Source organism: Sphingomonas melonis (assembly GCF_013409985.1).
GTDB classification, from domain to species: Bacteria; Pseudomonadota; Alphaproteobacteria; order Sphingomonadales; family Sphingomonadaceae; genus Sphingomonas; species Sphingomonas melonis_A.
The window spans coordinates 1-57671 of sequence record NZ_JACCBY010000010.1 but is presented as its reverse complement, the minus strand read 5'-3'; the positions used below and the strand labels follow the sequence as shown (position 1 = coordinate 57671).

Genomic DNA, 57671 nt, shown 5'->3' with positions numbered 1-57671 from the left:
ACGCCGCGTGCCGACGTGCGTTGAAGGCGCTCGGGAAGGGGCATCGCTCCTCGCAACAACAGGACAGGATATGGCCAAGCCCTTCACGATCGCGGTGCCCGATGAGCGCCTCGCCGCGATCGGCGCCAAGGTCGCATCGTTCGACTGGGGCGCGCTGCCGGACGCCGGAGGCTGGCAGTCCGGTGTGGGTCTCGCCGATCTCAAGCGGCTCGTCGACTATTGGCGGACGCGGTTCGACTGGCGGTCGCAGGAACGACGGCTCAACGCCCTGCCCCAGTTCACCACCGAAATCTTCGGCCAGCAGCTTCACTTCATCCATGCACGCGGCGACGGTTCGCGACCGCCGCTCCTCCTGCTGCACGGCTGGCCGGGGTCGTTCATCGAATTCGAGGCGCTGATCGCGCCCCTGGTTGCGGACGGCCATGACGTCGTCGTGCCCTCGCTTCCCGGCTATGCGTTTTCGGGGCGGCCCGCGGCGCCGATCGGGCCGCGTCGGACCGGCCAGATGATGCACGGCCTGATGGTCGAGCTATTCGGGGACGCACGGTATCTGGTGCAGGGCGGCGACTGGGGTGCCGCGATCGGAAGCTGGATGGCGCACGATCATCCCGAGGCCGTCGCCGCGCTGCACCTCAACATGGTCCTCATCCAGGCGACGGACGCGGTGCCGAAGACGCGCGACGAGCTCGCCTGGGCGGCGCGCCGCGCGGAGCTCGCCAAGGAGGAAACCGGCTATGCGCAGGAACAGGGCACCCGTCCGCAGACGCTTGGCGTCGCCATGGCGGACAGTCCGGTCGGCGTCGCCGCCTGGATCCTGGAGAAGTTCGGTGCCTGGGCCGACGTGCCACGCGACGGCGACGGGCGGCCCGATCTATGGCATGCCTTCGACGAGGACCTGCTTCTCACCAACATCATGCTGTACCTCGTCGAGGGGTCGTTCATCACCTCGACCTGGATGTATCGGGGCCGCGTGCTCGAGAAGTCCGGGCAGTTCCCGGCCGGCACCCGCATCACCGTGCCCACCGGCGTCGCCGCCTTCCCCGATCCCGTCTTCCCGCCGCCCCCGCGCTCGCAAGCCCGCAAGACCTACAAGATCGTCCATTGGACCGAGATGGCGGCGGGCGGCCATTTCGCCGCACTCGAACAGCCCGCGCTCCTCCTCGCCGACATGCGGCAGTTCTTCGCGGATCAATCATCGTCGAAGGGTGGACGTCGGCGGGCTGCCGGCTTCGCCGGTCTTGCCATCCTCGGCCTCGTGACCGCAGCGCTCTGCACGCATGCTGCCAATGCGCGGGCCCTGCGCAATCGGTAACGCGGCAAAGCCCGAGCCGTCGCTGACGCCTAGCCGATTGCCGCGGGCCGCGAAAGCCGGGCGATGCCGTGGCCAACAAATCCTCTCTCCGTTATCCCGATTGCGGCGATAGGAATAACCCGTAACCGCTGGTAGCGGCAGGGAAGACGGGCGACATGCCCGCGACGGGGGCGCATCATGACAACATTTCAGCCGACGGCATCGCATCTGGCGTGCGTTCTTGCGCTCTGCGGCGGCATCGTCGCCACCCCCGCCTCGGCGCAGTCGACCACCCCGCAGCCGGAGCCCACGCCGCCCAACGCGACGCAGGCCGCGGCGTCCTCGCAGATCGCCGACATCACCGTCACCGCGCGCCGCCGGAGCGAGAGCCTGTCGACGACGCCGGTATCCGCCACCGTCCTGTCGGGCGACGACCTGACCCAGCAGAACGTCCGCAGCTTTCAGGACCTGCGTGGCGCGGTCTCCAACCTCGAACTCGTGCCGTTGCTGTCCGGCGGCACCAGCTTCACGATCCGCGGCATCGGCCAGACCTTCAACCAGGTCAATTCGGACGCCAAGGCCGGCTTCTACGTCGATGAGATGTACGTCAGCCGGCAGGAGGGCAACGACCTCTATTTCTATGACATCGCCTCGCTTCAGGTGCTCAAGGGACCACAGGGCACGCTGTTCGGCAAGAACACGACCGCAGGCGCGGTGCTGCTGACCACGCAGCGTCCGACCGACCGGTTCGAAGGCTATGTGCAGCTGCGCGCCGGCAGCCTGCGGCGCATCGACACCGAGGGCGCGCTCAACGTGCCGCTGACCGACGGCGTCGCCGCCCGCGCCAGCTTCCGCACGCAGAGCGTCCGCGGCTTTATCAGGCACGTCCTCGACGACGGACGCAGCGGCAACGTCAACAACCAGTCGGGCCGGCTGCAAGTGCGCGTCGACCGCGGCGGCCCGCTGTCGATCGACCTACTCGGCGAGTACAACCGCTCGGCGACCGACGGCGGCGCGACCATCCCGCTCGCCTGCCTGCCGGGCGCCGACTATATCCAGAATTACGACGCGCTGCATCGCACGCCCTATTGCACCGCCTATCCGGTGCTCGGGCGCAACGACGCCGTCTACGGCGGCGCCACGCTGCTGGCGCCGACCAGTGCCGCGGTCACCGATCTCGTCCGCGGCGGCGACGCCGATGGCGCGGGACGCTATCGCGGGCTCGGCCCGTTCAACCGCACCACCGCGACGACGCTCAACGGTCGGGTCGGCTACGATCTCGGCGGCGGCGTGGCGCTGCACAGCGTCACCGCCTATCGCCGCTCGCGCGCGCGCTTCTATACGCCGGTCAACAACGCGCCCGACGACATCTACGCCGAATATGACGACACGCGCACCAGCCAGTTCACCCAGGAGCTGACGATCGGCGGCAGTGTCGCCGACGACCGCCTCACCTTCCTCGCCGGTGTCTTCTACTTCCAGCAGAAGACGCGCTTCCTGCAGGATACCGGGCCCGACTGGATCGACCCGCTCGGCTATGTCTACGACGCGACGCTCGACTATCGCAGCTATGCCGGCTTCGCGCAGGCGTCGTACAAGGTCACGCCCCGGCTCGAACTGACGCTCGGCGCGCGCTACACCTACGACCGCAAGCGCGGGTCGAGCTACGTCTTCTTCGCCGGACGCGCCAATACCTTCCTCCTCAATGGCGTACCTACCCCCTGCGGCTATTTCACCGGCGACTTCCTCGGCGGCCTCGCCAATTGCGCCGGCGCGCCGTTCACCGCCCGCGGCAGGGATCATTGGGACGGCTTCGATCCGAAGCTTCAGCTGTCCTACCGCTGGTCGGACGCGGTGTTCACCTATCTCACCGCCGCGCACGGCTATAATGCCGGCGGCTTCAACCAGCAGCTCGGGGGCCCGTCGAGCGACGGCCGCTTCCCCTCCTCCTACGATCCCGAAAAGCTCTGGTCCTATGAGGCCGGCATCAAGCTCGACCTGCTCGACCGGCGCGCGGTCATCAACCTGTCCGCCTTCTACCAGACGTACACCGACATCCAGGCGGGCGTGAACGTGCTGATCGGCACCGTCTCGACCCGGCAGGTGCAGAGCGCCGCCTCGGCACACGAGGCGGGCATGGAGGCGGAGGTCGTGCTGCGGCCGCTGCGCGACCTCACGCTGCGCGGCAACGCCGCGTATCTGACGCAGGGCTATGACAGCATCCGCCCCAATGCCGTCTCGCTGACCCGCGACACGCCGGTGAATTCCGCGCCGAAATACACCTTTAGCGCAGCCATCGCCTATGACCTCCACCTGTCCGACGGTGGCACGGTGACGCCGAGCGTCGACGTGCGCGGCGTCGGCGCCAAGCCGGCCTGCCAGTCGGGCGCGGATTACGTCTGCCGGCTGCCCGCTTATGCACTGGTAGGCTTCCGGCTTGACTATGCGCCGCGCGCCGACGGGCCGTGGCGGATCGGCCTGTGGGGCACCAACCTGTTCGACCGGGTGACGCAGCAGGCGCGCACCGGCTTCTTCGGCGGCTTCGGCATCGATCGCTTCACGCCGGGTCGTCCGCGCGAACTGGGAGTGGAAACCTCGCTGCGCTTCTAGGCGCGGGCGATCCAATCGCTCGCCCGGGCGTTGGGTCCGGCATGAAGACGATCACCTTCCCCGACGGCACCGCCGTTCCCGCTCTCGGCCAGGGCAGCTGGATGATGGCCGAAGACCCCGCACGGCGCGCCGACGAGATCGCCGCGCTGCGCGCCGGTCTCGATCTCGGCCTGACGCTCATCGACACTGCCGAAATGTACGCCGACGGCGAATCCGAACGGCTGGTCGGCGAGGCGATCGCCGGCCGCCGCGACGCGGTCTTCCTGGTCAGCAAGGCCTATCCGCAGAACGCCTCCCGCGACCGACTGCCCAAAGCGTGCGAAGCAAGCCTTGAGCGGCTCGGCACCGATCGGCTCGACCTCTATCTGCTGCACTGGCGCGGCGGCGTACCGTTTGCCGAGACGATCGAGGCGATGGAGCGGCTGGTCGCGGCGGGCAAGATCCTGCGCTGGGGCGTCAGCAACCTCGACACCGATGACATGGCGGAGCTGATCGACGCCGGCGGCGCGGCCTGCGCCACCGACCAGATCCTCTACAACCTCACCCGCCGCGGCCCCGAACACGATCTGCTGCCCTGGCTGGACGCCCACGCGATCCCGGTGATGGCCTACAGCCCGGTCGAACAGGGTCGCCTCGTCACCCACCCTGCCCTGCGCGCCTTGGCCGCGGAGCAAGGCGCAACGCCCGCGCAGCTCGCGCTGGCGTGGCTGCTGGCGCGCGACGCCGTCATCGCCATCCCCAAGGCGGGCAGCGCGGCGCACGTCCGCGACAATCGCGCCGCTGCCGACCTGACCCTCGATGCCGCCACCCTCGCGCGCCTCGACCAGCTCTTCCCCCGCCCGACGCGCCCGGTGCCGCTCGAAATGCTGTAGCCGCCGGGGCTCAGTCGCGCGCCGTCAGCCAGAGCAGGCCATAGCCCGGGATCGTCTCCCCCGCCGCGGCGCCGGTGAGCATGTCGACCATCGCCGCGCGTTCGCCGATCGGCCGCGCCGTCGCGGCGAAATTGGCGACGACCACCACCGTGCCGCGGTCGAGGACCAGCACGCCGTCGTCGGTGACCTCGGCGCGTACCGGCACCGCGGCGGCGAAGGCCGCGCAGCCGGCCCGCGCGCCGATCAGCCGGCGGGTGATCTGGAGGAACGGCGCACCCGGCCCGGCACCGTTCGCCGCCGCCTCCGCCCGCGTCCAGTCCATTGCCGGCCGGTGCAGCCAGCGCGCGTCGAGCGCGCTCGCCCCTTCCTCGTCGTTGGGCAGGCCGATCTCGTCGCCCATGTAGAGCATCGGCATGCCCGGCAGCGCGAGCAGCACGCCCAGCATCAGCCGGTAGCGGGCGAGCGCATCCTCCCCCTCGCCGCCGAGCAGCGACGCAAGCATGCCCACGGTCGCGACCGGTGCATCGGCGCGCGCCTGGAACGAACGCCCCTGCGCATAGCTGCCCTCGCCGGCGAAGAAGGCCGAACACTGGCGCAGCACCGCGTCGGGCACGATGCCGCGCAGCGAGGTCCAGATGATATCGTCGTGGCAGCGCAGATAGGTCAGCCATGCGGTGTCCGGCCGACCCAGCCGCGTCTGGTCCAATACCGTGACCAGCGCGGCGGCATTGCCGGTCGCCAGCGCCGTCCACAGCGCCGCCATCGCGCCGTTGTGATAGGCGATCTGGCAGGCGCGGCTGCCGTCCTCCGGCTCCAGATAGGGCAACACCTCGCGCGTCTGCTCGATCGCCTCGGCGAGCAGCGCGACACCCGGCGCCACCGCGTCGAGCCCGGCGCGCAGCGCCGCGACGATGCGATGTGTCTCGGGCAGGTTGCGCGACGCGGTGCCCTGGCGCTTCCAGAGATAGGGCGCGCTGTCGAGCCGGAACACGTCGACGCCGACGTTCGCCCAGAACAGCAGCACGTCGAGCATCTCGCGGAACACCGCGGGGTTCGACCAGTCGAGATCCCATTGGAACGGATAGAAGGTCGTCCACACCCAGCCGCCGAGCGCCGGCTCGTGGGTGAAATTGCCCGGCGCGGTGTCGGGGAAGACCTGATCGAGCCCCGCCTCCCATGCGGCGACCTCTTCGGCGCTGGCGACGATGCGGAAATAGTCGCGCTTGTCGGCATCGCCGGCCAGCGCCGCCTGCGCCCAAGCGTGGTCGCGCGCGCAATGGTTGAGCACGCAGTCCATCGCCAGCGCCATGCCGCGCTCGTGCAGGTCGCGGGCGATCGCGCGCACGTCGTCGACCGTGCCGAGCCTGGGATCGACCGCGCGATAATCGGCGACCGCAAAGCCGCCATCGCTGTCGCCCGATTGCGGCAGCGTCATCGGCAGCGGGTGGAGCAGGCGCACGCCGAGCCGGTTGAGCCAGCCGAGCCGCAATTGCAGCCCCGCCAGGTTGCGCGCGAAGCGATCGACGTAGAAGCTGTAGCCGACCATGTCCGCCGCGCCGAACCAGCGCGGATCGGCAGCGCGATCCTGATCGAGCGTGCGCAGGTCGTAGGCGCGCGCCTCGGCCGCCTCGTCGAGCACCGCGCACAGCCGGATTCGCTCCTCCGCCCAGCGCGGATGGTCGCGATACAGCGGCTCGGCCAGCGCGATCAGCGCCGCCGCCCGCTCGTCCCGCCCGCTGGCCGATGCCGGAGCAATTTGCTCGCCACATCCGCAAGTCGCTGATCTCTCGTGCATCACCCGTCACTCCGCGCGGCCCCATCGCCGCCGCCCCGCCCCCGTGGCGCGCGCCGCCTTTCACAATCGATTGCGGACGTCAAGCCGTCGGCATATGACGGTGCTTTCCGGGGGAGGCGACGGCGATGCGCGACATGGTGAGCGGCATGACGGGCAAGCGGCTCGGCTTCTGGCACATCGTCCAGATGAACCTCGGCTTTTTCGGATTGCAGTTCAGCTTCGGACTGCAGCAGGCGAATATGGGGCCGATCTACGGCTATCTCGGTGCCGATGCGGCGACGCTGCCGCTGCTATGGCTCGCCGGGCCGGTGACCGGGCTGATCGTCCAGCCGATCGTCGGCGCACTGTCCGATCGCACGGTCACCCGCTGGGGCCGACGCACCCCCTATTTCCTGATCGGGGCGGTGCTCTGTTCGCTCGGCCTGCTGGCGATGCCGTACAGCCGCGCGCTGTGGATGGCGGCGAGCCTGCTGTGGATTCTCGATGCCGCCAACAACGTCACGATGGAGCCCTATCGCGCCTATGTCGGCGACCGGCTCGACGAGCGCCAGCGGCCGCTCGGCTTCCTGATGCAGAGCGCCTTCACCGGGCTGGCGCAGACGCTCGCCTATCTGTCGCCGTCGCTGCTCGTCGCACTCGGCATGAGCCGCGATGCGGTTGACGCCAACGGCATTCCCGACATCACCCGCATCGCCTTCCTGATCGGTGCGGCGCTGTCGCTCGGCACGATCCTGTGGTCGGTCTGGCGGGTGCCCGAGCTGCCGCTCGACGCCGCGACGGTGGCGGCGATGCGTCGCCGGCCGCTGTCCGCCGTCACCGCGCTCACCGATATCGCCATCGCGATCCGCGAGATGCCGCTGGCGATGCGGCGGCTCGCGATCGCGATGTTCTGCCAATGGTATGCGATGTTCGCCTACTGGCAGTTCATCGCGCACAGCCTCGCCGCCTCGCTCTACCACACCGGCGATCCCGCGAGTGCCGGCTTCCGTCAGGCGGCGCTCGACGTCGGTCTGCTCGGCGGCTTCTATAATTTCGTCGCCTTTGCCGCCGCCTTTGCGCTGGTGCCGTTCACCCGCCGGCTCGGGCCGCAGCGCGTCCATGCCGCCTGCGTCGCATGCGCCGGCGTGGCGATGCTCGCCATCCCGTTCTGCGCCGACCGCTGGCTCATGCTGCTGCCGATGCTCGGCATCGGCGTCGGCTGGGCGAGCCTGATGGGCAATCCCTATGTCATGCTCACCGACAGCATCCCGGCGGACCGCAACGGCGTTTATATGGGCATCTTCAACATGTTCATCGTGATTCCAATGATGATCGAGAGCGTCACCGTACCGCTGCTCTACCGCTCGGTGCTCGGCGGCGATCCGCGCCACGTGATCCTGCTCGCCGGCCTGCTGATGCTCGCCGCGGCGGCCGCGACGTTAGCCGTGCGTGGCGAGCGCCGCGCCGCCGCCTGAGACCGACGATCCGCGCACGATCAGCTCGGCTGGCAGCAGCGCCGACGCCGCGGCGCGGCCCGCCAGCCGCTCGAACAGCGCCGCAACGAGCAGGCGCGCACCCTCCGCGACATCCTGGCGGATCGTCGTGAGGCCCGGCGTGGTGTGCGCGGCGAGCGTCACGTCGTCATAGCCGACGATCGCCACCTCCTCCGGCACCGCGACGCCCGCCGCGACCAGCGCGCGCATCGCGCCGATCGCCGCCACGTCCGACGCCGCGAACAGCGCATCGGCGCGGCCGCCGTCGCTCCACCAGCCGCGCACCGCCGCATCCGCCTCGTCGAAGGTCGCCGCGGTGCGCACCACCGTCACCGCCCCCCCCGCCGCGGTCGCGACCTCGCGGAAGCCGTCCAGCCGCTGGCCGAACTCGGGCAGGTCGGGATCGCCGACGAAGGCGAACCGCCGCCGCCCCAAGTCCAGCAGATGGCGCGCCGCGACCCGCCCGCCTGCCGCATTGTCCGATCCGACCGTCGGATAGCCGGCCTCGGGCAGCGCCGCGCCCCACACCACCAGCGGCGGATAGCGCCGCGCGACCCGTGCGATGGTGTCGGCCTGATCCGATTGGCCGATCAGGATCAGCCCGTCGATCTTGCCCGAATCGACCAGCCGGTCGAGCCAGTCCTCGGCATCCGGCAGCACGCGGCTGAGCACGATGTCATAGCCCTGCATCACCAGCGCGTCGGCGACATGGCCGACCAGGCTCAGGAAGAAGGGATCGGTAAGATGCTGCCCCACCGCATGGCCGAGCGGCCAGGCGATGCCGATCGCGTTGGTCCGCTGCAACCGCAGGTTCCGCGCCATCTCATTGGGGCGATAGCCATGTTCATCGGCGAGTTCGCGCACCCGCTCGCGCGTGCCGTCGGCGACCGACCAATGGCCCGACAGGGCGCGCGAGATGGTGGAGATCGACAGGCCGCTGAGACGGGCGAGATCGGAAAGGCTCTTGGCACGCATGGCGCCGACTAACCCCGTGCGCCGCGCCGAAAGTCAAGCCGCAGACGCGGGATCGGCCGCAGATCGCGCGCGTGCGACACCACCGCCCGCGCGGCGTGCATCCGCGGCAACGCGCACTCCGCCCCGCCGCGCGTCACGCTTCCGGTGCCCGCGTGTGCGTTCCGTCGAACCGCAGCGTCGCGCACAGCCCCCGCCCGTCGTCGCCCGCGCCGATCTGCAGCCGCCCGCCGTGCGCCGCCGCGACGCGCTGGACGATCGAGAGACCAAGGCCAAAGCCCTCCGTCCGCGTCGTGCCCGCACGCCAGAAGCGCGTCGCCATCCGTTCGAGATGCTCGGGCGCGATCGGCGGACCGTCGTCGACGACGCTCAGCGCCGCGCCCGGTCCGACCCGGACGGTGATCCGCGTCCCTGCCGGGGTATGGCGGGCGGCATTGTCGACCAGGTTCTCCAGCGCGAGACCGATCGCGCCGGCATAGCCCGGCAGCGGCGGCGCGCCGCGATCCTCCAGCGCGATGCGCCGCCCGCCCGCGAGGATCGCCGGTGCGCGCCCGCCGACCACCTCGGCGGCCACCGCCGCAAGGTCGATCCGTGCGCCCGCCTCCTCGATCGGCCGCTCCAGCTCGGCAAGGACGAGCAATTGCGCGATCACCCGCGCCGCGCGATCGACCTCGGCGAGCAGCTTGCCGCGCGCGGCGGGATCGGGAATCGCATCGGCGCGCAGCCGGATCGTCGCCAGCGGCGTACGCAATTCATGCGCGACATCGGCGGCAAACGCGGTCTGCGCCGCAAAAGCCTGTTCGAGCCGGTCGAGCGCGGCATTGGTCGCCGCGGCGAGCGGCTCGACCTCCTGCGGCAGCGTGCCGTGCGGCAGCCGCCGGTCCAGCGTCTTCGGCCCGATCGCCGCGGCGATCTCCGACGCCTCGGTCATCCGCCGGGTCAGCCGCCGGGTCAGCCCGACCCCGATCAGCGGCAGCAGCACGACCAGCGGCAGCAGCAGCAGCGTGAACCGCGCCAGGAAGGAATCGACGATATCGTCCGCCACCACCTCGGGCGCGGCATCATCCTGCGCCACCACCACCCAGCGGTGGCGGTCGGCGGGGCGGCTCACCGCGGCCAGCGCGCCGCGCCTAACGATCCGCAGCCGGCCGTCGAGCGGCACCGCGGCGATGATCGCCGGCCGCGGCGGCCCGCGCTGCGCGAGCACCCGGCGCTGCGCGTCGACGATGCTGAGCGTCAGGCCGCCGGCGAGGATGTCGACCGTCTCGATCGCCCCGACCGGATCGTGATCGCGCAATTGCGCGGTAACGTCCTGGACCTGCTGGCGCAGCACCTCGCGCTGATAGTGATGCGCGACGCGGTGGAGCATCATCGCGCCGAGCGGCAGCATCGCCGCAGCGATCAGCGCGGTGACGCCGTGGAGCAGCGCGAACTGCCCGGCGAGCGACCGCGGCGGCCGCAGCCTCACGCCGCCGCGCGCAGCAGATAGCCGACGCCGCGCACCGTCTCGATCCGCGCGCCGGTCCCCGCCTCGTCGAGCCGCTTGCGCAGCCGGTGGACATAGACCTCGACCGCGTTCGAGCCGAGGTCGCCGCCGGCGCCGAACAGATGATCCTCGACCAGCCGCTTGGGCACGACGTTGCCGCCCCGGCGCAGCAGCAGTTCGAGCAATTCGGTCTCGCGCGCCGATAGCGCGATCAGCGTCTCGCCGACCCGCGCCACCCGCGTCTCGACATCGAAGACCAGCCGCGCGCAGCTCAGCGACACGCCGAGATAGCCGCCCTGCCGGCGCAGCACCGCCAGGATGCGCGCGTGCAGCTCGTCGGGATCGAACGGCTTGACGATATAATCGTCGGCGCCGCCGTGCAGCCCGCGGATGCGCGCGTCGACGCTGCCGCGCGCGGTCAGCGCCAGCACCGGGCGCACGTTGCCGCCCGCGCGCAGCCTGCGCAGCAGCGCCAGCCCGTCACCGTCGGGCAGGCCGAGGTCGAGCAGCACCGCGGCATGATCGATCGCGGCAAGATAGGCCTCGGCCTCCTCGATGCTGGCGGCGTGGTCCACCGTCATCCCGCGCTGGCGCAGCGCGCCGGTCAGCGCGTCGGCCAGCGCCGCATCGTCCTCGATCAGCAAAATCCGCAAACATCCTCCCGCACCGCAACATCCGTCAGCGCCCTGTAAGCCAGCCCCCCTATCGGCTCCAAGCTTCATCGCATGCGCAGGTACATGATGCACGCCACCGAACACCCGGAACCGCTCGCCCCCGCCACCACGCTGTCCCGATCGGCGCAATGGCGCTGGCTGGCCATCGTCGCGGTGGTGCTGGCCGGCGTGGTGCTGCTCGTCATGCTGATCGGCCGGCTGACCCATCATGAGGAGACGCCGCCGCCGCCCCCGCCGCCCGGCACCTTTCGTCCCAGCAAGGAGCAGATGGCGACGCTCAGCACGATGCGGGTCGGCATGGGCGCGGCGGACGCGCGGACGCTGGCAAGCGGGGCGATCACGGTAGACGGCGACCACAGCACGCCGGTGCTGATGCCCTATACCGGGCAGGTCGTGCGCGTGCTGGTCGACGCCGGCCAGCGGGTGACGCAGGGCCAGCCGCTGCTGCTGGTGCGCACCAGCGACTTCGTCGACGCGCGCAATGCCCTCTTCGCCGCGCACGCCGCCTATCAGAACGCCCAGGCGCAGCTCGCCACCGCGACGCGCACCGCCGAGCGCCAGAAGCTGATCTACGAGACCGCCGGCGGCGCGCAGAAGGATTACCAGCAGGCGCAGACCGACCTCGCCGCGGCGCAGGCGACCGCGCGCACCGCCGCCGCCGCGCTCGGTGCCGCGCGCGACAAGCTCGCCGTGCTCGGCAAATCCGCCGGCGAGATCCGCCGGCTGGAGGGGGCGGGCGAGGTGTCCGGCATCCACGACGTCACCACGCTGCACGCGCCGATCAGCGGCCTCGTCGCCGCGCGTGACGTCTCCCCCGGCCAATATGTCAGCCAGGGAGGCGACAAGCCGGTGATGACGATCACCGACCCCTCGCGCGTCTGGCTCGTCGCGCAGGTCGCGGAAAGCGATGCCGAGGCGATCCATGTCGGCGATTCCGCCACGGTGACCACCCCCGCGCTGCCCGGCCGCCGCTTTCAGGCGCGCATCGACCTCGTCGGCGCGGCGCTCGATCCGCAGACGCATCGCCTGCCGGTGCGCGCCGCGATCGCCAATCCCGACGGCGCGCTCAAGCCGCAGATGTTCGCCAGCTTCCAGATCCACCGCGCGCAGACCGGCAACGCGATCCGCGTCCCCGCCGCCGCGGTGATCCACGAGGGCGACCAGGCGCGCGTCTGGGTCGTCCGCCCCGACGGCCTGCTCGTCGCGCGCGACGTCGTCGCCGGTGACGCACAGGACGGACAAATCGTCATCAACAAGGGGCTCACCCCCGGCGAGCGGATCGTCACCGCCGGCGCGCTGTTCGTCAACGAGGCGGGGATCGGCGAATGAACCGCATCGTCGCCTTCGCCCTGCGCCAGCGCCTGCTCATCGTCGGCGTCTTCGTCGCGATGCTCGCCGCCGGCGTGATCGGCTTCGCCAACCTCAATATCGAAGCCTATCCCGATCCCGTCCCGCCGATGGTGGAGGTCATCACCCAGACGCAGGGCCTGTCCGCCGAGGAGATGGAGCGCAACGTCACCATCCCGATCGAGGTCGGCATGGCGGGCATCCCGCACCTCACCGCGATCCGCGCGATCAGCCTGTTCGGCCTGTCCGACATCAAGATCCAGTTCAGCTACGACCTGACCAACGATCAGGCCCGGCAACAGGTGATCAACCGCCTGTCGCAGCTGCCGCCGCTCACCGGCGGCGCGCAGCCGACGCTGTCGCCGACCAGCCCCGTCGGCGAGATCTACCGCTACAAGATCAGCGCGCCCAAGGGCTATTCGGTCATGGACCTCAAGACGTTGCAGGACTGGGTGCTGCAACGCCGGTTCAAGCGCATTCCCGGCGTGATCGACGTCACCGGCTGGGGCGGCAAGCTGCGCGCCTATGACGTGGTGATCGACAACGACCGGCTCGCCGCGCACAACGTCACCGTCAGCCAGGTGCTCGCCGCGATCGCGAAGAGCGACGGCAACGTCGGCGGCCAGACGATCAACTTCGGATCGCAAGCCGCGATCGTCCGCGGGGTCGGCCTGATCCAGACCCCCTCGGGCATCGAGAACGTGCTCGTCGGCGGCAGCGGCGGCCAGCCGGTGCTGGTCAAGGACGTCGCCACGGTGAAGGTCGGCAACAGCCCGCGGCTCGGCATCGCCGGCTACAACGACCAGGACGATATCGTGCAGGGCATCGTGCTGATGCAGCGCGGCGCCCAGTCGATGCCGACGATCCAGGCGGTGCAGAAGGAGGTCGCCAACATCAACGATTCGGGCGTGCTGCCGCCCGGCGTCCATCTCGACCGCATCTACGACCGGTCGGACCTCATCCGCCTCACCATCCATACCGTGCTCGAGAACATGGTGGTTGGCATCCTGCTGATCTTCGCGCTGCAATGGCTATTCCTCGGCAACCTGCGCAGTGCGATCATCGTCGCCGCCACCATCCCCTTCGCGCTCGCCTTCGCGATCCTGATCCTCGTGCTGCAGGGGGAGAGCGCCAATCTGCTCTCGGTCGGCGCGCTCGACTTCGGGCTCGTCGTCGACGCCTGCGTCATCATGGTCGAGAATATCTTCCGCCACATGGTCGAACGCTCCGCGCATGTCGAAAGCGGCCGTGGCCATTACACGCTCGCCAACCGCTTCTCGGCGGTGCTCGGCGCGAGCAGCGAGGTCAGCCGCGGCATCTTCTTCGCCGCCGCGATCATCATCGCCAGCTTCCTGCCGCTGTTCACGCTGACCGGCGTCGAGGGGCATATCTTCGGCCCGATGGCCAAGACCTATGCCTATGCGATCAGTGGCGGCCTGCTCGCGACCTTCACCGTCGCGCCGGTGCTCGCGACGCTGCTGCTGCCTGACAAATTGTCTGAGGTGGAGACGTGGATCGTCGGCAAGCTGCGCCGCGCCTATGAACCCGCCGCCGCCTTCGCGCTCAACAACCGCGTCCTCGCGATGGGCGGCGCCGCGCTGATGCTGCTGATCGCGGTGTTCGGCGTGCGCACGCTCGGCATCGAGTTCCTGCCGCATCTCGAAGAGGGCAATATGTACATCCGCGCCACCCTGCCCGGCTCGATCAGCCTGGAGGCGGGCGACCCGACGGTGAACGGCATCCGCCGCATCATCGCCAGCTATCCCGAGGCGACCGCGGTGCTCTCCGCCCACGGCCGCCCCGACGACGGCACCGACGCCACCGGCTTCTTCAACGCCGAATTCTTCGTGCCGCTCAAGCCCGCCGACGAATGGCCGCGCGGCGTCACCAAGGAGACGCTGATCGCCGAACTGTCGAAGAAGCTGACCGCCAAATATCCTGGCGTCGATTTCTCCTTCTCGCAGATCATCGAGGATAACGTCGAGGAAGCCGCCTCGGGCGTGAAGGGCGCCAATTCGATCAAGCTGTTCGGCCCCGATCTCGCGACGCTCGAAAAATACGCCAACCAGATCAAGGACCAGATGAGCCAGGTGCGCGGCATCGAGGATCTCGGCGTGTTCCAGTCGCTCGGCCAGCCGACGGTGCGCGTCGACGTCGATCGCGCCCGCGCCGCCCGTTACGGCCTGACGCCCGACGACATCAACGCGACCGTCGCCGCCGCGGTCGGCGGCAGTTCGTCGGCCGACCTCTACGAGGCCGGCACCGACCGCCACTTCCCGATCATCGTCCGCCTGAAGCCCGAGCAGCGCGATTCGCTGGAGGCGATCCGCCGGATCACCATCGGCGCGCCCGCGCCCGACGGCAGCAACGGCACGATCCAGGTGCCGCTGTCCGAGGTCGCCAACGTCCATCTCACCTCGGGCGCATCGTTCATCTACCGCGAGCATCAGGAGCGCTACATCCCGATCAAATTCTCGGTGCGCGGCCGCGATCTCGGCGGCGCGGTCGACGAAGCGCGCGCGCGGATCACGCAGAAGGTCCATCTGCCCGCCGGCTATCACCTCGAATGGGCGGGCGAGCTCGACAATCTCAACAACGCCATCGCGCGGCTGGAGATCGTCGTGCCGATCAGCCTGCTGCTGATGCTGCTGCTGCTCTACGCCAATTTCGGCTCGATCCGCGACAGCCTGCTCGCCTTCGCGGCGATCCCGATGGCGGTGATCGGCGGCGTGCTGGCGCTGGCGCTGACCGGCACCGCGTTCAGCATCTCGGCGGCGATCGGCTTCGTCGCGCTGTTCGGCATCGCGGTGATGGACGGCATCCTCGTCGTCACCACCTTCAACAATGCGGTGGACGAGGGGCTCGACCGCGCCACCGCGCTCGGCACCACGGTGCGCCACAGCCTGCGCCCGGTGGTGATGACCTGCCTCGTCGCCGCGATCGGGCTGCTGCCCGCGGCGCTGTCAACCGGGATCGGCAGCCAGGTGCAAAAGCCGCTCGCGCTCGTCGTCGTCGGCGGCATGGCGCTGGCGCCGCTGCTGATCCTGCTGGTGATGCCGGTGCTGATCGACCGCTTCTCCAAGCGCGTGCCGCCCGAGGATCGTGGCGCGCATGGCCGCGACGTGGGCCATGCACCGCCGCATGGCGATGCCGCCGGACCGGAGGTGGTGGCATGAGCCGCGCCCTCGTCCTGCTGCTCGCCTGCGCCACCGCTGCCTGCGCCGCGGGGCCGCACGATCTCGACGCGCATGCACCGCTGCCGCCCGCCGCCACCCCGGCGCGCATCGCGCCTGCCGCTGGCAGCGCGCAGACCTTCACCGCCGCGCCGATGCGCGCCGACTGGTGGACCGCCTTCGCCAGCCCGCAACTCGACGCGCTCGTCGCCGAAGCGCTGGCACATAACAACGATATCGCCAGCACCGACGCCGCGCTGCGCCAGGCGCGCGAACTGGCCGGTGCCGCCGCCGGCGCCGCCTTGCCGCAGGTCGACGCCGGCTATCAGGCCGAACGCGCCCGCGTTTCGAACGCATTGTCGCCGCCGGTCGCCGATCAGGACCAGCAACTCTACACGCTGCACACCGCGCAGGTGACCGTCAGTTACGGCCTCGACCTGTTCGGCGGCACCCGCGGGCGGGTGCGCTCGGCGCGGGCGGCGGCGGAGGTCCAGCGCCAGCGGCGCGATGCGGCGCGCACCACCGTCGTCGCCAATCTGGTCCAGGCGGTGATCCAGCGCGCCGCGCTCGCCGACCAGATCGCGGCGGCGCAGACCGCGGTCACCGTCAACCGCGACATCCTCGACAGCCTGCTGCGCCGCCAGCGTCTCGGCGCGATCGGCGCCGCCGACGTCGCCACGCAGCAGACCGCGCTCGCCACCGCCGAGGGCGCGCTGCCGCCGCTGATCCGGCAGGAGGCGCATCAGCGCGTCGTCATCGCCGCGCTGCTCGGCCGCGCCGCCGGCGAGGCGCTGCCGCCCCTGCCGGCGCTGGCCGCGCTGACCTTGCCCGCCGAACTGCCCGCGGTGCTCCCCTCCGATCTCGTCGCGCGGCGGCCGGACGTGCTGGCGGCGCGCGCGCAGCTCGAAGGGGCCGGCGCCGACGTGCGCACCGCGATCGCCGCACGCCTGCCGTCGATCACGCTCAGGGCCAATGCCGGCGGCTCGGCGCAGCGCTTCGGCGATATGTTCAAGGACGGCAATCCGTTCTGGACGCTGCTCGGCGGCATCACCCAGCCGCTCTTCCACGCCGGCGCGCTGCGCCACCAGCAGCATGCGGCGGAGGCGGCGCTCGACGGCGCCAAGGCGGCCTATCGCAGCGCGGTGCTGCAGGCGTTCGGCGATGTCTCCGATGCGCTAACCGGCCTCGCCACCGATGCCAGTGCGCTCGATGCGGCGACGCGGGCGGCGGACGCTTCTGGCCGGGCGCTGACCTATGTCCGCCGCCAGCTCGCGCTCGGCGACGTCGGCACGCTCGCGCTGCTCAACGCCACCGCCGCCGACGCGCAGGCGCGCGCGCAACTGGTGCAGGCGCGCGCCGCCCGGCTCAGCGACAGCGTCGCGCTGTTCCAGGCGAGCGGCGGTCCGGTCAGCGAGGCCCGCTGATCCGGACCGACCGGGGCGGCGGCCGCCACGCCGCCCCAGTTGAGGTGTTCATATCGTCCGACACGCACCGCGTGGCGGCCACGCGCGGGCGCCGGAATCAACAAGGGGGACCGAAGTCCCCCTTGCGTCACGTCCCATCACCGGCGGCCGTCATCATGACGGCTGCCGGCAATAAACGATCTTAGTTGCTGTCGCTGTCGTCGTCGTCGGCGACGATCACGATGCCCGCAACGACGGCAGCCGCCGCGACGAGCGCGATGATCAGGCCGCCACCGGCGAGCTCGCTCTTCTTCGCCGAAGCCGAACCGGCGCGAACCGACTTGGCAACCGACAGGCTCGCCGCCGGGTTGGCAGGAGCAGCAGCGGCCGGAGCAACGGCCAGGGCGGCTGCAGCAGCAGCCATCAGATACTTGGCAACCATAACGGTTTCCCCTCTCACGTGTTGAGCGGCTCCCTTGGCAGCGGCGGGAAGAAAATACAATGCGAAAAGGTCGCAGGACCATCGAATAGGCGATGAGTTGCGGCATCCGGCGCGATGAATGGCTGGCGGTGCGGGGTGCAAAACTGCCATCGCGATCTTACCATGCGGACAGAAGACGGCTTTCCTGTCGAAACTGGCCCGAGCGTCGGCCGCTCGTGGTGGGAACGCTTTGTTACACTTCCGCGTCGCAATCCACATCTTGCGGCAAGATGTTCCACTGCGTCTTTGTCTTCGCGCTTGTCTATCCGTCCGCCGACATCTCCGCCGCCAGCAGGATTTCGTCGAGGCCGACGGGCTGCACGCCTAGCGTCTCCAGCAGGCCGAACATGGCCCGCCACCAGTCCCAGAACCGCGCCAGGTCGTCGCGGCTGCGGACATAGGGCGTGTGCCCCGGCACCAGGCTCGGCGAATGGAAGGAGAAACTGATCAGGCGCTGCCCCTCCTCCTCGATCGCGACGCGGACCGCCGCGAGCGCATCGCCGATCGGCATATCCTCCGGGGTGAGCGCGACCCGCTGCAATAGCCCGGCCCGCGCGAAGGCGCCCCGCGCCCGCATTCCGCCCAGCGCCGGGTACAGCGCCGCACCGGCGCGGCGCAGGCGCCCGGTGAAGACCGTGGTCAGCGGCAGTTCGATCAGCCGCCCGATGCGAAACGCGTCGCTGCCGATACGGGAAAAATCCGGCCCGAGATCGGCGCTATAGTCATAGCGCGCCCGCATCGACGCTTCGATCCGATACCCGCGGCTTGCCAGCAGCCCCGCCGTCGCCGGTCCGATGCCATAGCGCCCCGCCCGATAGGCCAAGGGTCGTCGCCCGAATGCCGCGGCGAGCAGCCCGGTCAGCGTATCAAGCTTGGCTGCCTCCAGCGCCGGCGGCAGGTTGCCCGCATAGCTGCCCCCCGGCACCGCCGGACCATAAGGCGGCGTCACCCAGGCGTGCAGTTGCGCGCCGAGCCCCGACCGCCCGTCCGCCAGCACGCTGCGCACGACCTCCGCCGCGGCAGCATCGGAGGCGACGGGATGATCGACCATATAGACCGGCGCCACGTTGCGCGCGGCGAACCGGGCATGTGCTTCGGGCAGCGCGGCTATCGCCGTCACCGCCCGGTTGCCGCGGTCGAGCGGCGCCGACCAGTCGAACTCTTCCTCGACATCGACGAAGACGACGAACCGGCGACCGAACGATGCCGGCCAGTCAATGACCGCCTCGCGCGGCGGGACGGGAACGCGATAGGGCGAGACGGCGCCGTCTCGCGCGCTCACTGCGTCGCCTGCGCCACCGTTTCGTCCTGCGCCGCAGGCAGCCGCAGCGTCAGCAAATGCTCGCCGAACACCAGTTCGCCACCCAGTTCCACCGCCAGATTGCGCGCCAGCCGCAGCGCGAACCCGGTGCCGAGCAGCGGCGCGCCCTCCGCATCGACCGGCCCCGCCGCATCGCCGTCGAGGCTGAGCAACGCATCCTCGCCATCGACGGCGAGCGCCAGCGGTCGTGCGAAGCAGATCGCGACCTGGCCGTTGGGTGCCGGCGCCTCGGCGATGTCGATCCGCTCGCCCGCCACCGCCGCCGCGGTCAGCGCCGCGAGCAGCCGCGACAGCAGACGCTCCAGCGCACGATCGTCGCTCAGCGCGGCGTGGTCGCCCATCGGGTGGATGTCGAGCGCGGTGCCGCGCAACGCCGCCAGCGGCGCGAGATCCTGCGCGATCCGTTCGAGCAGCGGTTCGAGCGCGACCGGGCCCGGCCGCAGCTCCAGCGCCCTGCCCTCGATCCGCGCGGCGGTGTCGAGATCCTCGATCGCCCCCAACAGGCTTGCCGCCTGCTGGCGGATCGTCACCGCATGTTCGCGATAGACCGGCGCGACCGGGCCGAGCAATTGCGCCTCGATCAGCTCGGCAAAGCCGGCGATCGCATTGGTCGGCGTGCGCAGCTCATGGACGAGTTGCCGCAGCGAATCGGACACCATCTTGCGCGGCGCGAGGCTCGCCTCCTCATCGGCGCGCGGCCGGCGGGCGATCGCGACATAGCCGGTGAAGCGGCCGCTCTCGGCATCGAACTGCGGCGTGCCGGCGACGCGCCACGCGCCCGCCGCATCGGATTGGCCGCCGATATCGAGTCGCGCGCCGGCGAAGCGCTGGCGCTGGCGCAGCGCGCCGTTCATCACCGCATCGACGCGCACCTCGCCCTGCGGCGTGCCGACCGCGAGTGAGGCGCCGATCAGCGCCCCCCGCGTCACCCCGTCGACCGCGCAGATCACGCCGCGATGGTCGGTGTCGAAATGGAAATAGCTGGGCGGTTCGATCGCCGGGGCGACGACGGGATCGCTGGGGTCACGCTGTTTCTGGAAGGCGTCGATCCGCGCGACCAGATCGGCGATCTGGAAGCCGCCCTCGGGACGGGGCTGCGGGGGCGGGGGCGCGACCGGCTGCGGCGGCGGAAACGGCGTGACCGTGTCGGTCACCACGGGCGCCGGCGGCGGCGGCGGCGTGGGCTCGATCAGGTCGTTGGCGGGTGCCGGAGCATCATAGCGCAGCACGAAATCCGCCGGTCCGAACGTCGCCAGCCCGCGCTCGACCGCGGCGGGAAGGTCGCGGCGGTGGCGCAACAGCGCGCGGCCATGCGCATCGAGCCTCGGCAGCAACGCCAGCCAGTCGTCGTCCGCCATCTGGGCGGTACGCAGCAGCGGCGCGGCAACCTCGATCGCGTCTTCGGCGAAGAAGGCGACCAGCGCGGCCGGCGGTCGGGCGAATGCCAATGCGCGCGCGCTCGCCGCGCGAATCGCCACCGGCACGGTCGCGCGCAGTCCGCGCAGCCGGTCGAGCGAGGCGGCATCCGCAGGAACACGCCCGCGCCCCATCAGGTCGGTCAGCTGCCGCCACGCCGATTGCGCGCCGAAACCACTCTCCATGTCGGCCGAAAGCACCGTTTTCAGGCTATCGTCGAAACGCACACCAACTCCTGGAGACCGCCCCACCTGAACGATGTGCGCGATAATCCCTTAACGATCGGGGCATGTTAGAGGAACCGCCGATTTGCCCCCGTCGCATAGTGGGACAATTGCGTTGCGCCGCAATTTTCTTATGCTTAGGGGGAGCCGCCGTCCACATTCGGCCTGTTCCTGGAGTTTGATACGCAATGTCCTTCGATCGGATCGATCGTCAGATTCTCGCCCACCTGCAACAGGATGGGCGGATGACCAATGTCGAGCTGGCCGAACGCGTCGGGCTGACCGCACCGCCCTGCCTGCGTCGCGTCCGCGCGTTGGAGGAAGCCGGTGTGATCCGCGGCTATCACGCCGATCTCGATCCCGCCAGCCTCGGCTTTCCGATCACCGTCTTCGCGATGGTATCGCTGCGCAGCCAGGCCGAGCATGATCTCGCAGCGTTCGAAGCGCATGTCGCCGATATTCCCGAGATTCGCGAATGTCACATGCTCAACGGCGAGATCGACTTCATCCTCAAGATCGTCGCCAGCGACCTCAAGAGCTTTCAGGAAATCCTGACGACGCACCTGACGCCCGCGCCCAACGTCGCCAGCGTCAAGACGTCGCTCACCATCCGTACCGCCAAATCGACATCGGGCATTCCCGTCGTCATCGACTGACGGCCCATTGCGGCAGGCAAACGAAAGGGGCGGCCCGTCGCCGGACCGCCCCCTCTCCTGTCCGGTCGCGGACGATCAGGCCGCCGGAGCGGGCGTCGATCCGACCTGGGTCCAGGTGTTCCACAATGCGGCGATACCCGCACGCGGGCTGCCGGTGACCGCACCGAAGGCGGCCTGCGCGCCGGCCTTGTCGCCCGACTTGGCGAGCGCGATGCCGAGGCGCGTGTTCACCTCATTGGCATCGACACCGCCCTTGCTGAGCGCAGCGCGGTAAAGCTCGATCGCCTTGGCGTAGTTGTTCTGGCCAAGGTACGCGTCCGCCGTCGACGCGGCGATCTTGCCGTCCTTCGACGCCAGCGCAGTCTTCTCGCTGCTCGCCAGCGAACCGTCCGCCTTGATCGCGGTGTTCGCCGCGGTCAGCAGGCTCTTCGAGAATGCGCTGGTCGCCGGGATCTTGCCCGAGGCCATGCCCTCCTTCAGCACCGCCGCCGCCTCATACGGATTGCCGCGATCGTAGACGTTCTTGGCATAATCCTCGTACATCGCCTGGTCCGGCATCGCGCCGGCGGTACGCAGCAGGCGATAGAGGTCGACCGTCTGCGCCTTGTCGGGCGCGGCGAGGCTGTTCTGCGCGAAGGCATATTGCAGGATGACGTCGCGCCACACCTTGGCGTTGGGATAGGCCGAGACGTACTTCTGCATCCAGGCGAGCGTTTCGGGCGCCATCTTCTTGTTGTTCGCGGTCGCGATCCCGAAGCGGTAATAGGATTCGGGCACGGCCTGGCCGGCGGCCTTCTGCGCGGTGATGAACCGATCGAGGTCGGCAAGGCCGCCCGCGGTGTCGCCGGCCTGCACCTTCACCTTGGCGAGCTGGAGATCGAAATCGGGGCTGTTGTAGCCCGCGGCCTTCGCCTGGGTGAAATATTGGGTGGCGACCGGATACTGGCCGCTGTTGTAGGCGAGCTGGCCGCGGCGGAACAGATACTTGCCGCGGTCGGCGGCCGGCGTGCTCTTGGCGGCGATCAGCGCGTCGAGCGGCTTGGCGAGCACGGTCTCGTCGAGCGGCGCCTTGGGATTGGCTTCCTGTGCGATCACGAGCTTGGTGTTCTCGAGATCGTAGCGGAGCGCGGCGGCGATATATTTGTCGTCGTCGGTCGTGGCGGCCGCCTCGACCTGTGCGACGAGCGGTTCGGCAGCGGCGGGGTTGCGCGCCTTGACGGCTTCCTGCGCCTGGAAGGCGATCGCCTGCACCGGCTTGCTGAGCTTGAAGCCAGGAGCCGCCTGCTCTTCCTTCTTGTCCTTGGCGGCCGCGGGGGCGACGATCGCCAGGCCGCTCACGCCGGTGGCCAGCACCGCGGCCAGCGCGAGCTTCGAAAGGGTCTTCATGCTAACTCTCTCTCCAGATAGTGAGGCATCGCTGCCGCTAACGTCTGCGGGGCTGTAACGGTCCGTCGCAAGCCGTTCAAGCGATGCCACGTCGTGTCCGCCTGCCCGACGGGCACTGAACGGCGATTGAACGGGCGCCGCCGGGCGGCTACCGGCGAGCGGGATGATCGCCGTCCTCTCCCCCGCCAAGACGCTCGACTATGAGTCGCCCCTTCCCGCCCTCACCCCGACCCGGCCGCGCTTCGCCGCCGAGGCCGAGACGCTCGCCGCCGCCGCCTCGCACCTGACGCAGAAGACGCTGTCGGAGCTGATGCACATCTCGCCGGCGCTGGCCAAGCTCAATGCCGACCGCTTCCGCGACTTCGCGCATGCGCCCGAGCGGCCCGCGATCTTCGCGTTCGACGGCGACGTCTACACCGGCTTCGACGTCAAGACGCTGGAGGAGGAGGCGCTCCCCTTCGCGCAGGATCACCTGCGGCTGCTGTCGGGCCTGTACGGCATGCTGCGCCCGCTCGACCTGATGCGCCCCTATCGGCTGGAGATGGGGACACGCTGGGCGCCCCGGCACAAGAAGCTGACCGACTGGTGGGGAAACCGGATCGGCAAGGCGCTGGCCGAGGATGTCGCCGGCGACGGCGAGAAGGTCGTCCTCAATCTCGCCAGCCAGGAATATTGGGCGGGGGTCGCCGGCCACCTGCCCGCCGACATTCGCGTCGTCGCGATCGATTTCCGCGACGGCGGCCGTTTCGTCAGCTTCCACGCCAAGAAGGCGCGCGGGATGATGGCGCGCTGGATGGTCGAACACCGCATTACCGAAATTGACGCGATGCGCGGCTTCGACACCGACGGCTATGCCTTCGACGCGGCGGCGAGCAGCGACGACCAGTGGCGGTTCGCGCGATGAGCGCCGCGGTCATCGTTGGCGCATCGGGCGGCATCGGCGCGGCGCTGCACGAGGCGCTGGTGGACGAGGCGGCGCATGACCGCATCCATGCGCTGTCGCGCTCGGGCGGCGATCCGATCGACATCACTGACGAGGCGAGCATCGCGGCCGCCGCGGAGCGGATCGCCAACGGTCCGCCACCGGCGCTGGTGATCCTCGCGACCGGACTGCTGCACGCCGGCGAACGCGGCCCCGAGAAAAGCTATCGCGACTTCGATCCGGCCTGGCTGGAGCAGGTGCTGCGGGTCAACACGATCGGACCGGCGCTGGTCGCCAAGCATCTGCTGCCGCTGATGCCGAAACAGGGGCGGACGGTATTCGCCGTGCTGTCCGCGCGGATCGGCAGCATCTCCGACAACCGGCTGGGCGGCTGGTACGGCTACAGGATGGCCAAGGCGGCGCTCAACCAGCTGGTGCGAACGCTGAGCATCGAGGAGAAGCGGCGCAACGACCGCTCGATCATCGTCGGCCTGCACCCGGGCACGGTCGATACCGCGCTGTCCAAGCCATTCCAGGGCAGCGTCCGCCCCGGCACGCTGTTCACGCCGGACCGGGCGGCGTCGCAGTTGCTCGACGTGATCGACGGGCTGACCGGGACCGACAGCGGCAAGTTGTTCGATTTCGAGGGCAAGGAAGTCGCGCCTTAGGCGCCGAGAGGATAGCCCCTGCCCTCATCGGGCGTAGACCCGATGCACGAGGTTCGGTCGGCTCCACCTCTGCCTTCGTCACCCCGGACTCGTTCCGGGGTCCACCGGGCCGCAGGAGAACTGTACCCTCTCCAGCCGCACGCCTCGCCGCGGAGTGGACCCCAAAACAAGTCCGGGGCGACGGGGTGGGCTGGGCAGGCGGATGCCCTGCCCCCGGCCGGAGGGCGACCGGTCAAGCGCAGGCCGCTCCCGCGGACATGACAGAATCGTCATGTCGCAGCCACTTACGCGTCAGACCGGCGCGGGCATCCTTGCCGCCACGACGACGCGATCCACGCGTCCGCCGGTGGAGATGACGCCATGACCAAATCCCTGCCCTTCGCAATGCTCGCACTTGCCTCGCTCTGCTGTGGCTCCGCCGCGCTCGCCACGCAGGCCGCCACGCCCAAGACCACCGCCAAGACGGTGGCGACCAGCCGCACGACCACGACGACCAAGCCGGGAGTCGGCAGCCCCTCCACCACCAAGCGCAGCACGACCCGCACCGCGGTCGCCGCCAAGGGCCGGACGGTCACCACCAAGACCAGCACCGGCAAGACCGTGACCTACGACTGCGGCAAGGCCGGCAACGCCAACAAGACCGCCTGCAAGAAATAAGCGTTCGATACTCCTGTTGTCCGCGCGCACGCGTATGTGCGTGCGCGCGTGACTTTCGGTTGCGAGGTGCCTACAAGATCGGCACACATCTGTAACAATCCGAAAGCGTACAGCCTTGGCCGACGAGACCACCCTCGCCGAACCCTCCGATATTTCGACGATCTCCATCGTCGATGAGATGAAGTCGAGCTACCTCGACTATGCGATGAGCGTCATCGTGGCGCGCGCGCTGCCCGACGTGCGCGACGGGCTGAAACCCGTGCATCGCCGCATCCTGTTCTCGGCGCAGGAAAACGGTTTCCTGTTCAACCGCCCCTACCGCAAATCCGCCCGCATCGTCGGTGACGTGATCGGTAAATACCACCCGCACGGCGACACCGCGATCTACGACGCCTTGGCGCGCATGACGCAGGACTGGTCGATGCGGCTGCCGCTGATCGACGGTCAGGGCAACTTCGGCTCGATGGACCCCGATCCGCCCGCCGCGATGCGCTACACCGAGGCGCGCCTCGCCCGCGCCGCCAATTACCTGATGGAGGATCTCGACAAGGATACCGTCGATTTCCAGCCGAACTACGATGCCAGCGAGCGCGAGCCGCAGGTGCTGCCGGCGCGCTTCCCCAATCTGCTCGTCAACGGCGCCGGCGGCATCGCGGTCGGCATGGCGACCAACATCCCGCCGCACAATCTCGGCGAAGTGGTCGATGCCTGCATCGCGTACATCGACAATGGCGCGATCACGATCGACGAGCTGATCGAGATCGTCCCCGGCCCCGATTTCCCCACCGGCGCGATCATCCTCGGCAAGGCGGGCGCGCGCTCGGCCTATCACACCGGCCGCGGTTCGATCATCGTCCGCTCGCGCCACATCATCGAGGAAAGCCGCGGCGACCGGCGCTCGATCGTCCTCACCGCCATCCCCTTCCAGCAGGGCAAGAACGCGCTCGTCGAGAAAATCGCCGAGGCGGCGAAGGACAAGCGGATCGAGGGCGTCAGCGACATCCGCGACGAATCGAACCGCGAGGGCGTGCGCATCGTCATCGACCTCAAGCGCGACGCGACGCCGGACGTGGTGCTCAACCAGCTCTGGCGGCATACGCCGGCGCAGGGGTCGTTCCCGGCCAACATGCTCGCGATTCGCGGCGGCCGGCCGGAGACGCTGAACCTCAAGGATATCATCCAGGCGTTCGTCCAGTTCCGCGAACAGGTCATCACGCGCCGCTCGAAGTTCGAGCTCAACAAGGCGCGCGACCGTGCCCATATCCTGCTCGGGCTGGTGATCGCGGTCACCAACCTCGACGAGGTGGTGCGGATCATCCGCGGCTCATCGAGCCCGGCAGAAGCCCGCGCGGCGCTGCTGGCGCGCGAATGGCCGATCGCCGAGATCGCCCCCTATCTCAGCCTCGTCGAGGCAGTCGAGGGCGTTCAGGTCGGCGACGGCTACAAGCTGTCCGATGTCCAGGTCCGCGCGATCCTCGACCTGCGCCTGCACCGCCTGACCGCGCTCGGTCGCGACGAGATCGGTGACGAACTCAAGGGCCTCGCCGATTCGATCGCCGCGCTGCTCGAGATCCTCGGCAACCGCGAGCGCCTCTACGAGGTGATGCGCGAGGAGCTGGTCGACGTCCGCTCGATCTTCGCGACGCCGCGCCGGACTGAGATCGCCGCGGCCGCCGACGGCATCGACGACGAGGACCTGATCGAGCGCGAGGACATGGTCGTCACCGTCACCGTGCAGGGCTATATCAAGCGCACCCCGCTCGACGCCTTCCGCGCGCAGAAGCGGGGCGGCAAGGGCCGCGCCGGCATGGCGACCAAGGACGAGGATGCCATCACCAGCCTGTTCGTCACCTCGACGCACACGCCGGTGCTGTTCTTCTCCAACCTCGGCAAGGTTTATCGCAAGAAGGTGTGGCGCCTGCCCGAGGGCGGGCCGGCGACGCGCGGCCGGCCGATGATCAACCTGCTGCCGCTGGCGCCGGGCGAGACGATCTCGACCGTCCTGCCGCTGCCCGAGGACGAGACGCGCTGGGGCGACCTGCACGTCATGTTCGCGACCGCCAACGGCACCGTGCGTCGCAATGCCATGGACGCCTTCGCCAACATCCCGTCCAACGGCAAGCTGGCGATGCGCTTCGACGAGGGCAGCGACGACAAGCTCATCGGCGTGGCGGTGCTTACCGAGAGCGACGACGTGCTGCTCGCCACCCGCAACGGCAAGGCGATCCGCTTCTCCGCCACCGACGTGCGCGAATTCCAGAGCCGCACCTCGACCGGCGTGCGCGGCGTCAGCCTGGGCGAGGGCGACGAGGTGATCAGCCTGTCGATCCTGCGCGGCGTGCCGTTCGACACCGACACGCGCGACGCCTATCTGCGCGCCGCGCCGTGGAAGGAGGGCGAGCGCGAAACCACGCTCGATGCCGAAACGATGGCGGCGATGGAGAAGGCGGAGGAGTTCATCCTCACCGTCACCCAGAACGGCTATGGCAAGCGCACCTCGGCTTATGAATATCGCCGCACCAATCGCGGCGGCCAGGGTATCACCAACATCGTCTCTGCCGGTCGCAACGGCCCGGTGGTGGCGAGCTTCCCGGCGCATTCGGGCGAGCAGCTGATGCTGGTCACCGATCAGGCCAAGCTGATCCGCATGTCGGTCGGCGATGTCCGCGTCACCGGTCGCAACACGCAGGGCGTGACGCTGTTCAGCGTCGCCAAGGACGAGCATGTCGTCTCCGCCGCGCGGATCGACGAGGAGGAAGAGCCCGAGAACGAGGCCGAGGCGGTGATCGCCGAGGAACTGGGCAACGCCCCGACCTTGCCGGGCGAAGACGATTTGGTCGTCGACGACGGCACCGGTCCGCAGACGATGGACGAACAGGTCGACGAGAGCGACGACGGGGAGGATGAGGCATGAGCGAGCGGCCCACCACCGCCTACAAGGTGCTGACCGGCGAGCAGATGGCCGCCCTGGAGCGGGACGGGCGCTTCGACGGCGCCCCCGTCGATCTCGCCGACGGCTACGTCCATCTGTCGACGGAGGCGCAGCTTACCGAAACGGTCGACAAGCATTTCGCCGGCCAAAGCGACCTGCATGTCGCCGCGGTCGATCTCGGCAGCTTCGGCGATACGCTGAAATGGGAGGAATCGCGCGGCGGCCAGCTGTTCCCGCATCTCTACGAGCCGTTGCTGCTGGAAACCGTCATCGCTTATGGTCCGCTGGAGCGTGCCGCGGACGGGACGGTCCGATTGCCGATTACCGGCTGATCCCGGCCGGGGCTCCACTCGCCGAGAAAGGCGGGCGGAACCCCATTCGAGACACCATCGTTACTAAGTCACAACGACGACGATGGAGAATGTCGAATGCGTACCCTGGCCCTGACGATCGGCAGCCTGTTGATGGTGCCCGCCGCGGCTCTGGCACAGCAAGCCCAGCCTGCCCCCGGCGCCTCAGCGACCGCCACCGGTTCCGCTACCGCCGCTGCGCCGACCGTCGGCGCGACGATCTATGACAGTGCGGGCGTACCGCTCGGCACCGTTGCCAGCATCACGCCGCAGGCGGTGATCCTCAACACCGGCACCGCGCAGGTGCCCGTGCCCCCCGCCTCGATCGGCAAGACCGACAAGGGCTTCGCGATGGCGATGACCAAGGCGGACCTCGACGCGGCCGTCGCCAGCTCGCAGGCGCAGGCACAGGCGGCGGTGAAGTCGAAGCTCACCCCCGGCACCTCGGTCACCGGCCTCAACGGCGCAACGATCGGCACGATCAAGTCGGCCGACGCACAGTTCGTGACGCTGACCACCGCCAAGGGCGACGTGAAGCTGCCGATCGCCGGCTTCAGCGCCGATGCGAGCGGCAAGGTCGTCGCCGGCATCACCGCCGATCAGCTCGCGGCAGCCACCGCGGGCGCAGCGAAGTAACCGGAACGGGGAGGGCTCGCCCTCCCCGTCCTATATGGTGCGGCATCGGTATGCGCGGGCGTGTCCGCCCTCACGGTAGCCCCAAACGTGCTTCGCGCCGATACGCCGCGCAAATCTCCCCCGGCCCCACCTCGCGGCGGCACTCGGCGCCGATAGAGAGCAAGATCATACCAGTGCGATGACGATCCTCACGCCGCGACCGGTTGTTCGGTCAGTGCCGCGCGGATGGCGTCGATCGCCTCCGCCGCCTTGGCGCCGTCCGGCCCGCCGCCCTGCGCCATGTCCGGCCGACCGCCGCCGCCCTGCCCGCCGAGGACCGCGACTGCCCGCCGCAGCAGATCGACCGCGCTGACCTGCGCGACCAGATCGTCGGTAACCCCGACGGCGATCGAGGCGCGGCCATCGTTGACCGCCACCATCACCGCGACGCCCGGCCCGCCGAGGCGCTGCTTGGCGTCGTCGACCGCGGCGCGCAGCCCCTTCGCCTCGAAGCCGTCGAGCACCTGGCCGATGAACGCAGCGCCACCAACCTGCTCCGGCCCGACCGCTGCGCCGCTGCCGCCGCCCATCGCCAGCGCCTTCTTCGCCTCGGCGAGTTCGCGCTCCAGCCGGCGCCGCTCGTCGAGCAGCGCGATCACGCGCGCCGGCACCTCGTCGGGGGTCGTCTTGAGCGCACTTGCCGCCTCGCGCAGCCGCTCGTCGCGGGCGTTGAGATAGGCACGCGCCGCCTCGCCGGTCAGCGCCTCGACACGGCGCACGCCCGACGAAACCGCCCCCTCGCCGACGACCTTGAACAGGCCGATGTCGCCGAGCGCGTTGACGTGCGTGCCGCCGCACAGTTCGATCGAATAGGTCTTGCCGTCGTCCTCGGTCCCCATCGACACGACACGCACCTCGTCGCCGTATTTCTCGCCGAACAGCGCCATCGCGCCCTCGGCGATCGCCTCGTCCGGGGTCATCAGCCGGGTGGTGACGCTGCCGTTGCCGCGGATCTGCGCGTTGACCGCAACCTCCGCGTCGGCAAGCTCCTCGGCGGTCATCGCCACCGGATGCGACACGTCGAAGCGCAGCCGCTCGGGCGCGACCAGCGAGCCCTTCTGCGCGACATGCGTGCCCAGCCGCTGGCGCAGCGCCTCGTGCAGCAGGTGCGTCGCCGAATGGTTGGCGCGGATCTGCGCCCGCCGGGCCACGTCGATCTGCAAGCGGACGGCATCGCCGACCTTGATCCCACCGTTCTCGACCATTGCATGATGGACGAAGATGCGGCCCAATTGCTTCGAGGTCTCGGTCACCGCGGCGCGCAGGCCGGCATCGCTCGTGATCGTGCCGGTATCGCCGACCTGCCCGCCGCTCTCGGCGTAGAAGGGCGTCTGGTTGACGATGATCGCGACGGTGTCGCCGGTCGTCGCCTGGTCGACGCGCGCGCCGTCCTTGACCAGCGCGACGACCTCGCCCTCGCCGACATCGGCGCTATAGCCGATGAACTCGGTGGAGCCGGTTTCCTCGGCGATGTCGAACCACAGGTCATCCGACGCCTTGGCGCCAGAGCCCTTCCAGGCCGCGCGGGCGGCGCGCTTCTGCTCCGCCATCGCCGCGTCGAAGCCGGCGCGGTCCACCGTCAGGCCACGCTCGCGCAGCGCATCTTCGGTGAGGTCGTAGGGGAAGCCGAACGTATCGTAGAGACGGAACGCGGTCTCGCCGGCGAGCGTCGCACCCTCGGCCATGTCCGCAGTCGCTTCGTCGAGCAGCTTCAGGCCCTTGTCGAGCGTCTTGCGGAACTGCGTCTCCTCCTGGCGCAGCGTCGCCTCGATCAGCGGCTGCGCGCGGACCAGTTCGGGATAGGCCGCGCCCATCTCGGCGACGAGCGCCGGCACCAGCCGGTGCATCAACGGTTCCTTGGCGCCGAGCAGATGCGCATGGCGCATCGCACGCCGCATGATCCGCCGCAGCACATAGCCGCGCCCCTCATTGGCAGGCAGCACGCCGTCCGCGACGAGGAAACCCGACGAGCGCAGATGATCGGCGATGACGCGATGCGACGCCTTGCGCGGCCCTTCCGCATCGGTGCCGGTCAGCGAGGTCGAGGCGGCGATCAGCGCCTTGAACGTGTCGGTGTCGTAATTGTCGTGGACGCCCTGCAGGACCGCGGCGATCCGCTCCAGCCCCATGCCGGTGTCGATCGACTTCTTGGGCAGTTCGCCGACGATCTCGTTGGCCTCCTGCTCATATTGCATGAAGACGAGGTTCCAGATCTCGACGAACCGGTCGCCGTCCTCGTCCGGGCTGCCCGGGGGGCCACCAGGGATGTGCGCGCCGTGATCATAGAAGATCTCCGAACAGGGACCGCACGGCCCGCTGTCGCCCATCGCCCAGAAGTTGTCCTTGGTGGCGATGCGGATGATCCGCTCTTCGGGCAGGTATTTCATCCAGAGGCCGAACGCCTCGTCGTCGGTGTGGTAGACGGTGGCGGTCAGCTTCTCCGCCGGGATGCCCCACACGCCGGTCAGCAGCGTCCAGGCATGGTGGATCGCCTGTTCCTTGAAGTAATCGCCGAACGAGAAATTGCCCAGCATCTCGAAGAAGGTGTGATGCCGCGCGGTATAGCCGACATTGTCGAGATCGTTGTGCTTGCCGCCGGCGCGCACCGATTTCTGGCTGCTGGTCGCGGTGGTGTAGGGGCGCGTCTCGAGGCCGGTGAAGACGTTCTTGAACGGCACCATGCCGGCGTTGACGAACATCAGCGTCGGGTCGTTCTGCGGCACCAGCGGCGCCGAAGGCACGATCGCATGCCCCTGCGAAGCGAAATAGTCGAGGAAGCCGCGGCGGATGTCGTTGGTCGAGGTCATAGGCCAAGCGACTTAGGCGAGAGACGGCCCGCCCTCAAGCGCCGTTCGTTCCGCATCCGCCGCCCATCGCAAGCCGCCCGGCAGGTCGCATGCCGCAATGTCCATCTGAAGCACGCGCCGACGCAAACCCGCTGCCGAACGGGCAGAGCCGTGGAGGATGGGCGTCGCGTAGACCCAGATTGTTCCGGTCTCCGCCAAGCAGAGCGCGTCGCCACAGGCGGCAACGACGCCGTCGATGGCCTCTTCCGCGATATAGCCGAGTCGGTGCGAGCCTGGTGCGACACACAAAGGCGCATTGTCGGCCGTGACGGGATCGAGGTGGATGCGGATGGTCAGCATCGTTTCGAGCAGCGCGATCGGTGGCGCAACGTGCAAGCGGCCCTGCTTGACGGTCCAGCGGCTGAAACCCGGCACGTCGCGACGCTCGGCAACCTCAATCGTCCGATCCTGATGCCATCCGAGCGCCCAATTGACACCATCGCGCTTGTCGAACAGCAGCGCGCGCACGGGTCGCGCCGCTGGCCCGAGCAGAGCGCGCACATCGGGCAGGATCGCACGATAGGCGCCCAGCGCAGTGCATGTCGCCGGATCGATCCGCGATCCCGGCCGATCGGTCGCCAGCCCTTCGAACAGCCTTTCCAGCTCGCCAAGACCGGCGTCGTCGATCCGCCCCGGCCAGCGGACGAACCCGACCTCGGCCAGCGCCGCCTTCACGCCAGCGGCGCGTCGATCGAGCTGGGCGGCGTGCTGAACCATCTGGGGCCGTCCGACGTCATGTGGAAGCAATCCTCCAGCCGCACCCCGAACCGGCCGGGCAGATAGAGGCCGGGCTCGTTCGAGAAGCACATGCCAGGCGCCAGCCGCGTCGTCTCGCCGCGGACCAGGTTGACCGGCTCATGGCCGTCCATGCCGATGCCGTGGCCGGTGCGATGCGACAGGCCGGGGAGCCTGTAGTCGGGGCCATAGCCGAGGCCGGCGTAGAAGCGCCGCACCGCATCGTCGACGCTGCCGGCGGTAACGCCGATCTTCGCCGCAGCGAGCGCGACCTGCTGACCGCGTGCGGCCTGATCCCAGACCGTGCGTTGCGCGGTGCTGGCGCGGCCCTGCGGCACCCAGGTGCGCGAGATGTCCGACTGATAGCCCTGCACGGTGCAGCCGCAGTCCATCAGCAGGATGGCGCCCGGCGTGATGCGATGCACCTCGCGACTGCCGTGCGGCAGCGCCGCGGCGGGGCCGATCAGCGCCAGCGCGAATTCGGGATCGCCGCCGAGTTTCGTCGTCGCGGCGTTCATCAGCGCGCCGATCTCGCTGCCGGTCATCCCCGCCTCGATCCGCGGCGCGAGCCAGCGATAGGCGGCGAGCGTGACCTCGGTCGCCGCCTGCATCAGCGCGAATTCGGCCGGCGTCTTGATCATCCGGCAGCCGCGGACCACCGGATTGGCGCTCACCTGCCGCGCGTCGGGGGCGAAGCGGGCAAGATCGGTCGGGATGAAGACGCGCGTCGTCTCCTCCACGCCGATCGGCAGCCGGTCGAGACGGCGCTCCCTGAGCCACGCCGCCACGACCGCGAGCGCATTGCCGTCCTCCTGCCACACCCGCACCTCGGCGGGCACGCTGAGCGTCTGGCGGACCGAGGGCTCTTCGAAAAACGGCGTGACGATCAGCGGCTCGCCCTCGCGCGGCAGGATCGCCAGCGTCGGCCGTTCGCTGCGGCCCCAGCGGACGCCGGTGAAATAGAGCATCGACGACCCCGGCTCGATCAGCACCGCGCCGAGCCCGTTCGCCACCATCAGCGCCTGCGCCCGCGCCAGCCGGCGGGCGCGCTCCTCGCGGCCGATCGGCGCCGCACCGGCGGTGATGTCGCGCAGCGACGACAGGTCCGGCTCGGCGGCGCGCAGCAGCCCCGACGACAGGAGCGGCACCGCCGCGGCGGCGGCGAGGAACGAGCGGCGCGAGGGCATGACAACCATCGTCCAGCGATACGGCGCTTGACCCGGAGGCCGCAATCCCCTTCCCTAACGGCGAATCCGGGAGTTTTCGTGCATGGCCAAACGGCTGACCTTGTTTATCGTGATCGGCCTGTTGCTTGGCGTCGTGGTGGGGCTGGCGCTCAACGCCTGGCTCGACGACGGCTCGCCGGACGCGGCGGCGCGGCTGAAGGCGGTCGCCGGCTATTTCGCGATCGGCACGACGATCTTCCTGCGGCTGATCAAGATGATCATCGCGCCGCTCGTCTTCGCCACCCTGGTCAGCGGCATCACCCAGATGGGCGACACCGCGGCGCTGGGCCGGGTCGGCGCCAAGGCGATCGGCTGGTTCGTCTCGGCCAGCCTGCTGTCGCTCGGCCTCGGCCTCATCCTGGTCAATGTGATCCGGCCCGGCGTCGGCATCAACCTGCCGCTGCCGCCGGTCGACGCCGATGCCGGCATCGCCACCGCCGCATTCAGCCTCGACAAATTCATCACGCATATCGTCCCCGCCTCGATGGTCGAGGCGATGGCGACCAACGAGATCCTCCAGATCGTCGTCTTCTCGATCTTCGTCGGCGTCGCGATCACCGCGGTCGGCGAGCGCGCGGCGCCGCTGACGCGTGCGATCGACGGGCTGGTCGCGGTGATGCTGCGGATCACCGATTATGTCATGCGGGTCGCGCCGCTCGCGGTGTTCTGCGCGGTCGCCGCGACGCTGACCGAACGCGGCCCGGGGGTGATCGGCCAGCTCGCCTTCTTCATGGGCAGCTTCTACCTCGCGCTGCTGTGCCTGTGGGCGATCCTGCTCGGCATCGGCTTCCTGTTCATCGGGCCGCGCATCCGCGAGCTAATCGGCTATGTCCGCGAGCCGCTGCTCGTCGCCTTCACCACCGCCTCGTCGGAGGCCGCCTATCCGCGGATGCTGGAGGCGCTCGACAAGTTCGGGGTGCCGCCGCGGATCGCCAGCTTCGTGCTGCCGCTCGGCTATTCGTTCAACCTCGACGGCTCGATGATCTACATGACCTTCGCGTCGCTGTTCATCGCCCAGGCCTATGGCATCGATCTGCCGATCGGCACGCAGATCGCGATGCTGCTGTTCCTGATGATCTCGTCCAAGGGGATCGCCGGCGTGCCGCGCGCCAGCCTGGTCGTCATCGCCGCGGTGCTGCCGGTGTTCAAGATCCCCGAAGCGGGCCTGCTGCTGATCCTCGCCATCGACCATTTCCTCGACATGGGCCGCACCGCGACCAACGTGATCGGCAATGCCGTCGCCGCCTCGGTGGTGGCGAAATGGGAAGGCGGGTTCGACCCGCGCGAGCCCGCGACGATCGATCCCGTCGTCGCTGAGGGGCCGGCGGCACCCGCGGCGACCAGCTTCCGCCACTAGGCCGGATAGGCATCCAGCCCCATTCCTCCCCCGCCAGGGGGAGGTGGCATGCCGAAGGCATGACGGAGGGGGAGGTAAGTGACACGTTCGTTCCGTGTCCTCCCCTCCGTCACGGCTTCGCCGCGCCACCTCCCCCGGCGGGCTGGGCTATCGCATAGGAACGTTTGTTTGAGCCGATCGCCTTCCAACCCCACCCGTCACCCCGGACTCGTTCCGGGGACCACCCTGCGGCGGGGAGAAGGGCCTGATTTGACACCATTCTCCTGCGGTACGGTGGACCCCGGAACGAGTCCGGGGTGACGGCTATGATGAGGATGCCGATCGAACCTCGCCACCCCAGCCATATGCAATCGCCCTGCCCTGACGGGGAGGAGTTTGCTCCAAAGCCTGAATGTCGAGTCCCGCCTGGTCTCCTCATTCCTCCCCCCCGGCACCCCGGCGTCCCGCGGGGGTGCCGGGGCGTCAGGCGTAGGCGTAGCGGCCGCCCTTCTCCAATGCCGCCTGATAGGCCGGCAGCGCGTGGACCTTCTCCAGCCAGGCGATCGTCGCGGGGCGCGAGGCGTCGAGGCCGGCGCGGCTGCGCGCCGCCTCGATCGGGAAGCTCATCATGATGTCGGCGGCGGTCATCACCTCGCCGGCGAACCACGGGCGCTGCGCCAGCTCCGCTTCGACATAGTCGAGGTGGACGTCGATCATCGGCTGGATGCGCTTGATCGCGGGCTTGCCCATCAGCGGGATGCGGCTGAGCACCAGCTTGAGCAGCAGCGGCGGCATCATCGAGCCTTCGGCATAATGGAGCCAGAAGCGATAGCGCAGCGCCGAGTCGCGGTGCGCCGGAGGCCCGAGCCGGCCATCGGCCTTCTCGACGAGATATTCGACGATCGCCCCGGTCTCGGCGATCACCCGGCCCCCATCGGCGTCGAGGTCCTCGATCACCGGCGACTTGCCGAGCGGGTGGACGCGCTTCAACTCGGGCGGCGCCAGCATCGTCTTGGGATCGCGCTGGTAGCGCTTCACCTGATAGTCGAGGCCCAGCTCCTCGAGCATCCACAGGATGCGCTGCGAGCGGCTGTTCTCGAGATGGTGGACGATGATCATGGTCTCTCCCCTGTCGCGCGTGCGGTCCATACCCATGCCGCAGCGGGAAAATCCACGACGCGGCCATTTCGTTGCGCCGCCAGCGCCGCGCGCAGCCGGGCGGCGAGCGCCGGGCGATCCGCGGCAGCGGCATCGCGCAGGCGCGAGGCGGCGGGGCCGATGCGGGTGAGGAAGTCGGCCGCATCTGCGACGGGGTCGTCGCCCGCGCCGACGCGATAGGCGAAGCGGACCAGCGTTGGGGTCGCGTTCCCCCAGCCGGCGGCAGTGAGGCTCGCGGCGGTCGCATCGGGATCGGCGAAGGCGAAAGGGCCGGGCGCATAGGACGCGCGCGGCGTCGCGGGGGTGATCAGCGTCGCCCAGCGATTGTCGTCGACCGGCGCGAAGCAGGTGAAGACGATATGGCCGCCCGGCCGCGTCGCGGCGCGGAGCCGGACGAAGGCGGCGACGGGGTCGGTGAAGAACATGACGCCGTGGCGCGAGACCAGCAGGTCGAGCGGCGCGTGATCGGCGGCGACGGCGAGCGCATCGCCGTGATGGAAGGCGAGATTGGCCAGTGCCGCGTGGCGGGTGCGGGCAACGGCGATCAGGTCGGGCGAGAGGTCGGCGCCGATGACGCGGGCATCGGGGCGGGCGGCGGCCAGCGCCGCGGCGGTGCCGCCAGCGCCGCAGCCGATGTCGAGCGCGGTGATCGGACCGGGGGCTGCGGCGGCGCGGATCGCGGCGTCAAGGTGCGGGGCGAGCGCGGCGAAGGCCCGGTCGGTGCGGCGCCACTCCTCCGCCCAGACGGTGCCGACGCGGCCGGTCCAGTCACTGGTGGTCGTCAACGGTGGTCCTCCGGACAAGTGGCATGATCGGGCGCCCGGTTACAGGTGGCATCGGTGCCGCCAACGGCCAACGCTCGGATGCGAGCGTGCGCCCGCCGTCATGGTCGCCCCCTCATGACACGGTTTTGCCGGGACGTCGCGGGCGGACGGCCTTGTGGGAGGATCGGGCGGCTGGGCGCAAGTCGCGCGGCCGCCCCTGCCCGCCACGCGGACGGTACCAAAGTCGGGAGTACGTCGACTTCAAAACCGCTCCAACCGAAAGGGGCCCGCCGTTGCCGGCGAGCCCCTCGTCCATCCTGAGCGGATGAGCCGGCATCAGATGTCGTCGTCGGCTTCCGGGCCGGCCATCATCTCTTCGGCAACCTTCTCGGTGCGCTGGCGGATCGCCTTTTCGAGACGGTCGGCCATTTCAGGATGTTCGCGCAGATAGGTCTTCGAATTCTCGCGGCCCTGACCGATGCGGACGCTGTCGTAGCTGAACCACGCGCCCGATTTCTCGACCAGCCCCGCCTTCACGCCGAGATCGAGGATCTCGCCGATCTTGGAGATGCCCTCGCCGTACATGATGTCGAATTCGACCTGCTTGAACGGCGGCGCGACCTTGTTCTTGACGACCTTGACGCGCGTGGCGTTGCCGGTGACCTCTTCCTTATCCTTGATCGCGCCGGTGCGGCGGATGTCGAGACGGACCGAGGCGTAGAATTTCAGCGCGTTGCCGCCCGTCGTCGTCTCCGGGTTGCCGTACATCACGCCGATCTTCATGCGCAGCTGGTTGATGAAGATCACCATGCAGCGCGAGCGGCTGATCGAACCGGTCAGCTTGCGCAGCGACTGCGACATCAGCCGCGCCTGCAGGCCGACGTGGCTGTCGCCCATCTCGCCCTCGATTTCCGCGCGCGGCACGAGCGCCGCGACCGAATCGACCACCAGCACGTCGATCGCGTTCGAGCGCACCAGCGTGTCGACGATTTCGAGCGCCTGTTCGCCGGTGTCGGGCTGCGACACGATAAGTTCGTCGATGTTGACGCCGAGCTTCTTGGCATAGACGGGATCGAGCGCATGTTCGGCGTCGACGAAGGCAGCGGTGCCGCCACCCTTCTGCGCCTCGGCGATGACGTGCAGCGCGAGCGTCGTCTTGCCCGAGGATTCGGGGCCATAGACCTCGATCACGCGGCCGCGCGGCAGGCCGCCGACGCCGAGCGCGATATCGAGACCGAGCGAGCCGGTCGAGATCGTCTCGACCTCCATCGACTGTTTCGCGCCGAGCTTCATCGCCGAGCCCTTGCCGAAGGCGCGGTCGATCTGCGCCAGCGCGGCGTCGAGCGCCTTCTGCCGGTCGGTGTTTGCGGTTGCCATGCCGGTGTCGATCACTTTCAGATTGGCGGCCATCGGGAGGTTCCTCGCTAGAGCAAGCGCGTCACCAGGGCAACGCGTCTGTTTTGCTATGTACGGCCTTTGTTCCCTTGGAACAAGAGGGGAACGGAAAGATAGCGAGCGGCTTTTGGATGTCGGCGTGGCGTATCGTTCCTCGGGTCACCCGTCGCCGAGAACGCAGATGGCGCCCTGCCCCGTCAGGTCAGCGTCGTGGCCAGCGTCCACCAGCCTCGGGCGGACGCCCTTTCGCTCGCGGCATCGCGTGCGTCGATGCTATCGAACAGCGCGAAGCACGTCGCGCCGCTGCCCGACATCCGCGCAAGCCGGACGCCCGTCGCAGCGTCGAGCAGCGCCAGCACCTCGGCGATCACCGGCGCGATCGCGAGCGCCGGCGGCTGGAGATCGTTGCGCCCCGCCAGCGCGCGCGCGAGCAGATCGCCGTCGGTGGCGATGCCGCCGCGATCGACGCCGTCCCAGCGCGCGAACACCGCGGCGGTGCTCACTGCGATGCCGGGGTTGACCAGCAGCAGCGGGGTGCCGGCCAAGCCATCGACCGGCAGCAGCGCCTCGCCCTTGCCGGTGCCGAGCGTCGCGCGGCCGAGCAGGCAAGCGGGGACGTCGGCGCCCAGCGCTTCGGCGATGACGAACAGGCGCGGATCGTCCGGCGCGATGGCGTGGAGCTTGGCGAGAGCGCGCAGCGTCGCCGCCGCATCGGCCGAGCCGCCGCCGATGCCGGAGGCGATCGGCAGATGCTTGTCGAGCGTGATCGCATGCGGCTGGGCTATGCCGAAGCCGTCGCGGAAGGCGTGGGCGGCGCGGATCACCAGATTGTCCGCCTCCGGCGCGCCGGCAAGCGCCGCCGCGAACGGCCCGGTGATCGCGAACCGGTCGACCGCGTCGGGGACCAAGGTGACGCTGTCGCCGTCCGCCGCGAAGACGAACAGCGTCTCCAGCGCGTGATAGCCGTCTGGCCGGCGATGGCGGACGTGGAGCGCGAGGTTGATCTTGGCGGGGGCGGGCTCGACGATCATCGGCGTGGCAGCCCCTGCACCGCCTTGGCGGCGAGCCGCGTCGCATCGGCGGCGGATGCGGTCAGCGCCGCGGCGCGCCATGCGTAACGCGCCTCGTAGCGGCGGCCACGCGTCCAGTAGAGATCGCCGAGATGCTCGCCGATCTCGGCATTGATCGGATCGCCCGCCGCCGCCCGCTCGATCAGCGGCTGCGCGCGCACGAGGTCGCCGCCGAGATAATAGGCCCAGCCCAAGGAGTCGGCGATCGAGGCATCCTCCGGCTTCAACGCATGCGCGCGTTCGAGCATCGCGATCGACTGCGGCACGTCGACGCCGCGCTCGGCCTGCGCGTAACCGAGATAGTTGAGCGCGAGCGGTTCGCGTGGCGCGATCGCCACCGCCTTCTGCAAGGCGACGCGCCCCGCCGGCCAGTCCCCCGCCTGTTCGAGCGCGCCGCCATATTGCAGCCATGCGCTCCACGCGGTCGGATCGGCATCGACGACGCGGCGATACCAGCCCGCCGCCTCGCGATGCCGGTTCATCGCGGTGAGCTGATCGGCATAGGCCTGCCAGTCGCTCTCCCCCGCCCCCGGCCGCTCGGCACCGCGGCGGGCGAGCGCCAGCGCGTCGTCGGCGCGGCCGGCGGCGGTGAGGATGCTGATCCGCGTCGCCGCCGCGGTCGAGGCATAGGGGCTGGTCGCCGGGATGCCGTCGAGCGTCGCCAGCGCGCGCGACACCGCACCGTCCCTGGCGAGCGCGCCGGCGAGCAGCAGGCGCACACGATCGTTGGCGGGATTGGCGATCACCGCGGTGCGGGCGAGCGCGATCGACAGGTCGTTCGCCTCCTGATCCGACAGGTCGCCGGCGATGCGGCCGAGCAGCCGCGACACGCCGAAGCCGAGCGTCGGCTGCGCCGCATCGCCAGCGCGCAATGCCGCGAACACCGGGTCGGCACCGGCGAGCAGCGTACGCGCCTGCTCGGTGTCGCCGCGGCCGAACAGCAACTGGCCGGCGGACAGGCGCAGGTCGATCGGCGAACCGGTCGCGCGGAGCGCCTGGACGGTGGCTAGCCCCTGCGCGGTCTCGCCGCGCGCGATCTGGAGCAGCGCCGCGGTTTCGGCGGTGAGCCGCTGGGTGACGGGGTCCTTGCCCGCCCTGGCGATCTGCGGCGCGGGATCGCCCCCCTGCGCGAAGGCGATCCAGGCGCGCAGCGACGGCACCAGCACCGCCAGCGGCGTCGTGGCGAGCGCGTCAGTCGCGGCGGTGGCGCCGGCGATATCCTGCCTGGCCGCGGCGACCGACAGCGGCAGCAGCGGCAGCTCGATCGGCGCACCGGGGCTGCCGCGCAGCACCGCCGCGGCGCGGGTGGCGAGCGCGACATCGCCCGCCGCCAGCGCCTCGCGATAGGCGCGCAGCGCGACCGCGCGGCTGGCCGGCGCGCCGGCGAGCGCACGTGAATAGCCGGCGATCGCGAGATCGACGCGGCCGTCGGCATCGGCAGCGCCCGCCTTGAGGTAATCGGCGAGGTGGCCGGTATCGGCCGCCGCGGGAACGCTCACGCCGAGGCTCACCAGCGACGCGAGGAACAGGCGTTTACATGTTGGGATAATTGGGGCCTCCACCACCCTCCGGCACCACCCAGTTGATGTTCTGGGTCGGGTCCTTGATGTCGCACGTCTTGCAGTGGACGCAGTTCTGCGCGTTGATCACGAACTTGGGATCGCCGGTCTCCTGGCCCACGATCTCGTAAACGCCGGCCGGGCAATAGCGTTGCGCGGGCTCGTCGTAGAGCGGCAGGTCGTATTCGACGGGCACGTTCGGGTCCTTTAGCGTCAGATGGACCGGCTGGTCCTCCTCGTGGTTGGTGTTCGACAGGAACACCGAGGACAGGCGGTCGAAGGTCAGCACGCCGTCGGGCTTGGGATAGACCGGCGGCTTGACCATGTCCTTGCGCCACAGGCTCTCGTGATCGGGATGATGCTTCATCGTGAACGGCATCTTCAGGCCGAAATGCTCGAGCCACATCGTCACGCCGGCCAGGCCCGAACCCAGGAAGTCGCCGAACTTCTTGACCAGCGGCACGACGTTGCGGACGATCGACAGCTCCTTCCTGACCCAGCTCGCCTCGAACGCCTCGGGATAGGCGGTGAGTTCGTCGTGCTGGCGCTGCGACAGGATCGCGGCGGCGGCGGCCTCTGCGGCCATCATGCCGCTCTTCATCGCGGTATGCGTGCCCTTGATCCGGGGCACGTTGAGGAAGCCGGCGCTGTCGCCGATCAGCGCGCCGCCCGGGAAGACCAGCTTGGGGATCGACTGCAACCCGCCGTCGCTGATCGCGCGCGCACCGTAGGAGACGCGCTTGCCGCCCTTGAGCAGCGCCGCGATCTCAGGATGCGTCTTCCACTTCTGCATCTCCTGGAACGGCGACAGATAGGGGTTGGTATAGTTGAGCCAGGTGACGAAGCCGAGGCTGACCTGGCCATTGGCCTGATGGTAGAGCCAGCCGCCGCCATTGGCGTCGTCGCCGAGCGGCCAGCCCTGCGTGTGGATCACGCGGCCGGGCTTGTGCAGCGCCGGATCGATGTCCCACAATTCCTTGACGCCGAGGCCATAGACCTGCGGCTGCGCGTCCCTGGCGAGGTCGAAGGTGCGGATCACCTCCTTGGTCAGGTGACCACGACAGCCTTCGGCGAAGAAGGTGTATTTGGCGTGCAGTTCGAGGCCGGGCGTATAGTCGGGCTTGTGCGTGCCATCACGCGCGACACCCATGTCGCCCGTGGCGACGCCCTTCACTCCGCCCTGCTCGTCGAACAGGATCTCCGCCGCGGCGAAGCCGGGGAAGATCTCGACGCCCAGTTCCTCGGCCTTGCCGGCGAGCCAGCGGCACAGATTGCCGAGGCTGCCGGTATAGGTGCCCTTGTTGTGCAGGAACGGCGGCGTCCACAGATGCGGCAGCACCGTCTTCTTCTTGGGCGTCAGCACCCAATGGAGGTTCTCGGTCACCGGCACCTCGGCGAGCGGGCAATCCTCGCGCCAGTCGGGCAGCAGTTCGTCGAGGCTGCGCGGGTCGATCACCGCCCCCGACAGGATGTGCGCGCCGACCTCCGACCCCTTCTCCAACACGCAGACCGACAGGTCCGCGCCCTGTTCGGCCGCGACCTGTTTGAAGCGGATCGCCGCCGACAGGCCCGCCGGGCCGGCGCCGACGATCACCACGTCGTAGGGCATCGATTCGCGTTCCGACATCATTCCACTCCCGGCACCATCCGCGGTGCATCGTGCTTGCGGTTGTCGACGGCTTGAAAAGCGTCCAGGCGCGGGCCGACAACGTCTCGTCTCCGAACCGCGATCGGACAAGTTGACGCAAACGTCAACCTGGAGAAGGGATACGGTAACAAAAAGGAATATCGTGGGGGCCGATCAGCATATCGACTGGATGAGCAGCGTGGGCAGCGCGCTCGACTGGTGGCAGGAGGCGGGCGTCGACACGCTCGTCGACGACGCCCCGCGCGACTGGCTGAGCCAGCCGATGCCCGCGCCCGCCGCCTTTGCGGCGGCCGCCGCCGCCTCGGCCGCAGCGGCGCCGGCGGTGCCCGCAGCCGCGACGATGCCCGACCAGCTCGCCGATTTCATCGCGTGGCGGATGGGCGATGCCGCGCCGGAGGTCGAATGGCGCGGCGTGTCGATCGCGGCGAGCGGCCCGCCCGACGCGGCGATCATGGTGCTGGTCGATTGCCCCGACAAGGACGATGGCGACGCCGGCACACTGCTGAGCGGCGCCGCCGGGGCGCTGTTCGACCGGATGCTCGCCGCGATCGGCCTGTCGCGCGAGACCGTCCACCTCGCCGCGGTCTGCGCCAAGCGGCCGGTCGCCGGTCGCATGCCGCGCGACACCGAGGCGCGGCTGTCCGACATTTCGAAGCATCACATCGGCCTCGTCGCGCCGAAACGGCTGCTGCTGCTGGGCAATGCGGCGAGCCGTGCCATTCTGGGGGCGGAAATGCCGGGGACGCGCGGGTCTTTGCATTCATTTAACCATAGAAGCGGAGAGACCGGGGTCGTCGCCAGCTTTCACCCGCGCTTCCTGCTCGAGAAGCCCGTGGCGAAGGCGGAGGCCTGGAAGGATCTGCAATTGCTGATGGGAAACCTGCCCGCATGACCCGCACGCTCGCGCTGACCCTGGCGCTGGTCGCGCTGCCCGCCGCCGCGCATGCCGCCACGCCCGTCTCGCCCGACGTGTCCGCGGAGCCTGCCGCACCGGCCGGCGACGCCCGGCTGCCCGGCCCCGGCGCGGTCGCCGACCGCATCCCCGACCAGCTCGATCCGGCGCAGCGCGAGGGCTATCGCGCGGTGTTCCAGGCGATCCGCGACGGCAAATGGCAGGACGCGCAGCTCGGGCTCGACGCGATGAAGCCCGGCCCGCTCCACGCGATCGCGCGCGCCGAGCTGTTCACCGCCAAGGGCTCGCCGCGGGTCGAGATGGAGCCGCTGGTCGCGCTGCTCAACGAAGCACCCGAACTGCCCGAGGCCGAATCGCTCGCCCGCCTCGCCCGCGCGCGCGGCGCCACCGAGCTGCCGCCGCTGCCGCAGGCGCAGCGGCTGATCTGGCAGGACGGCGCCCCGCGCCGCGTCCGCGCCAAGGCGACGCGCAGCGACGAGATCGCCGCCGACCTCGCGATCAAGATGCAGCCCTTCGTCAAGGGCGACATGGGCGCGGAGGCGCAGGCGCTGCTCGAATCGATGCCCGGCCTCACCCCCGAGGCGCAGACCGAATGGCAGGCCAAGGTCGCCTGGATGTATTTCCTGACCGGCGACGACATCAACACCCGCGCGATGGCGGCGAAGGCGGCAGCGGGCTATGGCGACTGGGCGGTGCAGGGCCGCTGGACCGGCGCGCTGGCGGCCTGGCGGCAGAACGACTGCGCCGCGGCGGAAAGCGGCTTCGAGGGCGTCGCCGCGCGCGCGACCGACGTCGACCTGCGCGCCGCCGCGCTCTACTGGACGTCGCGCGCCGACATGGTCTGCGGCCGGCCCGACAAGGTGCAGGCGCGGCTGCAATCCGCCGCGCAATTCTCGGAGAGCTTCTACGGCCAGCTGTCGCGCCAGGCGCTGCTGATCAAGGACAAGGGCAAGCCGTCGACGCAGGTCGTCGCCGCCGACTGGGCGCGGCTCGACAAGCGGCCGAACATCCGCGTCGCCGCCGCGCTCGCCGAGATCGGCGAGACCGACCTCGCCGACACCGTCGTGCGCCAGCAGGCGCGGATCGGCGACCCCTCCGAATTCGGCAGCCTGGTGCGCGTCACCGAGGCGCTGAGCCTGCCCGCGACCACCGTCTGGCTGGCGCACAATTGCCCGCAGGGCGTCGTCGCCACCGCCGAGGCGCGCTATCCGACGCCGAACTGGACTCCGTCGAGCGGCTGGCGGATCGACAAGGCGCTGGTCTATGCCCACACGCTCGAGGAGAGCGGCTTCCGCAACAAGGTGGTCAGCCCCGCCGGCGCGTATGGCCTGATGCAGATCATGCCCGCCGCCGCGACCGATTATTCGCGCGAGCGCGGCCTGCCGCTCGACAAGGCGGCGCTGACCAAGCCCGCTACCAACATGGACATCGGCCAGCGTCATCTGGAGCGGCTGCGCGACATGGCGGGCGTGACCGGCGGCCTGCTGCCCAAGGTGATCGCCGCCTATAACGCCGGGCCGCGCCCGGTCGGCGACTGGAACGCGCTGGTCCACGACAATGGCGACCCCCTGCTCTACATCGAGAGCATCCCCTATTGGGAGACGCGCGGCTATGTGACGACGGTGCTGCGCAATTACTGGATGTACGAGGCGCAGAGCGGCCGCAAGGCGTCGGTCAGCCGCTCCGCGCTGGCGCAGGGCCTGTGGCCGCGCTTCCCCGGCCTGCCCGGCGCCGCCGCGGTGCGGATCGCCGGCCGGCCGAGCAACAGTGCGATCGCGGTCAACGGCAGCGTCAGCCCGCAGTCGCGCACCGTCACCGCCAACTGACGGGGACCGAATCGGTCGGGGGCTGGTGATCTATGGTGCCGCCGACGGCGGGCGTCCGGCGGGCACACCTCCCGTCGTTCCGCCGTGCCGGTTCCGTCGTACGGGGCGGGCGTTGATCGATAGCAAGGATCGATGGTATACTTTGCCATGGGTCCGATCGACGAAGTCTTCTGGCAGACCGAACCGGAGTTGTTCGCGTCCTTGCCGGGCGGTGCGGCAATCATCGACTGGTTCGGCTTCATGCCGTCCTTCCATGATGCTCATCTGGCTGACCTCACCATCAGCAATGGGACCGCGACGATCAAAATCGACGCTTTCAGAATGACAAGTGAAGTGGATGAGCGCGGGTACTTCATCCTTGATCGACATGCGCAGGTGACGATCGCGATCGGAAAGGTCAGCGGCCTGCTCCTGCGAGGGGACGCGCAATCCATCATATCCCAGCTGGGCATCAGGCGGATTGCCGAAGACCGGAAGATATCCAACACGTGTGTAGGACCACGTGCGGGGGACTTCGAGGTCAGTTTCGATACCAGCTACGGTATGGAAGGGACGATCTTCGGGGAGGAAGTCGTTCTCTCCCTTACACCCGAAAATCCATCCTAAGGCGACCTCCGTCCGTGCCTGAGCCGCTATCCGCCCTCGCGCGCTGAGAGCCGGGCGTTCCGACTTCACCCGGTGCGGGCATCCACGCACCCAAGCCGCCACAAGCGATCGGCCGTCCGCTGACGGCGCCCTGCGACCCGCTTTTCATCAGCCCGATCCCCCGACCATTCATGGGCTGACTTTTGCCCGTCGGTCCCTCTACAATCTCCTTATGGCAATCGGACTGGACAATGCAGGCTTCAGCGATGCGCTGGTGATCCTGGGGGCGGCGGGGCTGGTGATCCCCGCCTTCGCGCGGTTTCGCGTCAGCCCGATCATCGGCTTCATCCTCGTCGGCATGCTGGTCGGGCCGGACGCGCTCGGAGCGCTGACCGACCGCGCGCCGTGGCTGTATTACGTCACCATCTCCAACCCGCATTCGATCGAGCCGTTCGCCGAATTCGGCATCGTGCTGCTGCTGTTCTCGATCGGGCTCGAACTGTCGTTCAAGCGACTGTGGGCGATGCGCGCGCAGGTGTTCGGCACCGGCCCGGCCGAGCTGATCGGCTCGGCGGTGCTGATCGCGGTCGCGGTGCACCTGCTCGGCCAGGATTGGGGCGGCGCCGCCGGCCTCGGCCTCGCGCTCGCGCTGTCCTCGACCGCATTGGTGCTGCCGCTCGTCGGCACGACCAGCCCGGTCGGCCGCGCCGCCTTCGCGATGCTGCTGTTCGAGGATCTGGCGCTCGTCCCGATCATCTTCGCGCTCGGTGCGATGGCGCCGACCGCCAGCCCCGACGGCTGGGTCGGCATCGCCGGGGTCGCGCTGCGCGGGCTGGCGACGGTCGTCGTCATGTATCTCGGCGGCCGGCTGGTGCTGCCGCGGCTGTTCGCGCAGGCGGCGCGCACCAAGAGCCCCGAGCTGTTCCTCGCCGCCTCGCTGCTCGTCGTCATCACCGCCAGCGTCGCGACCACCGCCGCCGGCCTGTCGCCGATCGTCGGCGCGCTGCTCGCCGGGCTGCTGATCGCCGAGACCGAATATCATACCGAGGTCGAGGTGATCACCGCGCCCTTCAAGGGCCTGGCGCTCGGCGTGTTCCTGATCACCGTCGGCATGAGCGTCAATCTGCGCGAGGTGCTGGCGAACTGGCCGGCGCTGCTCGGCGCGGTGGTGGCGGTGGTCGGCGTGAAGGCGGTCGTCACCTATCTGCTGCTGCGCGTCGCGCAGACCGGGCGCGGGATCGCCGCCGAGACCGGCCTGCTGATGGGCAGCCCGTCGGAGACGACGCTGATCGTGCTCGCCACCGCGGCGCAGGCCCAGCTGATCCTGCCGTCGACCGCCGCCTTCTGGCAGACGGTGACCGCGATCGGGCTGACGATCACGCCGCTGCTCGCCAAGGCGGGGCAGCGGCTGTCGCGCGGTATCGACCGCTTCACCCCCGGCGACGGCCTGCCGGTCGACGATCTCGGCGAAGGGCCGGGCGCGGTGGTGATCGGCTTCGGCCGTGTCGGGCGGATGGTCGCGGATCTGCTCGCGGTGCACAACCAGCGCTATATCGCGGTCGAGGCGGATATCGACGCCGTCGCCGAGGCGCGACGCAGCGGCCACCCGGTGCTGTTCGGCGATATCGCGCGCGGCGACTGGGTCGACCGGCTCGACCTCGCCCGCGCCCGCGCGCTGATCCTGACGATGGACGATCCGGTGCTGACCGTGCAGCTGACCCGGCGGATGCGCGCGCTCGCGCCCGACCTGCCGATCATCGCGCGGGCGCGCGATCCGCACCACGCCGCCGAACTCTACCGCGCCGGCGTCACCGACGCGGTGCCCGAGACGCTGGAAAGCTCGCTGCAATTGTCGGAAGCGGTGCTGGTCGACCTCGGCGTAGCGATGGGACCGGTAATCGCCTCGATCCACGAAAAGCGCGACGAACTGCGCCAATCGATCCGCGCCGCGGCGGAAATCGACCGCGAACCGCGCATACGCCGGGTGCGGCGGCTGGGGGAAGCGCTCTAAGGTCCAAATCCAATCAGCATCTTGAGGGATAATAATTTTCCTGAATTATTGATCGAGTGAATCAGGAAGAGGGAGGCATGGCGCTGTTCTGGTTATCGGATTGAGACGTAGACGCTGATCTAGCCGCATCTTCGCAGACTAGCTCGGTGCCCGGCAGTTAGACGATCGGCGGATGATATGGGGGGATCGCGCATGTGTTGGAGATCGACCACCGCCGGTGGCTGCGGGGCAGGCGACCATCTCAAATTGCTTTTCCATGCTGCGACGTAGTGCGTTGGATTCTGGCACTAACGTGGGAAAGGGAGCGTCGGGAGTTTATCCTGCAGACTTTGGCCTCGTCTGCGCCAGCAGCGAAATCGCTCGCTTCAATTCGCTTTCATCCAAATTCGCATAGCCGATCCGGAACGCTTCGGGGGCGTGCGCTCCATCAAGCGCAAATCGCAGGGCCGGCATGATGGAAAGACCGGAACGCGCTGCGTTGGCCGCCCATGTTTCCGCGCTCAAGCCCGCACGCAGGCGCAGCCAGATCGCGAGGCCGCCGGCCGGCAGGTCGAAGGTGACAGCCTCCCCCAACGTTCGGCTGATTTCCGCGGCCAGCAGATCGCGGCGTCCGGCATAGACGCGCCGGGCCTTGCGGGTGTGGCGACGCAGGTCGCCGTCCGCGATCAGGCTTGCGAGCGCCTGTTCGAGCGGGAGGTCGCCCTGGCGATCAATCGCTTCTCGCCGGTTAGTCATCCGCCGGAGGACTTCCGGTGGTGCTACGACGTAGCCGAGGCGGACGGCGGGCGCGAGCAGCTTGGACAGTGAGCCGAGATAAATAACAGGAAGGTCCGGCCCGGCGCGTGTGGCCAGCGGCAATACCGGCCGCCCTTCGAAACGATATTCATGATCGTAATCGTCTTCAATAAGAGTGAGTGCGTGGCGGCGGGCCAGATCGAGGAGCTTGAGGCGCCGTCCGGCGCCGAGCGTCACCGTGGTCGGATACTGGTGGTGCGGTGTGACGTAGACGGCCTTCAGGCTGGGTTCGCGCGCGGCGATCTCCGCCAGCCGGTCGACGTCGATCCCCTGCCCATCGACGCGGACGCCGATCACGCGCGCGCCGGCGGCGCGGAACGCCGCCCAGGCAAGCGGATAACCAGGCTCCTCGACCGCGATCGTTTCGCCGGGGACGAGGATCGCGGCGGCGGCGAGAAACAGGCCCATCTGGCTGCCCCGCGTCACGATCAGGTCTTCGGGCGCTGCTGTCACGCCGCGTTCTGCGACGAGATAGTCCGTTAGCGCCGTCCGCAGCGCAAACGCACCGCGCGGATCGCCATAGCTCGCCTGCTCCAGAAAACCTGGAGACAAGAGCGCACGTCGGAAAGCCCGCGTCAGCTCGGTGCGCGGCATGAGGCGGGGATCCGCGGCGCCGTCCGTTATATGGAGGGCTGGTGGCGGCGTGGTGCCGGTCGCCCCGCGCACAGGGTTACGGTGCGGTATCTTGGGCGGGGATTTCGGCGCCCCGGGCAGGTCTTGGGCGACGAAGGTGCCGCGTGAGGGCCTAGCCACCAGCCAGCCCTGCATGGTCAGCTCGTGGAAGGCAGCGTCCACCGTGTTGCGATGGACCTTGAGCTTGCCCGCCATGGCCCGCGTTCCGGGCAGCGCATCCCCCGGTTTCAGACGTCCGCGTTCGATCTCGCCCACAATGGACGCGGCGATGGCGAGAAAGACCGGCTGCGCGCCCTTCTCCGGCAGTTCGATGCTGATGTCCGCACGCTTGCCCATCCGGCCTATGCCAAATTCAGGAACCGGCACTTCATGCTAGGCCGGACGCCCTCTATTGCATGGTGAGAGGACGGCGGCAATCGCGGCGTTGAAAGTATTGTCGGTCGCATTTGCTTCACGCGAGCCGCCGCCACTTCGCCTGACACGGCATCAGAAGGAAGACCGATATGGCCAAAGGCGCGCCCGCCATGCTGAAGACCGCCGTCGCCATCCGGCACGTGCATTTCGAGGATTTGGGTACATTCGAGGCGGTGCTGACCGCCGCCGGATATCGCATCCATTATTACGATGTCGGTGTCCACGAGCTTTGGACACTCGATCCTTTGCTGCCCGATCTGTTGATCGTGCTGGGTGGTCCGGTCGGACTCCATGAGGCCGACGCCTATCTCTTCCTCGCCGACGAGAAGCACATCCTCGAAGCCCGGCTAGAGGGAAACGGCCCGACGCTCGGTATCTGCCTCGGGGCGCAACTGATCGCGTCAGTGCTGGGCGCAGAGGTCGCGCCGACCGGCAGCAAGGAGATCGGCTTCTCGGAACTGAGCTTGACCGAAGCCGGACGGGCATCGCCGCTCCGGCATCTGGAGGGCGTTGCCGTGCTGCACTGGCATGGCGATGCCTTTCAGATTCCTGAAGGGGCAGCGTCGCTGGCGACCACGCCGGCTTGCGCCACGCAGGGCTTTGCGCTCGGCAGCCATGTGCTCGGCTTGCAATTTCACCCCGAAGTCGACGCCTGTGCCGGAATCGAGCGCTGGCTGGTCGGCCATGCCAGCGAGCTTGGCGGAGCGCAGATCGATCTCGTCGCCCTGCGCGAGGATGCCGCGCGCTTCGGCCCGGCCTTGCGGGATGCCGCGCGCCGGTTGTTGACCGAATGGCTGCAAGGGGTGCGGGCATGACGGGGACGTTAGACACGGATCTCAGTCTCGCCATCGCGCAGGAGGCCGAACGGCAGCACGCACATATCGAGTTGATCGCCTCGGAGAATTTCGTCAGCGCCGCCGTTCGCGCCGCGCAAGGCTCGATCCTCACGAACAAATATGCCGAGAGCTATCCGGGGCGGCGCTATTATGGCGGCTGCGCGGCGGTCGACAGGGTCGAGCAACTGGCGATCGACCGCGCCTGCCGACTGTTTGGCGCGGCACATGCCAATGTCCAGCCCCATAGCGGGGCCAACGCCAATATCGCCGTCCTGTTCGCGCTGCTCAATCCGGGTGATCGGATCATGGGGCTTGATCTCGCCTGCGGCGGTCATCTCACCCACGGCGCGCCGGTCAGCCTGTCGGGCCGATGGTTCGCAGTCTCCGCCTATAAGGTTCGTCCCGAGGACGAACGGATCGACTATGACGCGCTGGAACGCCAGGTCCATGAGGAGCGACCAAAACTGATCTTCGCTGGTGGCTCGGCCTATCCGCGCGAGATCGATTTCGCGCGGATGCGGATGATCGCCGATTCGATCGGCGCATGGCTGGTCGCCGATGTTGCTCATTATGCCGGGCTGATCGCGGCGGGCCTCTACCCCAATCCGCTGCCGCATGCCCATGTCGTCACCTCGACCACGCACAAGACGCTGCGCGGCCCGCGCGGTGGCCTGATCCTTACGGACGATCCGACGCTCGCGAAGAAGATCGACAAAGCGGTGTTCCCCGGAACGCAAGGCGGCCCGCTGATGCATGTCATCGCGGGCAAGGCAGCGGCTTTTCACGAAGCCTTGCAACCGGCATTTCGCGACTATGCGAACACCGTCATCGCCAACGCGAAGGCGCTGGGACAGACGTTGACCAATGGCGGCCTTCGGCTCGTGACCGGCGGCACAGATTGCCATATCCTGCTCGTCGATCTGCGATCGTTCGACCTGACCGGCAAGGCCGCCGTTGAGGCGCTGGACCATCATGGGCTGACCGCCAACAAGAATGCGATTCCCTTCGATCCACTCCCGCCGACCATTACCTCCGGATTGCGGCTCGGCACGCCGGCGGCAACGTCGCGCGGGTTCGATGAGGCCGCCTTCCGGGAGGTCGGCGATCTGATCCTTAATGGTCTGCGGGCGCTGCGCGAGGGGCGCTCTGCGGACCCATCGATTCAGAGCCGGGTCCGCAGTCTGACCGATCGCTGGCCGCTCGGAGATGCCGGCCATGTCTGAGGTCGTCGCCAATCTCAACCTCGTTCGCGGACGGATCGCCGATGCGGCGGTGCGATCCGGCCGCCCCCCCAATGCGATCCGCCTTGTCCTAGTGACAAAAACCATCGAACCGCCTCGCATCCTCGAAGCGGTAAGCGCGGGTCAGACCGACTTGGGCGAAAACAAGGTGCAGGAAGGCGGTCGCACGGCAAAGGCGCTGGCCGGTGAGTCGGTTCGCTGGTCGATGATCGGCCATCTCCAGAGCAACAAGGTCAAGGAGGTGCTACATTTCGCCGATGAGGTACAGTCGCTCGACCGTCTGTCGTTGGCGGTGGCGCTGGAGAGGCGGCTCCAGCTTCTGGGGCGCGGACTCGATGTGCTGGTCCAGGTCAACACCTCCGGCGAAGCCAGCAAGTTCGGCCTTGCCCCCCGGGAAGTGCCAGTCTTTCTGAAGGAGCTGGCGGCGTTCGACGCCCTCCGCCCAAAAGGCTTCATGACGCTCGCCACCTTCACGCCCGACGAAACCGAGGTGCGGCGCTGCTTCCGTTTGCTGCGCGACGTTCGCGACCAGGCGCGACAGGACGCGCCGCGCGGCGATGCGCTCGCCGATCTATCGATGGGTATGTCCGGCGATTATCGCTGGGCGATCGAGGAAGGCGCGACCATCGTGCGTGTCGGACAGGCGGTGTTCGGTCCCCGGCCGCTGCCCGATTCCCACTACTGGCCCGGTGCTGCGGGGACGGCGTGATGCTGGTGATTTCGATCTAAAGCCAGGTTGTTCATGGCCATGTCGGCAACAGCGCCGCCGTCTACCCGATGCAGGCCGCGGCCGTGACGGTCGCGGCGGTTCCGACCGCGCTCCTGTCCAACCACCCGCATTATCCGACGATGCGAGGCCGAATTCTCGACGACGGCCTGGTCGATGATCTCCTGCGTGGCGTGAAGGAGCGTGGATTGGTCGAGCGCGCCACGGTGCTCATCACCGGCTATCTCGGCTCGCCCGAGATCGCGCACTGGGTCACGGATTTCGTGGCGGATGCCAGAAAACGCAACCCGCGCCTCATCTATCTCTGTGATCCAGTGATGGGCGACGATGATCTCGGCGTGTTCGTGGCCGACGGCATCGCGGAAGTGTTCCGCGACCAGCTCGTGCTGCTGGCCTTGCTCATCACCCCAAACCCGTTCGAGCTGGAATATCTGACCGCCCATGAGGCGCGTGATGTCGGCGATCTGCGTACCGTGTGCAAGCAGATTGCCAACCACGGTTGCCAGGCGGTGATTGCCACCGGCTGCACGCTCGCCGACACGGCATCCGGTCAGGTCGAGACAATCCTGTGCGAGGCGGGGCCATACGACGCGGGCAACATGCTTCTAGTCGCCACGCCACGCCTGCCGATCCGTCCTTGTGGCACGGGCGATCTGCTCGCCGGGCTTACGGCCGCGCATCTGGCGAATGGAGCGACGCTGCCGGATGCAATGCGATACGCGGTCGAAGGAACCCATGCCATTCTTGAGAAAACCTGCGATGCACAGGCGGAAGAATTATGTCTGGTGTGATGCGGCTAGGTGTTCAGTCCCGGCATCTGGTGGATCGGATTGACGATGAACCGATCTGGCTCTGACGTCCAGATCTTGGCGATGTATTCGTAGGGTGTAAGCCCGCTGAGCGTCTTGAGCCGGCGGGCGAAATTGTAGGCGGCCATGAAGTCGGCGAGGTGCATCCGCAGTTGTTCATGGCTCTCGTAGTGGAAGCGTTTGACGGTCGCCTCCTTGATGGTCCGGTTCATCCGTTCGACCTGTCCGTTGGTCCACGGATGGTTCAGCTTCGCCAGACGGTGCTCGATCTCGTTTGCCTCGCAGATCATGTCGAACCGCATTTGGCGCGACCAGGCGGTGTTGCGGTTACGAGGCTGCTCGGCGAACTGGATGCCGTTGTCCGTCAGAATGGTGTGGATGCGGTACGGCACGGCCTTCAGCAGGTGTTCGAGGAACTCCCATGCTGTCCGGCGATCAGCCTTGTCGACCAGCTGCGTGACCGCGAATTTGCTGGTGCGATCGATGCCGACGAACAGGTAAAGCTTGCCTTCGGCGGTCTGCACCTCTGCGATGTCTATATGGAAGAAGCCGATCGGGTAGCGCTTGAAGCGCTGCCGCAGAGGTGGTTCGGCTTGTCTGCACAGGCTCGCAGCTTGGATAAGTGGATTGCCGCTGGTTGATCATGCCGCTGCGAGAAGCGGCTGTTCGAAGTATGCCTGGTCGGGCGTACGACCTCCAAGCGCGGAGTGCGGCCTGACGGCATTGTAGAACGTGAAGTAGCGACCGATGCCGGCACGGGCCTCGGGGACCGAAGCGTAGGCGTTGAGGTAGACCTCCTCGTACTTCACCGAGCGCCAGAAGCGCTCCACGAACACGTTGTCGCGCCAGCAGCCCCTCCCGTCGATGCTGATGGCGATCGCCGTAAGCGTCCGGTGAAGGCGTCACCTCAGGTGGGACGGTAGTTCCACGGCAGGAGTTCGGCGACCCGACGTGCCGGATGGTCGGCGATGCGGCTGATGGTGTCGGCCAGCCAGGCCTCGGGGTCGACGCCGTTGAGCCTGGCGGTTTCCACGAGGCTGTAGATGCTGGCGGCGCGGTGACCACCTTTGTCGGAGCCGGCGAACAGCCAGTTTTTGCGGCCCAGAGCGACGCCGCGCAGCGAGCGCTCGGCGGCATTGTTGTCGATCTCGAGGCGACCATCGTCGGCATAGCGGGTCAGCGCCTGCCAGCGGGCGAGCGCATAGCGGATGGCGACCGCGAGGTCGGAGCGCCGGGACAGCTTCGGTCCGGTCGCGTCGAGCCACTGGCGGAATGCATCGAGCAGCGGTCCGGCCCGCGCCTGGCGCACGTGCCGTCGCTCGTCAGGAGGCTGACCACGCACGTCTTGTTCGACCGCATAGAGGCCAGCGATATGGTCCAACGCCTCGCGGGCCGTGGCGGAGCCGGTTGCGGCATGGACGTCGAAGAACTTGCGCCTGACATGCGCCCAGCAGGCCACCTCTGCGATGCGCTTGCCATAGAGACGGTCGAACCCCGCATAACCATCGGCGTGCAGATCGCCCCGGAACCGGGCAAGATGCCCGGCGGGGCGTTCGCCCTTGCGGTCGGGCGCGTAGCGGAACAGCACGGCGGGCGGAGCGTCGCCGCCAGCCCCGCGCTCGTCACGCACATAAGTCCACAGCCGGCCTGTCCTCGTACGACCGGCGCCGGGGGCCAGCACCGGCACGGGCGTGTCGTCGGCGTGGAGGGTCGCACCGCCCATGACGTGGCGCTCGAGCGCGTCGACCAGCGGATCAAGGAGCGCGGCCGAGCGCCCGACCCAGTCGGCGAGCGTGGAGCGGGCAAGGTCGACGCCCTGGCGCGCATAAATGCCCGACTGGCGGTAGAGCGGCAGATGGTCGGCGTATTTGGACACCAGCACATGTGCGAGCAGCCCGGCGCCGGGGCGGCCGCGCTCGATAGGCATGGACGGCAACGGCGCCTGCACGATACGCTCGCATGACCGGCAGCTGAGCCGCGGCCGGACGTGGCGCACGACCCGGAACGAGGCAGGGACATAGTCGATCTGCTCGGTGACATCGTCGCCCATACGCCGCATGGCACCGCCGCAGTCGGGGCAGACGCACGGTGCCTCATGCACGACATCGGTGCGGGGCAGATGGTCGGGCAGCGGCTGTCGATACGGCCTGGCGGTTTCCCGTGTCCGGGTGGCCGCCGGCATCGCCGCAGTGGCGACTTCCGCCTCACACTCCTCCAACCCTAGTTCCAGCTGGTCTGCCTGGTGCGTCAGCTTCTCCGACGAACGGCCGAACGCCATGCGCCGCAGCCGCGCGACCTGCATCCGCAACTGCTCCAGCTCGGCGCCGGCCGCGACGAGCATGGCCTTCAGAAGGGCGATATCGTCGGGCAGCGAGGCGGCATCGGGCGACACGCCCGCTTATACCAGAACACCCGTGCCGATACACGCGAAAGCCGCAGGAAACCGTGCTTTCCTACCAGGCCAAGGTCGGCTGCGAGGACCGGATCGGATGCCGCCAGTCCACCCCTTCGAGTAGCATCGACAATTGCGCCGGGGTCAGTACCGCAACGCCGTCCGCGGTCGCTGGCCAGGTGAACCGGTCCCGCTCCAGGCGCTTGGCATGGAGCACCAGTCCCTGGCCGTCCCACCACAGCAGCTTGACCAGGTCACCGCGCCTGCCCCGGAAGGCGTACACCGCACCGCCAAACGGATCCTGGCGCAGCCGCTGCTGTACCAGCGCGGCCAGCCCGTCGAAGCCCTTGCGCATGTCTGTGACACCGGCCGCCAGATACACCCGGACACCGCTTGGCGGCCCGATCAAGCAAACCCGGCCAGCACGGCCTTCAGCACCCGCGCGTCGATGGGAGGCACCAGGCGGATGCGCTGCCCGGCTCGGCCGACCACCTCCACCACACCTGGCCCGAGTGACTCTGGCTGCGGCACCATCGGCACGCCTGCCACCTCGACTGGCACGAACGACGCCCCGGGCAACGGCAATGCCTCGCTCGCCACCCCGTCGCGCAGCAGCGTGCGTCGCCAGCGGTACACCAGCGACGTGCACACCCGGTGACGCCGCGCCACGTCCAGCACGCTTGCCCCCGGCATCATCGCCTCCGACACGATCCGTGCCTTATCATCGTCGCTGAACCGTCGCCGCGGCTCAGTCCCGACCATCTCGATAATTCGCGTCGCCATGATACCGCACCGGTGTCTGCCACAGTGTCACACCTGTGGCTTGCGGATCACCTCGTCAGCAAGGCGGAGAAGACCGGACGCTTACGATCTGCTCGCGGTGAAGGACGGCGGTGAACGCCGTGCTGGTGAACTGCGACCCCTGATCACTGTTGAAGATAGCGGGCTTGCCGTAGCGGGCCAGCGCGTCCTCCAGCGCCTCGATGCAGAACCCGGCATCCAGCGAGATCGACACCCGCCACGCCAGCACACGCCGGGTGAACCAGTCGACGATGGCAACGAGGTAGACGAAGCCGCGTGCCATGGGCACATAGGTAATGTCGGTAGCCCAGACCTGGTTCGGCCGGATCACCGCCAGCTTGCGCAGCAGGTAGGGATAGACCTTGTGCCCCGGTGCCGGCTTCGACGTGCTCGGCCGGCGGTAAATCGCCTCAATCCGCATCCGCTTCATCAGCGTCGCGACGTGTAGCCGGCCAATCTCAACACGTTCCTGCCGAAGCAGATCGCGCAGCATCCGGCTGCCCGCGAACGGATAGAGCAGGTGCAACTCGTCGATCCGCCGCATGACCGCCAGGTCAGAGTCCGGCACAGCGCGTGGCAAATAGTAGATGCTGCCGCGACTGATGCCGAGCTGCCGCGCCTGGGCGACCAGCGACAGCGCGTGACCACGGTCGATCATCGCTTTGCGCTCGGCAACAGACCGGCCTTCCCGAGCGCACCGGCCAAAAAATCGTTCGCCAGCGTCAGCTCGCCGATCTTCGCATGCAGCACCGTCACGTCGATCGCTGGCTCTGCCGTGACCGGCTCGGCCCCGAACACGTCCGCCGCACCCTCCAGCAGCCGCGCCCGCCACTGGTTGATGAGGTTTGGATGCACATCATACTGCTGCGCCAGCTCGGCCAGCGTCTTCTCGCCTCGCACGGCGGCCAGTGCCACCTTGGCCTTGAACGCCGGGCTGTGGTTCCGGCGCGGTCGCTTTCTCATCTTGCCTCCTGATCGCGGCCAGCATGGCCGCTGTCAGACCGGCAATCCACTTTTCCCCGCTGTTCAAATTCCCCGAGCCACCTCTGTGGATCGTCATTTCACCACGTGCTGAGGGCGGGTGCCGGCTGCCTCCCTTTGTTCTCCTGACGACGCACCCTATCCGAGCGAGGCGGGGTATGGTGCGATGGCTGCGGCGATACCGCTG

43 protein-coding genes and 4 pseudogenes are annotated in these 57671 nt (G+C 68.9%); 23 read left to right on the top strand and 24 right to left on the bottom strand.

Annotated features, from left to right (window positions below; all coding sequences use genetic code 11):
- Nucleotides 1-70 precede the first annotated feature (70 nt).
- From HD841_RS19920 to HD841_RS19910, 3 genes are all read left to right on the top strand, one after another.
- Nucleotides 71-1312, top strand: coding sequence for an epoxide hydrolase family protein (locus HD841_RS19920; protein WP_179510645.1), 1242 nt, complete (start codon nucleotides 71-73; stop codon nucleotides 1310-1312).
- 177 nt (nucleotides 1313-1489) lie between these two features.
- Nucleotides 1490-3901 (top strand): TonB-dependent receptor, encoded by a 2412-nt coding sequence (locus HD841_RS19915; RefSeq protein WP_179510644.1) that lies wholly within the window; start codon nucleotides 1490-1492, stop codon nucleotides 3899-3901.
- Between the two features lie 41 nt (nucleotides 3902-3942).
- Complete coding sequence (locus tag HD841_RS19910; protein WP_179510643.1) at nucleotides 3943-4773, top strand: aldo/keto reductase; 831 nt, start codon at nucleotides 3943-3945, stop codon at nucleotides 4771-4773.
- Between the two features lie 10 nt (nucleotides 4774-4783).
- On the opposite strand, the gene HD841_RS19905 is transcribed toward HD841_RS19910, so the two are convergent.
- Entirely contained in the window at nucleotides 4784-6568 is a 1785-nt protein-coding gene (locus tag HD841_RS19905) for an alpha-amylase family glycosyl hydrolase (protein WP_179510642.1), read from the bottom strand.
- A 134-nt stretch (nucleotides 6569-6702) separates the two neighbouring features.
- On the opposite strand from HD841_RS19905, the gene HD841_RS19900 reads away from it, so the two are divergent.
- Nucleotides 6703-8022, top strand: a complete 1320-nt coding sequence (locus HD841_RS19900) for an MFS transporter (protein ID WP_179510654.1) — start codon at nucleotides 6703-6705, stop codon at nucleotides 8020-8022.
- Here the strand turns inward: HD841_RS19900 and HD841_RS19895 are convergent.
- The 3 genes from HD841_RS19895 to HD841_RS19885 all read right to left on the bottom strand — a co-directional run bounded on the left by HD841_RS19895 (nucleotide 7987) and on the right by HD841_RS19885 (nucleotide 11151).
- Nucleotides 7987-9015, bottom strand: a complete 1029-nt coding sequence (locus HD841_RS19895; protein WP_179510641.1) for a LacI family DNA-binding transcriptional regulator — start codon at nucleotides 9013-9015, stop codon at nucleotides 7987-7989. The two genes, HD841_RS19900 and HD841_RS19895, sit on opposite strands and share 36 nt — an antisense overlap.
- Nucleotides 9016-9148: 133 nt before the next feature.
- Nucleotides 9149-10480 carry an ATP-binding protein gene (locus tag HD841_RS19890; RefSeq protein WP_373563081.1) on the bottom strand — a complete coding sequence of 444 codons (1332 nt, stop codon included), beginning with the start codon at nucleotides 10478-10480 and terminating at the stop codon, nucleotides 9149-9151.
- A complete protein-coding gene (locus tag HD841_RS19885; protein ID WP_179510640.1) occupies nucleotides 10477-11151 on the bottom strand; it encodes a response regulator in 675 nt (224 codons plus the stop codon). Before HD841_RS19885 ends, HD841_RS19890 begins: the two co-directional genes overlap by 4 nt.
- An 87-nt stretch (nucleotides 11152-11238) precedes the next feature.
- Here HD841_RS19885 and HD841_RS19880 point away from each other — a divergent pair, with 87 nt between their 5' ends.
- Genes HD841_RS19880 through HD841_RS19870 form a run of 3 tightly spaced genes read left to right on the top strand, consistent with a single transcriptional unit; the run spans nucleotide 11239 to nucleotide 17116 of the window.
- The gene (locus HD841_RS19880) at nucleotides 11239-12501 is read left to right on the top strand and encodes an efflux RND transporter periplasmic adaptor subunit (protein WP_179510652.1); all 1263 of its coding nucleotides are present in this window, start codon (nucleotides 11239-11241) and stop codon (nucleotides 12499-12501) included.
- On the top strand, nucleotides 12498-15695 hold the full coding sequence (locus tag HD841_RS19875; protein ID WP_179510639.1) for an efflux RND transporter permease subunit: 3198 nt from the start codon (nucleotides 12498-12500) through the stop codon (nucleotides 15693-15695). The genes HD841_RS19880 and HD841_RS19875 overlap by 4 nt, the downstream gene beginning before the upstream one ends.
- Nucleotides 15692-17116 carry an efflux transporter outer membrane subunit gene (locus HD841_RS19870; protein ID WP_179510638.1) on the top strand — a complete coding sequence of 475 codons (1425 nt, stop codon included), beginning with the start codon at nucleotides 15692-15694 and terminating at the stop codon, nucleotides 17114-17116. Before HD841_RS19875 ends, HD841_RS19870 begins: the two co-directional genes overlap by 4 nt.
- Nucleotides 17117-17297: 181 nt before the next feature.
- Here HD841_RS19870 and HD841_RS19865 read toward each other — a convergent pair whose 3' ends face one another.
- The 3 genes from HD841_RS19865 to HD841_RS19855 all read right to left on the bottom strand — a co-directional run bounded on the left by HD841_RS19865 (nucleotide 17298) and on the right by HD841_RS19855 (nucleotide 20540).
- The gene (locus HD841_RS19865) at nucleotides 17298-17537 is read right to left on the bottom strand and encodes a hypothetical protein (protein ID WP_179510637.1); all 240 of its coding nucleotides are present in this window, start codon (nucleotides 17535-17537) and stop codon (nucleotides 17298-17300) included.
- Between the two features lie 301 nt (nucleotides 17538-17838).
- A complete protein-coding gene (locus HD841_RS19860; RefSeq protein WP_179510636.1) occupies nucleotides 17839-18858 on the bottom strand; it encodes a polysaccharide deacetylase family protein in 1020 nt (339 codons plus the stop codon).
- Complete coding sequence (locus tag HD841_RS19855) at nucleotides 18855-20540, bottom strand: sensor histidine kinase (RefSeq protein WP_373563080.1); 1686 nt, start codon at nucleotides 20538-20540, stop codon at nucleotides 18855-18857. Before HD841_RS19855 ends, HD841_RS19860 begins: the two co-directional genes overlap by 4 nt.
- A gap of 185 nt (nucleotides 20541-20725) precedes the next feature.
- On the opposite strand from HD841_RS19855, the gene HD841_RS19850 reads away from it, so the two are divergent.
- Nucleotides 20726-21193: an Lrp/AsnC family transcriptional regulator gene (locus tag HD841_RS19850; RefSeq protein ID WP_038658436.1), complete on the top strand. Its 468-nt coding sequence runs from the start codon at nucleotides 20726-20728 to the stop codon at nucleotides 21191-21193.
- Between the two features lie 75 nt (nucleotides 21194-21268).
- Here HD841_RS19850 and HD841_RS19845 read toward each other — a convergent pair whose 3' ends face one another.
- On the bottom strand, nucleotides 21269-22579 hold the full coding sequence (locus HD841_RS19845; RefSeq protein ID WP_179510635.1) for a hypothetical protein: 1311 nt from the start codon (nucleotides 22577-22579) through the stop codon (nucleotides 21269-21271).
- Nucleotides 22580-22742: 163 nt separating this feature from the next.
- Here HD841_RS19845 and yaaA point away from each other — a divergent pair, with 163 nt between their 5' ends.
- The 6 genes from yaaA to HD841_RS19815 all read left to right on the top strand — a co-directional run bounded on the left by yaaA (nucleotide 22743) and on the right by HD841_RS19815 (nucleotide 28744).
- Complete coding sequence (gene yaaA, locus HD841_RS19840) at nucleotides 22743-23483, top strand: peroxide stress protein YaaA (protein WP_179510634.1); 741 nt, start codon at nucleotides 22743-22745, stop codon at nucleotides 23481-23483.
- On the top strand, nucleotides 23480-24169 hold the full coding sequence (locus HD841_RS19835) for an SDR family NAD(P)-dependent oxidoreductase (RefSeq protein ID WP_179510633.1): 690 nt from the start codon (nucleotides 23480-23482) through the stop codon (nucleotides 24167-24169). The genes yaaA and HD841_RS19835 overlap by 4 nt, the downstream gene beginning before the upstream one ends.
- A gap of 360 nt (nucleotides 24170-24529) precedes the next feature.
- Nucleotides 24530-24826 carry a hypothetical protein gene (locus HD841_RS19830; RefSeq protein WP_179510632.1) on the top strand — a complete coding sequence of 99 codons (297 nt, stop codon included), beginning with the start codon at nucleotides 24530-24532 and terminating at the stop codon, nucleotides 24824-24826.
- A gap of 115 nt (nucleotides 24827-24941) precedes the next feature.
- Complete coding sequence (gene gyrA, locus HD841_RS19825; RefSeq protein ID WP_179510631.1) at nucleotides 24942-27740, top strand: DNA gyrase subunit A; 2799 nt, start codon at nucleotides 24942-24944, stop codon at nucleotides 27738-27740.
- Nucleotides 27737-28090 carry a DUF952 domain-containing protein gene (locus tag HD841_RS19820; RefSeq protein WP_179510630.1) on the top strand — a complete coding sequence of 118 codons (354 nt, stop codon included), beginning with the start codon at nucleotides 27737-27739 and terminating at the stop codon, nucleotides 28088-28090. Before gyrA ends, HD841_RS19820 begins: the two co-directional genes overlap by 4 nt.
- A 96-nt stretch (nucleotides 28091-28186) precedes the next feature.
- Nucleotides 28187-28744, top strand: coding sequence for a hypothetical protein (locus HD841_RS19815; RefSeq protein ID WP_179510629.1), 558 nt, complete (start codon nucleotides 28187-28189; stop codon nucleotides 28742-28744).
- Between the two features lie 188 nt (nucleotides 28745-28932).
- Here the strand turns inward: HD841_RS19815 and alaS are convergent, their stop codons facing one another.
- The 3 genes from alaS to HD841_RS19800 are packed head-to-tail and all read right to left on the bottom strand — an operon-like array spanning nucleotide 28933 to nucleotide 33560.
- Nucleotides 28933-31590 carry an alanine--tRNA ligase gene (gene alaS / locus HD841_RS19810; RefSeq protein ID WP_179510628.1) on the bottom strand — a complete coding sequence of 886 codons (2658 nt, stop codon included), beginning with the start codon at nucleotides 31588-31590 and terminating at the stop codon, nucleotides 28933-28935.
- 12 nt (nucleotides 31591-31602) lie between these two features.
- Nucleotides 31603-32346 carry a phytanoyl-CoA dioxygenase family protein gene (locus HD841_RS19805; RefSeq protein ID WP_179510627.1) on the bottom strand — a complete coding sequence of 248 codons (744 nt, stop codon included), beginning with the start codon at nucleotides 32344-32346 and terminating at the stop codon, nucleotides 31603-31605.
- Nucleotides 32301-33560, bottom strand: a complete 1260-nt coding sequence (locus HD841_RS19800) for a M24 family metallopeptidase (RefSeq protein WP_179510626.1) — start codon at nucleotides 33558-33560, stop codon at nucleotides 32301-32303. Before HD841_RS19800 ends, HD841_RS19805 begins: the two co-directional genes overlap by 46 nt.
- Before the next feature lie 73 nt (nucleotides 33561-33633).
- Here HD841_RS19800 and HD841_RS19795 point away from each other — a divergent pair, with 73 nt between their 5' ends.
- Nucleotides 33634-34947 (top strand): dicarboxylate/amino acid:cation symporter, encoded by a 1314-nt coding sequence (locus tag HD841_RS19795; RefSeq protein WP_179510625.1) that lies wholly within the window; start codon nucleotides 33634-33636, stop codon nucleotides 34945-34947.
- A 462-nt stretch (nucleotides 34948-35409) separates the two neighbouring features.
- On the opposite strand, the gene HD841_RS19790 is transcribed toward HD841_RS19795, so the two are convergent.
- From HD841_RS19790 to HD841_RS19765, 6 genes are all read right to left on the bottom strand, one after another.
- Nucleotides 35410-36045, bottom strand: a complete 636-nt coding sequence (locus HD841_RS19790) for a glutathione S-transferase family protein (protein ID WP_179510624.1) — start codon at nucleotides 36043-36045, stop codon at nucleotides 35410-35412.
- Nucleotides 36042-36869 (bottom strand): class I SAM-dependent methyltransferase, encoded by an 828-nt coding sequence (locus tag HD841_RS19785; protein ID WP_179510623.1) that lies wholly within the window; start codon nucleotides 36867-36869, stop codon nucleotides 36042-36044. Before HD841_RS19785 ends, HD841_RS19790 begins: the two co-directional genes overlap by 4 nt.
- A gap of 315 nt (nucleotides 36870-37184) precedes the next feature.
- Complete coding sequence (gene recA, locus HD841_RS19780; protein WP_179510622.1) at nucleotides 37185-38258, bottom strand: recombinase RecA; 1074 nt, start codon at nucleotides 38256-38258, stop codon at nucleotides 37185-37187.
- A 182-nt stretch (nucleotides 38259-38440) separates the two neighbouring features.
- Nucleotides 38441-39274 carry a 4-(cytidine 5'-diphospho)-2-C-methyl-D-erythritol kinase gene (locus HD841_RS19775; RefSeq protein WP_179510621.1) on the bottom strand — a complete coding sequence of 278 codons (834 nt, stop codon included), beginning with the start codon at nucleotides 39272-39274 and terminating at the stop codon, nucleotides 38441-38443.
- Entirely contained in the window at nucleotides 39271-40812 is a 1542-nt protein-coding gene (locus HD841_RS19770) for a hypothetical protein (protein WP_179510620.1), read from the bottom strand. Before HD841_RS19770 ends, HD841_RS19775 begins: the two co-directional genes overlap by 4 nt.
- 34 nt (nucleotides 40813-40846) lie before the next feature.
- Nucleotides 40847-42499: an electron transfer flavoprotein-ubiquinone oxidoreductase gene (locus HD841_RS19765; protein ID WP_179510619.1), complete on the bottom strand. Its 1653-nt coding sequence runs from the start codon at nucleotides 42497-42499 to the stop codon at nucleotides 40847-40849.
- Nucleotides 42500-42662: 163 nt separating this feature from the next.
- Here HD841_RS19765 and HD841_RS19760 point away from each other — a divergent pair, with 163 nt between their 5' ends.
- The 4 genes from HD841_RS19760 (at nucleotide 42663) to HD841_RS19745 (ending at nucleotide 47855) form a co-directional block, all read left to right on the top strand.
- The gene (locus tag HD841_RS19760; protein ID WP_179510618.1) at nucleotides 42663-43412 is read left to right on the top strand and encodes a uracil-DNA glycosylase; all 750 of its coding nucleotides are present in this window, start codon (nucleotides 42663-42665) and stop codon (nucleotides 43410-43412) included.
- Entirely contained in the window at nucleotides 43409-45259 is a 1851-nt protein-coding gene (locus tag HD841_RS19755) for a lytic transglycosylase domain-containing protein (RefSeq protein WP_179510617.1), read from the top strand. Before HD841_RS19760 ends, HD841_RS19755 begins: the two co-directional genes overlap by 4 nt.
- Nucleotides 45260-45391: 132 nt before the next feature.
- Nucleotides 45392-45865 (top strand): hypothetical protein, encoded by a 474-nt coding sequence (locus HD841_RS19750; protein WP_218845667.1) that lies wholly within the window; start codon nucleotides 45392-45394, stop codon nucleotides 45863-45865.
- Nucleotides 45866-46076: 211 nt separating this feature from the next.
- A complete protein-coding gene (locus HD841_RS19745; protein WP_179510616.1) occupies nucleotides 46077-47855 on the top strand; it encodes a cation:proton antiporter domain-containing protein in 1779 nt (592 codons plus the stop codon).
- 315 nt (nucleotides 47856-48170) lie between these two features.
- On the opposite strand, the gene pdxR is transcribed toward HD841_RS19745, so the two are convergent.
- Nucleotides 48171-49619 (bottom strand): MocR-like pyridoxine biosynthesis transcription factor PdxR, encoded by a 1449-nt coding sequence (gene pdxR, locus HD841_RS19740; protein WP_179510615.1) that lies wholly within the window; start codon nucleotides 49617-49619, stop codon nucleotides 48171-48173.
- Nucleotides 49620-49786: 167 nt separating this feature from the next.
- Here pdxR and HD841_RS19735 point away from each other — a divergent pair, with 167 nt between their 5' ends.
- The 4 genes and pseudogenes from HD841_RS19735 to pdxY form a co-directional block, all read left to right on the top strand.
- A complete protein-coding gene (locus HD841_RS19735; protein ID WP_257015832.1) occupies nucleotides 49787-50512 on the top strand; it encodes a glutamine amidotransferase in 726 nt (241 codons plus the stop codon).
- Nucleotides 50509-51756 carry a serine hydroxymethyltransferase gene (glyA, locus tag HD841_RS19730; RefSeq protein WP_179510614.1) on the top strand — a complete coding sequence of 416 codons (1248 nt, stop codon included), beginning with the start codon at nucleotides 50509-50511 and terminating at the stop codon, nucleotides 51754-51756. The genes HD841_RS19735 and glyA overlap by 4 nt, the downstream gene beginning before the upstream one ends.
- On the top strand, nucleotides 51749-52483 hold the full coding sequence (locus tag HD841_RS19725) for a YggS family pyridoxal phosphate-dependent enzyme (RefSeq protein WP_218845666.1): 735 nt from the start codon (nucleotides 51749-51751) through the stop codon (nucleotides 52481-52483). Before glyA ends, HD841_RS19725 begins: the two co-directional genes overlap by 8 nt.
- 32 nt (nucleotides 52484-52515) lie before the next feature.
- Nucleotides 52516-53292, top strand: a pseudogene (gene pdxY, locus HD841_RS19720) (pyridoxal kinase); the annotation flags it as partial.
- A gap of 5 nt (nucleotides 53293-53297) precedes the next feature.
- Here pdxY and HD841_RS19715 read toward each other — a convergent pair.
- The 6 genes and pseudogenes from HD841_RS19715 to HD841_RS19690 form a co-directional block, all read right to left on the bottom strand.
- Nucleotides 53298-53888 (bottom strand): annotated as a pseudogene (locus HD841_RS19715) (DDE-type integrase/transposase/recombinase); the annotation flags it as partial.
- 63 nt (nucleotides 53889-53951) lie between these two features.
- Nucleotides 53952-54188: pseudogene (locus tag HD841_RS19710) on the bottom strand (integrase core domain-containing protein); the annotation flags it as partial.
- Between the two features lie 29 nt (nucleotides 54189-54217).
- Nucleotides 54218-55651 carry an IS66 family transposase gene (gene tnpC / locus HD841_RS19705; protein WP_179510648.1) on the bottom strand — a complete coding sequence of 478 codons (1434 nt, stop codon included), beginning with the start codon at nucleotides 55649-55651 and terminating at the stop codon, nucleotides 54218-54220.
- Between the two features lie 112 nt (nucleotides 55652-55763).
- Nucleotides 55764-56111, bottom strand: coding sequence for an IS66 family insertion sequence element accessory protein TnpB (gene tnpB / locus HD841_RS19700; protein WP_179510612.1), 348 nt, complete (start codon nucleotides 56109-56111; stop codon nucleotides 55764-55766).
- A complete protein-coding gene (gene tnpA / locus HD841_RS21075; RefSeq protein WP_179510611.1) occupies nucleotides 56108-56485 on the bottom strand; it encodes an IS66-like element accessory protein TnpA in 378 nt (125 codons plus the stop codon). The genes tnpB and tnpA overlap by 4 nt, the downstream gene beginning before the upstream one ends.
- A 100-nt stretch (nucleotides 56486-56585) precedes the next feature.
- Nucleotides 56586-57466: pseudogene (locus HD841_RS19690) on the bottom strand (IS3 family transposase); the annotation flags it as partial.
- Nucleotides 57467-57671 lie beyond the last annotated feature (205 nt).

Bases quoted from the DNA above. Each gene is read 5' to 3' on its own strand.
- alaS (WP_179510628.1), bottom strand. From the start codon at position 31,590: ATGACCTCGACCAACGACATCCGCCGCGGCTTCCTCGACTATTTCGCT.
- HD841_RS19905 (WP_179510642.1), bottom strand. From the start codon at position 6,568: ATGCACGAGAGATCAGCGACTTGCGGATGTGGCGAGCAAATTGCTCCG.
- HD841_RS19815 (WP_179510629.1), top strand. From the start codon at position 28,187: ATGCGTACCCTGGCCCTGACGATCGGCAGCCTGTTGATGGTGCCCGCC.
- HD841_RS19800 (WP_179510626.1), bottom strand. From the start codon at position 33,560: ATGGTTGTCATGCCCTCGCGCCGCTCGTTCCTCGCCGCCGCCGCGGCG.
- HD841_RS19870 (WP_179510638.1), top strand. From the start codon at position 15,692: ATGAGCCGCGCCCTCGTCCTGCTGCTCGCCTGCGCCACCGCTGCCTGC.
- HD841_RS19880 (WP_179510652.1), top strand. From the start codon at position 11,239: ATGCACGCCACCGAACACCCGGAACCGCTCGCCCCCGCCACCACGCTG.
- HD841_RS19775 (WP_179510621.1), bottom strand. From the start codon at position 39,274: ATGATCGTCGAGCCCGCCCCCGCCAAGATCAACCTCGCGCTCCACGTC.
- HD841_RS19735 (WP_257015832.1), top strand. From the start codon at position 49,787: ATGGCCAAAGGCGCGCCCGCCATGCTGAAGACCGCCGTCGCCATCCGG.
- HD841_RS19875 (WP_179510639.1), top strand. From the start codon at position 12,498: ATGAACCGCATCGTCGCCTTCGCCCTGCGCCAGCGCCTGCTCATCGTC.
- HD841_RS19920 (WP_179510645.1), top strand. From the start codon at position 71: ATGGCCAAGCCCTTCACGATCGCGGTGCCCGATGAGCGCCTCGCCGCG.
- HD841_RS19895 (WP_179510641.1), bottom strand. From the start codon at position 9,015: ATGCGTGCCAAGAGCCTTTCCGATCTCGCCCGTCTCAGCGGCCTGTCG.
- HD841_RS19865 (WP_179510637.1), bottom strand. From the start codon at position 17,537: ATGGTTGCCAAGTATCTGATGGCTGCTGCTGCAGCCGCCCTGGCCGTT.
- HD841_RS19915 (WP_179510644.1), top strand. From the start codon at position 1,490: ATGACAACATTTCAGCCGACGGCATCGCATCTGGCGTGCGTTCTTGCG.
- HD841_RS19745 (WP_179510616.1), top strand. From the start codon at position 46,077: ATGGCAATCGGACTGGACAATGCAGGCTTCAGCGATGCGCTGGTGATC.
- pdxR (WP_179510615.1), bottom strand. From the start codon at position 49,619: ATGGGCAAGCGTGCGGACATCAGCATCGAACTGCCGGAGAAGGGCGCG.
- HD841_RS19725 (WP_218845666.1), top strand. From the start codon at position 51,749: ATGTCTGAGGTCGTCGCCAATCTCAACCTCGTTCGCGGACGGATCGCC.
- HD841_RS19835 (WP_179510633.1), top strand. From the start codon at position 23,480: ATGAGCGCCGCGGTCATCGTTGGCGCATCGGGCGGCATCGGCGCGGCG.
- HD841_RS19850 (WP_038658436.1), top strand. From the start codon at position 20,726: ATGTCCTTCGATCGGATCGATCGTCAGATTCTCGCCCACCTGCAACAG.
- recA (WP_179510622.1), bottom strand. From the start codon at position 38,258: ATGGCCGCCAATCTGAAAGTGATCGACACCGGCATGGCAACCGCAAAC.
- HD841_RS19900 (WP_179510654.1), top strand. From the start codon at position 6,703: ATGGTGAGCGGCATGACGGGCAAGCGGCTCGGCTTCTGGCACATCGTC.
- glyA (WP_179510614.1), top strand. From the start codon at position 50,509: ATGACGGGGACGTTAGACACGGATCTCAGTCTCGCCATCGCGCAGGAG.
- yaaA (WP_179510634.1), top strand. From the start codon at position 22,743: ATGATCGCCGTCCTCTCCCCCGCCAAGACGCTCGACTATGAGTCGCCC.
- HD841_RS19845 (WP_179510635.1), bottom strand. From the start codon at position 22,579: ATGAAGACCCTTTCGAAGCTCGCGCTGGCCGCGGTGCTGGCCACCGGC.
- HD841_RS19795 (WP_179510625.1), top strand. From the start codon at position 33,634: ATGGCCAAACGGCTGACCTTGTTTATCGTGATCGGCCTGTTGCTTGGC.
- HD841_RS19830 (WP_179510632.1), top strand. From the start codon at position 24,530: ATGACCAAATCCCTGCCCTTCGCAATGCTCGCACTTGCCTCGCTCTGC.
- HD841_RS19910 (WP_179510643.1), top strand. From the start codon at position 3,943: ATGAAGACGATCACCTTCCCCGACGGCACCGCCGTTCCCGCTCTCGGC.
- tnpC (WP_179510648.1), bottom strand. From the start codon at position 55,651: ATGCTCGTCGCGGCCGGCGCCGAGCTGGAGCAGTTGCGGATGCAGGTC.
- HD841_RS19790 (WP_179510624.1), bottom strand. From the start codon at position 36,045: ATGATCATCGTCCACCATCTCGAGAACAGCCGCTCGCAGCGCATCCTG.
- HD841_RS19755 (WP_179510617.1), top strand. From the start codon at position 43,409: ATGACCCGCACGCTCGCGCTGACCCTGGCGCTGGTCGCGCTGCCCGCC.
- HD841_RS19750 (WP_218845667.1), top strand. From the start codon at position 45,392: ATGGTATACTTTGCCATGGGTCCGATCGACGAAGTCTTCTGGCAGACC.
- HD841_RS19820 (WP_179510630.1), top strand. From the start codon at position 27,737: ATGAGCGAGCGGCCCACCACCGCCTACAAGGTGCTGACCGGCGAGCAG.
- tnpA (WP_179510611.1), bottom strand. From the start codon at position 56,485: ATGGCGACGCGAATTATCGAGATGGTCGGGACTGAGCCGCGGCGACGG.
- HD841_RS19805 (WP_179510627.1), bottom strand. From the start codon at position 32,346: ATGGTTCAGCACGCCGCCCAGCTCGATCGACGCGCCGCTGGCGTGAAG.
- HD841_RS19765 (WP_179510619.1), bottom strand. From the start codon at position 42,499: ATGTCGGAACGCGAATCGATGCCCTACGACGTGGTGATCGTCGGCGCC.